The 41,509-nt window shown below is 73.7% G+C and carries 42 protein-coding genes, 2 pseudogenes and 1 riboswitch; of the genes and pseudogenes, 21 read left to right on the forward strand and 23 right to left on the reverse strand.

The genetic code is table 11. The features are described from left to right. From E4P41_RS09925 to uvrB, 4 genes and pseudogenes are all read right to left on the reverse strand, one after another. Nucleotides 1-287, reverse strand: a pseudogene (locus E4P41_RS09925) (PD40 domain-containing protein); the annotation flags it as partial. Between the two features lie 12 nt (nucleotides 288-299). After that, nucleotides 300-1,406, reverse strand: coding sequence for a TerC family protein (locus E4P41_RS09930; RefSeq protein WP_135141054.1), 1,107 nt, complete (start codon nucleotides 1,404-1,406; stop codon nucleotides 300-302). Nucleotides 1,407-1,558: 152 nt separating this feature from the next. Beyond that, nucleotides 1,559-2,722, reverse strand: a complete 1,164-nt coding sequence (locus E4P41_RS09935; protein WP_135141056.1) for a TerC family protein — start codon at nucleotides 2,720-2,722, stop codon at nucleotides 1,559-1,561. A gap of 457 nt (nucleotides 2,723-3,179) precedes the next feature. Continuing rightward, nucleotides 3,180-5,309 (reverse strand): excinuclease ABC subunit UvrB, encoded by a 2,130-nt coding sequence (gene uvrB / locus E4P41_RS09940; RefSeq protein WP_135141058.1) that lies wholly within the window; start codon nucleotides 5,307-5,309, stop codon nucleotides 3,180-3,182. A 463-nt stretch (nucleotides 5,310-5,772) separates the two neighbouring features. On the opposite strand from uvrB, the gene glgX reads away from it, so the two are divergent. From glgX to E4P41_RS09965, 5 genes are all read left to right on the forward strand, one after another. Then, the gene (gene glgX / locus E4P41_RS09945) at nucleotides 5,773-7,887 is read left to right on the forward strand and encodes a glycogen debranching protein GlgX (RefSeq protein WP_135141060.1); all 2,115 of its coding nucleotides are present in this window, start codon (nucleotides 5,773-5,775) and stop codon (nucleotides 7,885-7,887) included. A 17-nt stretch (nucleotides 7,888-7,904) separates the two neighbouring features. Beyond that, nucleotides 7,905-10,334 (forward strand): malto-oligosyltrehalose synthase, encoded by a 2,430-nt coding sequence (gene treY, locus E4P41_RS09950; RefSeq protein WP_245177235.1) that lies wholly within the window; start codon nucleotides 7,905-7,907, stop codon nucleotides 10,332-10,334. A gap of 240 nt (nucleotides 10,335-10,574) precedes the next feature. After that, a riboswitch (cyclic di-AMP (ydaO/yuaA leader) is annotated at nucleotides 10,575-10,763 on the forward strand. A 2-nt stretch (nucleotides 10,764-10,765) separates the two neighbouring features. Next, nucleotides 10,766-11,440, forward strand: coding sequence for a transglycosylase family protein (locus tag E4P41_RS23620; RefSeq protein ID WP_135141064.1), 675 nt, complete (start codon nucleotides 10,766-10,768; stop codon nucleotides 11,438-11,440). 169 nt (nucleotides 11,441-11,609) lie between these two features. After that, a complete protein-coding gene (gene treZ / locus E4P41_RS09960) occupies nucleotides 11,610-13,364 on the forward strand; it encodes a malto-oligosyltrehalose trehalohydrolase (RefSeq protein WP_135141066.1) in 1,755 nt (584 codons plus the stop codon). Between the two features lies 1 nt (nucleotide 13,365). Beyond that, a complete protein-coding gene (locus E4P41_RS09965) occupies nucleotides 13,366-14,103 on the forward strand; it encodes a dihydrofolate reductase family protein (protein ID WP_135141068.1) in 738 nt (245 codons plus the stop codon). Between the two features lie 25 nt (nucleotides 14,104-14,128). Here the strand turns inward: E4P41_RS09965 and E4P41_RS09970 are convergent, their stop codons facing one another. Together E4P41_RS09970 and E4P41_RS09975 are read right to left on the reverse strand one after the other, a co-directional pair. Next, nucleotides 14,129-14,515, reverse strand: coding sequence for a type II toxin-antitoxin system VapC family toxin (locus E4P41_RS09970; protein WP_135141070.1), 387 nt, complete (start codon nucleotides 14,513-14,515; stop codon nucleotides 14,129-14,131). Beyond that, a complete protein-coding gene (locus E4P41_RS09975; protein WP_135141072.1) occupies nucleotides 14,512-14,748 on the reverse strand; it encodes a type II toxin-antitoxin system Phd/YefM family antitoxin in 237 nt (78 codons plus the stop codon). Before E4P41_RS09975 ends, E4P41_RS09970 begins: the two co-directional genes overlap by 4 nt. Nucleotides 14,749-14,842: 94 nt before the next feature. On the opposite strand from E4P41_RS09975, the gene E4P41_RS09980 reads away from it, so the two are divergent. The 4 genes from E4P41_RS09980 (at nucleotide 14,843) to ligD (ending at nucleotide 19,553) form a co-directional block, all read left to right on the forward strand. After that, the gene (locus E4P41_RS09980; protein WP_135141074.1) at nucleotides 14,843-15,571 is read left to right on the forward strand and encodes an OBAP family protein; all 729 of its coding nucleotides are present in this window, start codon (nucleotides 14,843-14,845) and stop codon (nucleotides 15,569-15,571) included. A gap of 47 nt (nucleotides 15,572-15,618) precedes the next feature. Next, nucleotides 15,619-16,698 carry an ATP-dependent DNA ligase gene (locus E4P41_RS09985; protein ID WP_135141076.1) on the forward strand — a complete coding sequence of 360 codons (1,080 nt, stop codon included), beginning with the start codon at nucleotides 15,619-15,621 and terminating at the stop codon, nucleotides 16,696-16,698. A gap of 186 nt (nucleotides 16,699-16,884) precedes the next feature. Next, nucleotides 16,885-18,444 carry an alpha/beta hydrolase gene (locus E4P41_RS09990; protein WP_135141078.1) on the forward strand — a complete coding sequence of 520 codons (1,560 nt, stop codon included), beginning with the start codon at nucleotides 16,885-16,887 and terminating at the stop codon, nucleotides 18,442-18,444. A 47-nt stretch (nucleotides 18,445-18,491) separates the two neighbouring features. Continuing rightward, nucleotides 18,492-19,553, forward strand: a complete 1,062-nt coding sequence (gene ligD / locus E4P41_RS09995) for a non-homologous end-joining DNA ligase (protein ID WP_135141120.1) — start codon at nucleotides 18,492-18,494, stop codon at nucleotides 19,551-19,553. Nucleotides 19,554-19,566: 13 nt separating this feature from the next. On the opposite strand, the gene E4P41_RS10000 is transcribed toward ligD, so the two are convergent. After that, nucleotides 19,567-19,995 (reverse strand): hypothetical protein, encoded by a 429-nt coding sequence (locus E4P41_RS10000; protein WP_135141080.1) that lies wholly within the window; start codon nucleotides 19,993-19,995, stop codon nucleotides 19,567-19,569. 380 nt (nucleotides 19,996-20,375) lie between these two features. On the opposite strand from E4P41_RS10000, the gene E4P41_RS10005 reads away from it, so the two are divergent. Further along, nucleotides 20,376-20,777: a hypothetical protein gene (locus E4P41_RS10005; protein WP_135141082.1), complete on the forward strand. Its 402-nt coding sequence runs from the start codon at nucleotides 20,376-20,378 to the stop codon at nucleotides 20,775-20,777. On the opposite strand, the gene E4P41_RS10010 is transcribed toward E4P41_RS10005, so the two are convergent. Both E4P41_RS10010 and E4P41_RS10015 read right to left on the reverse strand, forming a co-directional pair. Further along, complete coding sequence (locus E4P41_RS10010) at nucleotides 20,778-21,008, reverse strand: hypothetical protein (protein ID WP_135141084.1); 231 nt, start codon at nucleotides 21,006-21,008, stop codon at nucleotides 20,778-20,780. It lies immediately after the preceding gene. A gap of 174 nt (nucleotides 21,009-21,182) precedes the next feature. Further along, on the reverse strand, nucleotides 21,183-21,479 hold the full coding sequence (locus E4P41_RS10015) for a hypothetical protein (RefSeq protein WP_135141086.1): 297 nt from the start codon (nucleotides 21,477-21,479) through the stop codon (nucleotides 21,183-21,185). A gap of 221 nt (nucleotides 21,480-21,700) precedes the next feature. On the opposite strand from E4P41_RS10015, the gene E4P41_RS10020 reads away from it, so the two are divergent. After that, the gene (locus E4P41_RS10020; protein ID WP_012948038.1) at nucleotides 21,701-21,904 is read left to right on the forward strand and encodes a cold-shock protein; all 204 of its coding nucleotides are present in this window, start codon (nucleotides 21,701-21,703) and stop codon (nucleotides 21,902-21,904) included. A gap of 67 nt (nucleotides 21,905-21,971) precedes the next feature. On the opposite strand, the gene E4P41_RS10025 is transcribed toward E4P41_RS10020, so the two are convergent. Then, nucleotides 21,972-22,433, reverse strand: a complete 462-nt coding sequence (locus E4P41_RS10025) for a hypothetical protein (RefSeq protein ID WP_245177236.1) — start codon at nucleotides 22,431-22,433, stop codon at nucleotides 21,972-21,974. Nucleotides 22,434-22,710: 277 nt separating this feature from the next. On the opposite strand from E4P41_RS10025, the gene E4P41_RS10030 reads away from it, so the two are divergent. Next, a complete protein-coding gene (locus E4P41_RS10030; protein ID WP_209307636.1) occupies nucleotides 22,711-22,839 on the forward strand; it encodes a LuxR C-terminal-related transcriptional regulator in 129 nt (42 codons plus the stop codon). A 33-nt stretch (nucleotides 22,840-22,872) separates the two neighbouring features. Further along, on the forward strand, nucleotides 22,873-23,295 hold the full coding sequence (gene msrB / locus E4P41_RS10035; RefSeq protein WP_135141088.1) for a peptide-methionine (R)-S-oxide reductase MsrB: 423 nt from the start codon (nucleotides 22,873-22,875) through the stop codon (nucleotides 23,293-23,295). Nucleotides 23,296-23,339: 44 nt separating this feature from the next. On the opposite strand, the gene hemQ is transcribed toward msrB, so the two are convergent. Together hemQ and E4P41_RS22050 are read right to left on the reverse strand one after the other, a co-directional pair. Next, entirely contained in the window at nucleotides 23,340-24,050 is a 711-nt protein-coding gene (gene hemQ / locus E4P41_RS10040; RefSeq protein WP_135141090.1) for a hydrogen peroxide-dependent heme synthase, read from the reverse strand. A gap of 86 nt (nucleotides 24,051-24,136) precedes the next feature. Continuing rightward, nucleotides 24,137-24,274, reverse strand: coding sequence for a hypothetical protein (locus tag E4P41_RS22050; RefSeq protein ID WP_167761013.1), 138 nt, complete (start codon nucleotides 24,272-24,274; stop codon nucleotides 24,137-24,139). A 107-nt stretch (nucleotides 24,275-24,381) separates the two neighbouring features. On the opposite strand from E4P41_RS22050, the gene E4P41_RS22665 reads away from it, so the two are divergent. Beyond that, the gene (locus E4P41_RS22665) at nucleotides 24,382-25,335 is read left to right on the forward strand and encodes a hypothetical protein (protein WP_135141092.1); all 954 of its coding nucleotides are present in this window, start codon (nucleotides 24,382-24,384) and stop codon (nucleotides 25,333-25,335) included. 63 nt (nucleotides 25,336-25,398) lie between these two features. Here E4P41_RS22665 and hemG read toward each other — a convergent pair whose 3' ends face one another. Then, nucleotides 25,399-26,784: a protoporphyrinogen oxidase gene (gene hemG, locus E4P41_RS10050; protein WP_135141094.1), complete on the reverse strand. Its 1,386-nt coding sequence runs from the start codon at nucleotides 26,782-26,784 to the stop codon at nucleotides 25,399-25,401. Continuing rightward, nucleotides 26,781-27,860: a uroporphyrinogen decarboxylase gene (gene hemE, locus E4P41_RS10055; protein ID WP_245177237.1), complete on the reverse strand. Its 1,080-nt coding sequence runs from the start codon at nucleotides 27,858-27,860 to the stop codon at nucleotides 26,781-26,783. The genes hemG and hemE overlap by 4 nt, the downstream gene beginning before the upstream one ends. Nucleotides 27,861-27,932: 72 nt before the next feature. On the opposite strand from hemE, the gene E4P41_RS10060 reads away from it, so the two are divergent. The 4 genes and pseudogenes from E4P41_RS10060 (at nucleotide 27,933) to E4P41_RS23170 (ending at nucleotide 30,580) form a co-directional block, all read left to right on the forward strand. Next, the gene (locus tag E4P41_RS10060) at nucleotides 27,933-28,565 is read left to right on the forward strand and encodes a DUF3000 domain-containing protein (RefSeq protein ID WP_135141096.1); all 633 of its coding nucleotides are present in this window, start codon (nucleotides 27,933-27,935) and stop codon (nucleotides 28,563-28,565) included. Between the two features lie 80 nt (nucleotides 28,566-28,645). Further along, a complete protein-coding gene (locus E4P41_RS10065) occupies nucleotides 28,646-29,935 on the forward strand; it encodes a ribonuclease D (RefSeq protein WP_280660051.1) in 1,290 nt (429 codons plus the stop codon). Between the two features lie 179 nt (nucleotides 29,936-30,114). After that, a pseudogene (locus E4P41_RS23165) lies at nucleotides 30,115-30,324 on the forward strand (3-hydroxyacyl-CoA dehydrogenase NAD-binding domain-containing protein); the annotation flags it as partial. 106 nt (nucleotides 30,325-30,430) lie between these two features. Next, nucleotides 30,431-30,580 carry a hypothetical protein gene (locus E4P41_RS23170; RefSeq protein ID WP_245177239.1) on the forward strand — a complete coding sequence of 50 codons (150 nt, stop codon included), beginning with the start codon at nucleotides 30,431-30,433 and terminating at the stop codon, nucleotides 30,578-30,580. Between the two features lie 133 nt (nucleotides 30,581-30,713). Here the strand turns inward: E4P41_RS23170 and E4P41_RS10075 are convergent, their stop codons facing one another. From E4P41_RS10075 to E4P41_RS10090, 4 genes are all read right to left on the reverse strand, one after another. Next, a complete protein-coding gene (locus E4P41_RS10075; RefSeq protein ID WP_135141098.1) occupies nucleotides 30,714-30,911 on the reverse strand; it encodes a thiamine-binding protein in 198 nt (65 codons plus the stop codon). Between the two features lie 79 nt (nucleotides 30,912-30,990). Further along, entirely contained in the window at nucleotides 30,991-32,907 is a 1,917-nt protein-coding gene (gene dxs, locus E4P41_RS10080; RefSeq protein ID WP_135141100.1) for a 1-deoxy-D-xylulose-5-phosphate synthase, read from the reverse strand. Nucleotides 32,908-33,033: 126 nt separating this feature from the next. Beyond that, nucleotides 33,034-33,402 (reverse strand): hypothetical protein, encoded by a 369-nt coding sequence (locus E4P41_RS10085; RefSeq protein WP_245177240.1) that lies wholly within the window; start codon nucleotides 33,400-33,402, stop codon nucleotides 33,034-33,036. A gap of 172 nt (nucleotides 33,403-33,574) precedes the next feature. Then, nucleotides 33,575-33,802 (reverse strand): DUF4177 domain-containing protein, encoded by a 228-nt coding sequence (locus E4P41_RS10090; protein WP_135141104.1) that lies wholly within the window; start codon nucleotides 33,800-33,802, stop codon nucleotides 33,575-33,577. A 273-nt stretch (nucleotides 33,803-34,075) separates the two neighbouring features. On the opposite strand from E4P41_RS10090, the gene E4P41_RS10095 reads away from it, so the two are divergent. Then, nucleotides 34,076-34,786 carry a hypothetical protein gene (locus E4P41_RS10095; protein ID WP_135141106.1) on the forward strand — a complete coding sequence of 237 codons (711 nt, stop codon included), beginning with the start codon at nucleotides 34,076-34,078 and terminating at the stop codon, nucleotides 34,784-34,786. Between the two features lie 28 nt (nucleotides 34,787-34,814). On the opposite strand, the gene E4P41_RS10100 is transcribed toward E4P41_RS10095, so the two are convergent. Next, the gene (locus tag E4P41_RS10100; RefSeq protein ID WP_135141108.1) at nucleotides 34,815-36,206 is read right to left on the reverse strand and encodes a TRAM domain-containing protein; all 1,392 of its coding nucleotides are present in this window, start codon (nucleotides 36,204-36,206) and stop codon (nucleotides 34,815-34,817) included. A 73-nt stretch (nucleotides 36,207-36,279) separates the two neighbouring features. Then, complete coding sequence (locus tag E4P41_RS10105) at nucleotides 36,280-38,259, reverse strand: APC family permease (RefSeq protein WP_245177241.1); 1,980 nt, start codon at nucleotides 38,257-38,259, stop codon at nucleotides 36,280-36,282. 220 nt (nucleotides 38,260-38,479) lie between these two features. Here E4P41_RS10105 and E4P41_RS10110 point away from each other — a divergent pair, with 220 nt between their 5' ends. Together E4P41_RS10110 and E4P41_RS10115 are read left to right on the forward strand one after the other, a co-directional pair. Further along, the gene (locus E4P41_RS10110; protein WP_135141112.1) at nucleotides 38,480-39,148 is read left to right on the forward strand and encodes a TrkA family potassium uptake protein; all 669 of its coding nucleotides are present in this window, start codon (nucleotides 38,480-38,482) and stop codon (nucleotides 39,146-39,148) included. After that, on the forward strand, nucleotides 39,148-39,816 hold the full coding sequence (locus E4P41_RS10115) for a TrkA family potassium uptake protein (protein WP_135141114.1): 669 nt from the start codon (nucleotides 39,148-39,150) through the stop codon (nucleotides 39,814-39,816). Before E4P41_RS10110 ends, E4P41_RS10115 begins: the two co-directional genes overlap by 1 nt. A 75-nt stretch (nucleotides 39,817-39,891) precedes the next feature. Here E4P41_RS10115 and E4P41_RS10120 read toward each other — a convergent pair whose 3' ends face one another. The 3 genes from E4P41_RS10120 to E4P41_RS10130 form a co-directional block, all read right to left on the reverse strand. Further along, nucleotides 39,892-40,650, reverse strand: coding sequence for a DUF3159 domain-containing protein (locus E4P41_RS10120; protein WP_245177242.1), 759 nt, complete (start codon nucleotides 40,648-40,650; stop codon nucleotides 39,892-39,894). Nucleotides 40,651-40,745: 95 nt separating this feature from the next. Further along, nucleotides 40,746-41,123: an OB-fold nucleic acid binding domain-containing protein gene (locus tag E4P41_RS10125; protein ID WP_135141118.1), complete on the reverse strand. Its 378-nt coding sequence runs from the start codon at nucleotides 41,121-41,123 to the stop codon at nucleotides 40,746-40,748. Beyond that, a partial coding sequence (locus E4P41_RS10130) for a prolyl oligopeptidase family serine peptidase (protein ID WP_167761014.1) occupies nucleotides 41,120-41,509 on the reverse strand: 390 nt, incomplete at its 5' end. The genes E4P41_RS10130 and E4P41_RS10125, both read right to left, overlap by 4 nt.

The raw sequence follows: 41,509 nt of genomic DNA on the forward strand, positions 1-41,509 counted from the left end.
GCACCGCCGGCCGTGGGCAGCAGGTGCAGCTGCGGCGGCCGGCCCGGCTCGGCGCCCAGGTAGGCCAGCCAGCGGCCGTCCGGGGAGAACGCCGGGGCGGTGTCCCGCGTCCCGGAGGTCAGCGGGCGGGCCGGTGCCGAGCCGTCGGTCGGCACCGCCCACAGCCGGCTGCCGTCGGCGTCCGCGTCCAGGTCGGCCCGGGTGACGGCGACGACGGCCATGCGGCCGTCCGGGGACACCGCCGGGACGCCCGGCGTGCGCAGCAGCGCCAGGTCATCAGGGCGCACGACGGGAAGCGGTCAGCGGTGGCGGGTGTCCTCTTCGACCTCGTCACGCTGCGCCCGGAGCTCCTCGGCCCGGTGCTCGGCCTCGGCCAGCGCCTCCGGGCCGGTGGAGCGCACCTGCTCGGCGACCTCCGGGTCCGTGGGTGCGGGCTCGGCCACCTGGCCGCGCGTCTTGAGCAGGCTGGCGACCGTGGCGATCACGAGGACGCCGATGATGATGGTCAGCGACAGCCAGATCGGGATGGTCGGGACGGCGTCGATGTGCTCGCCGTTGTTGATGAACGGCAGCGTGTTCTCGTGCAGCGCCTCGAGGACCAGCTTGACGCCGATGAAGGCGAGGATCACGGCGAGGCCGAGCGAGAGGTACACCAGCCGCTTGAGCAGGCCGCCCAGCAGGAAGTACAGCTGTCGCAGCCCCATGAGCGCGAAGACGTTCGCGGTGAAGACGATGAACGGCTCGCGGGTGAGTCCGAAGATCGCCGGGATGCTGTCGAGGGCGAAGATCAGGTCCGTCGTCCCCAGGGCGAGGAAGACGATGATCATCGGCGTCCAGAGCTTCCGGCCGCCCTCGACCACGCGGATCTTGCTGCCCTGGAAGTCCGAGGTCATGGGCAGCACCCGGCGCATCCGCCGGACGAGCGCGTTCTCCTCGTAGTCCTCGTCCTCGTTGCGGTGCCGGACCAGGTTGATGGCCGTGTACACGAGGAAGATGCCGAAGAAGTAAAACACCCAGGTGAAGCGGGAGATCAGCGCGGCGCCGGCCAGGATGAAGACGCCGCGCAGCACCAGCGCGATGATGATCCCGACCATCAGGACCTCCTGCTGCAGGTGCCGCGGCACCCGGAAGCGGGCCATGATGATCACGAAGACGAAGAGGTTGTCCACCGAGAGCGAGTACTCGGTGAGCCAGCCGGCGTAGAACTCCGTCGCGTACCTGCCGTTGGTGACGATGAGCAGGACCACTCCGAAGAGCAGCGCCAACGCCACGTAGAAGCTGACCCACACACTCGCCTCCTTGAAGGAGGGTTCGTGCGGGCGGCGGGCGACGAGGGCGAGGTCGGCGAGCAGCAGAGCCGTGAGCCCCACGAACGTCGCGACCTCGAACCAGACCGGAAGCTCCACGGGCGACGACTCTACGGGGCGGCTCCCGGTGTCCGTCGTCCGCCATCCCGCACAGCCGGACCGCTCTTCGTCACAGTCCGATCGCGGGCCGCTCAGCCGCGCGCCGGGCCCGCCCCCACGAGGGCGGGCCCGGCGCCCGGCCGGTCGGGAGGTCAGCCGCGCCGGCGGGGGGACCCGCTGGGCGCGTGGTGGTGGGCGTCGGCGACCGGGGCGTCGTGCGGGGACGGCGGGGCCTCGTCCGGGCCGGTGGCGTGCGGGTCGTGGTCGCCGGGGCCCTGCGCGATGAGCCCCTCGCGGCCGGCGGCCTTGTCGCCGGCGCCGGTGGGCGACTGGGCGCCGTGGGCCCGGTCGCGGCGGATCTTGGCCAGGCTGGCCACCGTCGTCACCAGCAGGGTCACCAGGATGACCACGAGGGACAGCCAGGTCGGGACCTCCGGGATGATCTCGACCGGCTCGCCGCCGTTGATGAACGGCACCTCGTTCTCGTGCAGCGCGTGGATGAGCAGTTTCACGCCGATGAAGCCGAGGATGACCGCGAGGCCGTAGGACAGGTAGACGAGCCGGTCGAGCAGGCCGTCGATGAGGAAGAACAGCTGTCGCAGGCCCAGCAGCGCGAACGCGTTCGCGGTGAAGACCAGGTAGGTCTCCTGGGTCAGACCGAAGATCGCCGGGATCGAGTCGACGGCGAACAGGATGTCGGCGCTGGCGATGGCGACGAGGGCGATCGCCAGCGGCGTGATGTGCCGCTTGTCCTGCAACTTCACGACCATCTTGTCGGAGTGGTACTCCTCGGTGGTCGGCACCACGCGGCGGGTCAGCCGGAGGACGCTGTTCTCCTTGAACTCCTCGTCGTGCGAGTGGCCGCCGCTGCGGGCCTGCGCCCAGGCGGTCCAGATGAGGAAGCCGCCGAAGATGTAGAAGATCCAGCTGAACTGCTCGATGGCGGCGGCGCCGACGAAGATGAACACCGTCCGGAGAACCAGGGCGAAGGCGATGCCGAACAGCAGCACCTTCTGCTGGAGTTCCCGGGGCACCGCGAAGCTGGCCATGATCAGGACGAAGACGAAGAGGTTGTCCACCGAGAGGCTCTTCTCGGTGATGTAGCCGGCGAAGTACTCGCCGCCGTACTGTCCCCCGGCGAACCAGAGCACCAGCAGGCCGAAGAGGACGGCGATGCCGATGTAGACCGCCGACCAGATGGCCGACTCGCGCAGCGACGGCGCGTGCGGGGTGCGCACGTGGCCGACGAAGTCGAACACGAGCATGCCGACGATCGCGGCGATCGTGACCGCCCACACCCAGAACGGGACGTCCAAGGCAGAACCTCCGGTGACTCGGCGGCACGCGAGGCGCCGCGATGCCAGACCTGAGGTCTCTCCCGCCGCCTCCCTCTGAGGTGGCCGACGGCGCCGGGGGTCCATGGGGACCCCGTACTGACGACACCGCCGCGTGGGGATACTCCCCTCCACGAAGAACCGCGGACGCCAGCCCCCGACTGCGGGAGCCGCCATCACGCGGTTGCTTTCCCCAGAGACGCTGATGCGAAGCACGGTGTTCCCGGATGAGGGGATTCTCATCCCGCCGAGGCGCCCAGGCCGGTGGGCGCACCGCGAGCACGGGCGGCAGGCCGCCGGGACGGGCGGCCCCCTCCAGGGCGCCGTCGGCCCCGTCCCGGGCCCCGCCCTGAGCCTGCGAAGGGTGGCGCAAGGACCCCCTTGCCCCCCACCGCTCGCACGCTCGCGCCGGGACCCTGCAAGGGGGCCAGGTCGTCTGTCAGGCGTGCGCGGCGTCGAGCTGCCGCAGCTCCTTCTTCAGCTCGGTGAGCTCGTCGCGCAGCCGGGCGGCCACCTCGAACTGCAGCTCCCGTGCAGCGGCCAGCATCTGGTCGTTCATCTGGGTGATGAGGTCGGCCAGCTCGTTGCGCGGCAGCCCCTGCACGTCGATCCCGCCGGCCTTGCCCTGGGCCACAGAGCCGGCCTTCTTCGACGACAGCCCCGGAACCGGTGCCTTGCCGCGGGACTGCTGCCGGCCGGAGCCGCCGACCAGCTCGACGCTCTCGGCGTCCTCCGCCGCACGGTAGATGCCGTCGAGGATGTCGACGATCTTCTTGCGCAGCGGCTGCGGGTCGATGCCGCGCTCGCGGTTGTAGGCGATCTGCTTCTCCCGCCGCCGGTTGGTCTCCTCGATCGCCTGCGCCATCGACGGGGTGACCGTGTCGGCGTACATGTGCACCTGGCCGGACACGTTGCGCGCCGCCCGGCCGATCGTCTGGATCAGCGACTTGCCGGACCGGAGGAAACCCTCCTTGTCGGCGTCGAGGATGGCGACCAGTGACACCTCGGGCAGGTCCAGCCCCTCGCGCAGCAGGTTGATGCCGACCAGGACGTCGTACTCGCCCTGCCGGAGCTCGCGGAGCAGCTCCACCCGGCGCAGCGTGTCGACCTCCGAGTGCAGGTACCGCACCTTGATGCCCAGCTCGAGCAGGTAGTCGGTGAGGTCCTCGGCCATCTTCTTGGTCAGCGTGGTGACCAGCACCCGCTCGTCCTTCTCGGTGCGCAGCCGGATCTCGTGCACGAGGTCGTCGATCTGGCCCTTGGTCGGCTTGACCACGACCTCCGGGTCGACCAGGCCCGTCGGGCGGATCACCTGCTCGACGACCTCGCCGCCGGTACGACCCAGCTCGTAGTCCCCCGGCGTGGCGGACAGGTACACCGTCTGGCCGATCCGGTCGGTGAACTCCTCCCACTTCAGCGGGCGGTTGTCCATCGCCGAGGGCAGCCGGAAGCCGTGCTCCACGAGGGTGCGCTTGCGGCTCATGTCGCCCTCGTACATGCCGCCGATCTGCGGCACGGTCACGTGCGACTCGTCGACGACCAGCAGGAAGTCGTCGGGGAAGTAGTCGAGCAGGCACGAGCCGGCGGTGCCGGGCGAGCGGCCGTCGATGTGCCGCGAGTAGTTCTCGATGCCGGAGCAGAAGCCGACCTGGCGCATCATCTCGATGTCGTAGGTGGTGCGCATGCGCAGCCGCTGGGCCTCCAGCAGCCTGCCCTGCCGCTCCAGCTCGGCCAGCCGCTGCTCGAGCTCGGCCTCGATGCCCGAGATCGCCCGCTCCATGCGCTCCGGGCCGGCGACGTAGTGGGTGGCCGGGAAGACGAACAGCTCGTCGACCTCGCGGATCACCTCGCCGGTGAGCGGGTGCAGGTAGTAGAGCCGCTCGACCTCGTCGCCGAACATCTCCATCCGGACCGCGAGCTCCTCGTAGACCGGGAAGACCTCGATCGTGTCGCCCCGGACCCGGAAGGTGCCGCGGGTGAACGAGAGGTCGTTGCGGGTGTACTGCTCGGTGACCAGGGTGCGCAGCAGCTCGTCGCGGTCGCGCTCCTCGCCCACCCGGATGCGCAGCGCCCGGTCGACGTACTCCTGGGGGGTGCCCAGGCCGTAGATGCAGGAGACCGTGGCCACCACGACGACGTCCCGGCGGGTGAGCAGGCTCATCGTCGCCGAGTGCCGCAGCCGTTCGACCTCCTCGTTGATCGAGGAGTCCTTCTCGATGTAGGTGTCGGTCTGCGGGACGTAGGCCTCGGGCTGGTAGTAGTCGTAGTAGGAGACGAAGTACTCGACGGCGTTGTCCGGCAGCAGCTCACGGAACTCGTTGGCCAGCTGTGCGGCCAGGGTCTTGTTCGGCGCCATCACCAGCGTCGGCCGCTGCACCTGCTCGATCAGCCAGGCGGTCGTGGCCGACTTGCCGGTACCGGTGGCACCCAGCAGGACGACGTCCCGGTCGCCACCGTCGACTCGCTCGGCCAGCGCCTGGATCGCGGCCGGCTGGTCGCCCGAGGGCTGGAACTCGCTGACGACGCGGAAACGCCCCTGGGTGGGGACGATGTCGGTGGTGGCGCGCACGGGGACGACGGTACGACCCACCGGTGACAGGACGGCACCTGTGACGGGACGGCGCCCGTGGGCCGCCCGTGCACTCGCGGGACGGGCGGGACCGCCGGGCTGGCGGACGGTGCTTGCACGTGGTGGGGTCCGCGCCTAGCGTCCCCGGTCGCAGGAGCGGTCACCGCCGAGGACCAGCGCCACCCGGGGTCTCGAGCCCCGGACGAGGTCGGACCCGGCGTCGCTGCCCCGGCCGGACCTGCGCACGACGCCCCCCGCGGAACCCTCCGCGGGGGGCGTCGTCGTCCCCGGCAGGATGCGGTGAGGGACGTCTCCGGCACCCGTGGCCTGCGGAGGGTTGGACCGCGACGCGCGCGGGCACGAGAGGCCGGAAGACCCCGCGCACCGACCTCCCCACCGAGCCCCATGGCGGGGAGGCCACCGGCCCCCGTTCCGGGGGCGCCAGCACAGGAGGACCCCGTTCATGACCCAGGTGTGGCCTGGTACCGCCTACCCCCTCGGCGCCACGTTCGACGGCACCGGCACGAATTTCGCCATCTTCAGCGAGGTGGCCGAGAAGGTCGAACTCTGCCTGTTCGACGCCGACGGCAACGAGGAACGCATCCGGCTCCCCGAGATGGACGGCTACGTCTGGCACGCCTTCCTGCCCGGAATCCAGCCCGGCCAGCGCTACGGCTACCGGGTGCACGGCCCCTACGACCCGTCCCAAGGCCTGCGCTGCAACCCGAACAAGCTGCTGCTCGACCCGTACGCCAAGGCGATCGACGGCCAGATCGACTGGGATCCGTCGGTGTTCGGCTACGACTTCGACAGCGGTGAGCGCAACGACGAGGACTCCGCCGCGCACATGCCGAAGTCCGTCGTCGTCAACCCCTACTTCGACTGGGGCGTCGACCGCCCACCGCGGACGCCGTACCACAAGACCGTCATCTACGAGGCCCACGTCAAGGGCCTGACGATGACCCACCCCGACGTCCCGGAGGAGCTGCGCGGCACCTACGCCGGCATCGCCCACCCGGCGGTCGTCCAGCACCTCCAGGACCTCGGCGTCACCGCCATCGAGCTCATGCCCGTGCACCAGTTCGTGCAGGACGACACCCTGCAGCAGAAGGGCCTGCGCAACTACTGGGGCTACAACACGATCGGCTTCTTCGCCCCCCACGACGAGTACGCGAGCAACACCGACAACGGCATGCAGGTGACCGAGTTCAAGGGGATGGTGCGCACCCTGCACGAGGCGGGGATCGAGGTCATCCTCGACGTGGTCTACAACCACACCGCCGAGGGCAACCACCTGGGCCCCACGCTGTCGTTCAAGGGCATCGACAACCGCGCCTACTACCGGCTGGTCGACGACGACCCGCAGTACTACATGGACTACACGGGCACCGGGAACTCGCTCAACGCCCGGACCCCGCAGGCGCTGCAGCTGATCATGGACTCGCTGCGCTACTGGGTCACCGAGATGCACGTCGACGGCTTCCGCTTCGACCTGGCCTCGACGCTGGCCCGCGAGCTGCACTCCGTCGACCGGCTGTCGGCCTTCTTCGACCTGGTGCACCAGGACCCCGTGGTCAGCCAGGTGAAGCTGATCGCCGAGCCGTGGGACGTCGGCGAGGGCGGCTACCAGGTGGGCAACTTCCCCGCCCTGTGGACCGAGTGGAACGGCAAGTACCGAGACACCGTCCGCGACTTCTGGCGCGGCGAGCCCTCGACCATCGGCGAGTTCGCCAGCCGGCTCACCGGCTCGGCCGACCTCTACCAGCACTCCGGCCGGCGCCCGGTGGCCAGCATCAACTTCGTCACCGCGCACGACGGGTTCACCCTCACCGACCTGGTCTCCTACAACGAGAAGCACAACGAGGCCAACGGCGAGGGCAACAACGACGGCGAGAGCCACAACCGCAGCTGGAACTGCGGGGTCGAGGGCGACACCGCCGACGAGAAGGTGATCACCCTGCGCGCCCGGCAGCGGCGCAACTTCCTGGCCACCCTGATGCTCAGCCAGGGCGTGCCGATGCTGCTGCACGGCGACGAGCTCGGCCGCACGCAGCAGGGCAACAACAACGGCTACTGCCAGGACTCCCCGCTGACCTGGATCCACTGGGACGAGGTCGACGAGGGGCTGCTCGAGTTCACCAGGCTGGTGACCCGGGTCCGCACCGAGCACCCGACGTTCCGCCGTCGCCGGTTCTTCCACGGCCGGCCGGTGCGCCGGGGAGAGGGCGACCCGGTGCAGGACGTCGCCTGGTTGACCCCCGGCGGCGAGCTGATGACCGAGGACGACTGGGACGCCGGCTACGCCAAGTCGATCGCCATGTACCTCAACGGGCACGGCATCCGGTCCACCGACGAGCGCGGTGAGGCGGTCGTCGACGACCACTTCTACCTGGCCTTCAACGCCCACCACGAGCCGATCGACTTCACCCTGCCTTCGGAGGAGTACGCCGGGGCCTGGACCGTCGTCCTGGACACCGCGGAGATGGACGAGGTGGAGCCGCGGGAGCTCAAGCCGGGCGAGACCATCACGCTGCAGGACCGCTCCATGGTCGTGCTCAGCGCGCCCCGTCGTTCATGAGCGGGCCGGTCGTGAGCGTGAGCGGGACCACGGGGACCGAGGACGGGTCGACGACCGGGTCCACGGGGCGCGGGGACGAGGGGACGGGTGAGCCGCAGAGCGACGGGCGAGCCCGCCGTCGCGACGTCCCCACCGCGACCTACCGGCTGCAGGTCAGCGCCGACTTCTCCCTGGACGACGCCGCCGCCGTGGCCGGCTACCTGGCCGACCTCGGGGTCAGCCACGCCTACGCCTCGCCCCTGCTGCGGTCGGCGTCGGGGAGCACGCACGGCTACGACACCGTCGACCACGCGCACATCGACGAGTCGCGGGGCGGGCAGGCCGGGTTCGACCGGCTGGTCGCGGCGCTGCACGAGCACGGGCTGGGCCTGGTGCTCGACCTGGTGCCCAACCACATGGGGGTCGCCGACCCGGCCGAGGCGCCCTGGTGGTGGGACGTGCTGCAGCACGGGCGGGACAGCGCCCACGCCGCGGCGTTCGACATCGACTGGGAGTTCGGCGACGGCCGGGTGCGCATCCCCGTCCTGGGCTCCGCGGACGACGTCGAGAAGCTCGAGCTGGTGGACGGCGAGCTGCGGTACTACGACAACCGCTTCCCCATCGCACCGGGCACCGAAGAGGGGACGCCGCAGGAGGTGCACGACCGGCAGCACTACGAGCTGGTCGACTGGCGGCGGGCCGACCGCGACCTCAACTACCGGCGGTTCTTCGCGATCAACACCCTGGCCGGGCTGCGGGCGGAGGACCCGGAGGTCTTCCGCGCCACCCATGACCTGGTGCTGCGGCTCGTCGAGGACGGCGCGGTCGACGGGCTGCGGATCGACCACCCGGACGGTCTGGCCGACCCCAAGGGCTACCTCGACCGGCTGGCCGAAGCCTCCGGCGGCCGGTGGACCGTGGTGGAGAAGATCCTCGAGCCCGGGGAGGACCTGCCGGAGAGCTGGGCGACCGCGGGGACGACGGGCTACGACGCGCTCGCCGAGGTCGACGACGTCCTGGTCGACCCGGCCGGCGAGGCGGCCCTCACCGCGCTCGACACCGAGCTGTCCGGCCGGCCGGTCGACTACGCCGAGCTGGTGCGCGCCTGCAAGCGCGAGGTGACCGACGGGATCCTCGGTTCGGAGGTGGCCCGGCTGGTGCGGGTCATCGGTGAGCTCGGGGGGGCGGGCATTGCCGCAGTCGACACCGGGACGCAGGAGGAGGCGCTGGCCGAGCTGCTCGCGAGCTTCCCGGTCTACCGCACCTACCTGCCCGACGGCCGGGAGCACCTGGACGCCACCGTGGCCGCCGTCCGGGAGCGCCGTCCCGACCTCACCGCCGCCCTGGACGCGCTGCACCCGGTGCTGTCGCAGGCCGGCACCGAGGCGGCGACCCGCTTCGAGCAGACCAGCGGCCCGGTCATGGCCAAGGGTGTGGAGGACAGCGCCTACTACCGGTGGGCGCGGTTCGTGGCGCTCAACGAGGTCGGCGGCGATCCGGCCCGGTTCGGTGTCACCGTCGACGAGTTCCACGAGGCGCAGCGGCGCCGGGTGGAGCGCAAGCCGGAGTCGATGACGGCGCTGACCACGCACGACACCAAGCGCAGCGAGGACGTGCGGGCCCGGCTGGCGGTGCTCGCCGAGCTGCCCACCGAGTGGGCGCAGCTGGTGCGCGAGCTGCTCGACCGGCACCCGCTGGGCGACCCGCCGATGGCCCACCTCGTCTGGCAGAACCTGGTCGGCGCCTGGCCGCTGTCCCGCGAGCGGGCGCACGGGTACGCGGAGAAGGCGGCCCGCGAGGCGGGGACGTCGACGACCTGGACCGACGTCGACGAGGAGTTCGAGGCCCGGCTGCACGCGCTCGTCGACGCCGCGTTCGACGACGCGCGGACGAACGCGGCGATCGAGCGGTTCGTCGCCCGGATCGCGCCGTCCGGCCGGTCCAACTCGCTGTCGCAGAAGCTGCTGCAACTGACGATGCCCGGCGTCCCCGACGTCTACCAGGGCACCGAGCTGTGGGACCTATCCCTCGTCGACCCGGACAACCGCCGCCCGGTGGACTACGCGCTGCGCCGCCGGCTGCTGGCGCAGCTGGAGGCCGGTGAGGTGCCGACGGTCGACGAGACCGGTGCGGCCAAGCTGCTGGTGGTGTCCCGCACGCTGCGGGCCCGTCGCGAGCACCCGGAGTGGTTCGCCGGGTACGAGCCGGTGACGGCGACCGGGTCGGCGGCGGGCCACGTGGTCGCCTACGACCGGGGGTCCGGTGAGCAGGGCGGCGCGGTGACGGTGGCCACCCGGCTGCCGGTCGGGCTCGCCGGCGCCGGCGGGTGGGGCGACACCGCGCTGCCACTGCCCAACGGCTCGTGGCAGGACCTGCTCACCGGCGGTCGCTACGTCTCCGATGCCGCCGGTCTGCCGCTCGCCCCGGTGCTCGAGCGGCTCCCGGTCGCGCTGCTCGTCCGGAACTGAAGAAGGACTCCCTGCCCTCCACCACTCGCAAGCTCGCGGCGGGACCCTGCAGGGAGCCGAAGTGAGATGCACGTCACGTTCCCGCGGGTGCGCCGATCCCGCGGGGACGTGACCAGCGGTTCCGCCCGACCCGGTTCCGGCGGCCTCCCGTGTCACCCGGGTTGCCTCCCGGGACGGGAGATGCCTCGTCGTGACCTGCCCGTTACCTTGACCCGGCACCCCCGTCCGAGACCGGGTGCCGGAGCCGATCCGCCGAACCCCGTCCGTCGGCCTCCGTACCTCCTGCACAGCCAGGACGGGGGTGGGGGACCCACCTCGGTGCCCGGCCGGTCCCGCCGGGCGCCTCGGGGTGAAGCCGTGTGCGCACGGCCGGGGCACCGATCGCCCCGAACCCGACAGCTCACCCCACAGGCGGCGGATCGGGAGTACCCATGCGCTCGTCCACGTCCACGTCCCCCATCGGCGGCCACCGCGCCGCGAAGGCCCAGCGCGCGAGGCGACTGGCCCGGAGGACCGCCCTCACCGCCGGCGCCGCGGCCGCCTCGCTCGGGGTTCTCGCCGCCCCGGCATCGGCGGCCACGCCGAACGACTGGGACGCCGTCGCCCAGTGCGAGTCCAGCGGCAACTGGAGCATCAACACCGGCAACGGCTACTACGGCGGCCTGCAGTTCAGCCCCAGCACCTGGGCCGCCTTCGGTGGGCACGAGTACGCGCCCAACGCCCACCTGGCCAGCAAGGCCGAGCAGATCGCCGTCGCCGAGCGCACGCTCGACGGCCAAGGCCCGGGCGCCTGGCCGAACTGCGGCAGGAGCCTGGACCCGGACGCCCCCGTGTGGGGCTCGGCCCCGGCCGCGGCACCTGCTCCGGCTCCGGCTCCGGCACCTGCTCCGGCTCCGGCACCTGCTCCGGCTCCGGCACCCGCTCCGGCCCCGGTCGCCGAGGCCGCCGGTGGGGCGACCCACACCGTCCGGTCCGGAGACACGCTGTCGGAGATCGCCCGGGAGCACGGCGTCGCGGGCGGCTGGCGGGCGCTGTACGCGGCCAACGACGAGCAGATCAGCAACCCTGACCGGATCTACGTCGGCCAGGTGCTGCGGCTGCCCTGAGTTCCGCACGGCAGCCGGGGGAGCCCTTTCCCCGGCTGCCGGTGGCCGGCTCCTCCGCACGCGCTCCGGCCACCGGATGCGACGCCGGTCGCCGTGATCGCGTGGTTGGCGGCCGTTCCCGCGGGCATCACCTCCCGGGACATCCCGCCCGACCTCTGGAGGCCTCTGCATGTCCGCTGCCGTCGAGTTCGCCGTCTGGGCGCCGGTCCCGGAACGGGTCCGGCTGCAGGTCGACGGGTCGGTGCACGAGATGCGCCGGGAGGCGGGCGGCTGGTGGCGGGCCGAGGTCGAGGCCGGCCCGGAGGCCGACTACGGCTTCCTGCTCGGCGACGATGACACTCCCCGGCCGGACCCGCGCTCGCGCCGCCAGCCCGAGGGCGTGCACGGGCTCTCCCGTCGCTACGACCCGGCGTCCTACGCGTGGGGTGACGGCGCGTGGACCGGGCGGCCGCTGGCCGGTGGCGTGGTCTACGAGCTGCACGTCGGCACCTTCACCTCCGAGGGCACCCTGGACGCCGCGATCGGGAAGCTCGACCACCTGGTCGACCTCGGTGTCGACTTCGTCGAGCTGCTGCCGGTCAACGGCTTCAACGGCACGCACAACTGGGGCTACGACGGCGTCCTCTGGTACACGGTGCAGGAGCAGTACGGCGGCCCGGCGGGCTACCAGCGCTTCGTCGACGCCTGCCACCAGCGCGGCCTGGGCGTCATCCAGGACGTCGTCTACAACCACCTCGGCCCGTCGGGGAACTACCTGCCGCTGTTCATGCCGATCTTCAGCGAGGGCGGCGCCAACACCTGGGGCAGCTCGGTCAACCTGTCGGGCCCGGACTCCGACGAGGTGCGGCGCTACGTCATCGACAACGCACTGATGTGGCTGCGCGACATGCACGTCGACGGGCTGCGGCTGGACGCCGTCCACGCGCTGGTCGACGAGCGCGCCACGCACGTGCTCGAGGAGATGGCCCAGGAGGTCGACCGGCTCTCCGTCGCGGTGGGCCGCCCGCTGACGCTCATCGCGGAGAGCGACCTCAACGACCCGCGGATGGTCACCCCCCGCGTGGCCGGCGGCACGGGGATCCACGCGCAGTGGAGCGACGACTTCCACCACGCGCTGCACGCCGTCCTCACCGGGGAGGGGCAGGGCTACTACGGCGACTTCGCCGCCGCCGGGCTGGCCGGGCTGGCCAAGACGCTGACCGGCGCCTTCTTCCACGACGGGGCGTGGTCGAGCTTCCGGCGCCGGCACCACGGCCGGCCGGTCGACACCGCGCTGCTGCCCGGCTGGAAGTTCCTCGGCTACCTGCAGGACCACGACCAGATCGGCAACCGGGCGGTGGGCGACCGCATCTCGGCGTCCCTCTCCCCCGGTCTGCTCGCCGTCGGCGCAACCCTGGTCCTGACCAGCCCGTTCACGCCCATGCTCTTCATGGGCGAGGAGTGGGGGGCCTCGACGCCCTGGCAGTTCTTCACCAGCCATCCGGAGCCCGAGCTGGGCAAGGCGACCGCCGAGGGCCGGATCGGCGAGTTCGCCGAGCACGGGTGGGACGCCGACGAGGTGCCCGACCCGCAGGACCCGGCGACCTTCACCCGGTCGAAGCTGGACTGGAGCGAGCCGGAGCGCGAGCCGCACCGGACGCTGCTCGCCGTCCACCGTTCCCTGCTGGCGCTGCGGCACGCCGAGCCGGACCTGGTCGACCCCGACCTGTCGAGGGTCGAGGTCAGCTGGGACGACGAGCAGCGCTGGCTGGTCGTGCGCCGCGGCGCACTGCGGGTGGTCGCCAACCTCGCCCACGCCCCGCGCGAGGTACCGCTGGACCGGGAGGCGACCGGCGTCCTGTTCGCGACCGGCGACGAGCCGGAGCTGGCGGGCCCGACGGTGACGGTGCCGGCCGAGAGCGCGGTCGTGCTCACCACCGCCTGACGTGCGGCGGCTGCTGCCCGGACCGCCAGCCGATCTCGACGACGCCGCGCTCGTCGAGGCCTACCGGCCACCCTCCGGGTCCTGGCTGCGGGTCAATTTCCTCGCCTCGCTCGACGGCGCCACCACGGTGGCGGGGCGCAGCAGGGGTCTGCAGGCACCCGGGGACCTGCGGGTGTTCCGGGTGCTGCGCGCGCTGGCCGACGTCGTCCTGGTCGGCGCCGGGACGGCGGCCGCCGAGGGATACCGGCCCATGCGTGCGGACAGTCCGCTCGGGCGCCTGCGGATGTCGATCGGCCGGCCGCCCACCGCGCCGATCGCCGTCGTCTCCCGCCGGGCCTCGCTGGATCCGGCCAGCGAGCTGGCGACCGGCGGGGCCTCGCGCACGATCCTGGTGACCTGCGCGTCCGCCGACGCCGGCCGTCGGGCCGCGCTCGCCGCGGTCGGCGTCGAGGTGCTGGTGTGCGGGGACGACGACGTCGACCTGCCGCTGGCCCGTGCGCGGCTCGCCGGGGCAGGTCTGGCACAGGTCACCTGCGAAGGCGGCCCGCAGTTGCTGCACGCGACGCTGCGGGCGGGGCTGGACGAGTTCGACCTCTCCATCGCGCCGGCGCTGGTGGGCAGCGGCGAGATCCCGCTGCTGCGGGAGCCGCTGGCCGACGTCGTCCCGCTGCAGCTGACCCAGCTGCTCGAGGAGGACGGCATGCTCTTCGCCCGTTACCTGCCTTGCGCCGCCCGCTGAGGGCTCCGGACCCGCGGCCCCGTCCTCAGCCGACCAGGCGGACCACGTCCCCGTAGCCGGTGAGCCGGTCGTCCGCCGTCAGGAGCACCGCGCCCTCGGCGACCGCCTGGGCGACGAGGAGCCGGTCGAACGGGTCGCGGTGCACGTCGGGCAGGTGCTCGACCGCCGCGGCGTGCTCCGCGGTGACGGCCAAGTGGTCCAGCGCAAGCTCGCTCGTCACCCGTCGGGTCCAGGTCCGGACGTCGGGACCCACGGACAGCTTGCCCAGGCGCTGCTTGATCGCCAGCTCCCAGACGCAGACCGCGGACAGCAGCCGCTGGTCGGCATCCACGAGAAGCTCCCTGCTCGCGCCGAGCCGGACGGACTGGTGAGTTGCCCACACAGCGACATGCGTGTCGAGGAGAACCTTCACTCCTCTCCCTCGAACGCTCGCTGCAGCTCCTCGGGTAGCGGCTCGTCGAAGTCGTCGGCGATCCAGACGTTGCCGCGGTCGAAGTCGAAGTTCGGCGTCCGCCGCGCCGGCCCCACCAGCCGGGCCACCACCTTCCCGCGGTTGGTGATCTCGATTTCCTCGCCGGCGGCCACCTTCTCCAGCAGCCGCGACAGGTGCGTCTTGGCCTCGTGCACCCCGACCGACGTAGTCATGTCAGCTAGTCTATTCGGCCGCCGACGCCCTCACGTGTCCGCTTCTTCCCGCGGGGTAGCCGCAGCGGAACCACCCGACGAGGGGAGTGAGCGCATGAACCCGGCGATCCGCGAACGACACAGCCCGGTCGCACCGGCCGGCGAGGGGAAGGGCGCGTGGCTGGCCGCGCTCGAGCAGGGCGCCCGCCTGCTGCAGGAGGCGACGCCCCTGAAGGGCTTCGACGTCTACGTGGTCGGCTTCCACTGCGCCAAGGACCGGCCGGACATGCAGATGGAGGCCCACCACTACTGCCGGGTGGTCAACGACGACCTGCTGCAGTGCGTCCTCTTCGACGGCAACACCCGGGACGCGAACCTCATCGGGATCGAGTACATGGTCTCGGAGCGGCTGTTCGGCACCCTGCCCGACGACGAGCGGCCGTACTGGCATCCGCACGACTTCGAGATCCTCTCCGGACAGCTGTGCGCACCCGGGCTGCCCGACGTGGCGGAGCAGGCGTTCCTGGCACAGCTGATGAACAGCTACGGCAAGACGTGGCACACCTGGCACACCGGCCGCCACGGCGGGCAGCCCGGCGACCGGCTCCCCCTCGGCGATCCGGCGCTCATGTGGTCGTTCAACCGCGAGGGCGAGTGCGACGAGGCCCTGAAGCGCGACCGCGACGAGACGATGGGCCTGGACACGGCGCGCAAGCGCGAGCAGCGGCAGTTCCTGGTCGACCGGGCGCACCCGCAGGTCGGCGTGGACGCGATGCGGAACCAGTTCTCCGGCACCGTCCCCGTTCCCGGAGTGGTCGACGTGCAGGAGGCTGGAGGGCCGTGACACCGACCGGCAGGACGTCGTCGGCGCCGGCTGCTTGACTGGCCGGCATGGACCTGCCCGTGCTGCCGCCGGTGAAGCCGATGCTGGCCAAGGCCGTGACCAAGGTGCCCACCGCCGAGGGCATGTTCTACGAGCCGAAGTGGGACGGCTTCCGCTGCATCGTCTTCCGGGACGGCGACGAGGTGGAGCTGGGCAGCCGCAACGAGCGCCCGCTCACCCGCTACTTCCCCGAGGTGGTCGCGGCGGTCAAGGCGGCGCTGCCGGAGCGCTGCGTGGTCGACGGCGAGATCGTCGTCCCCCGCGGTGACCGGCTGCACTTCGAGGCGCTGCTGCAGCGCATCCACCCGGCGGCATCCCGCATCACCCTCCTCGCCGAGCAGACTCCGGCGTCCTTCGTCGCCTTCGACCTGCTGGCGGTGGGCGACGAGTCGCTGCTCGAGGTGCCGTTCGCGGAGCGCCAGGCGCGGCTGCGCGAGGTGGTCACCGGCACCGACTCGGTGCACGTCACGGCGATCACCCAGGACGCCGACACCGCCCAGCGCTGGTTCCAGGAGTTCGAGGGCGCCGGATTGGACGGCGTCGTCGCCAAGCCCGCCGAGCTGCTCTACGGCCCCGACCAGCGGCTGATGACCAAGGTCAAGCACACCCGCACCGCCGACTGCGTGGTCGCCGGCTTCCGCTGGCACAAGAGCGGGCCGGTCGTCGGGTCGCTGCTGCTCGGCCTCTACGACGCCACCGGGGACCTGCAGCACATCGGCGTCGCGGCGTCCTTCCCGATGGCCCGGCGGGCCGAGCTGGTCGAGGAGCTGGCTCCGTACCGGGAGGAGGCGCTCGACGGGCACCCGTGGCAGGACTGGGCCAACGCGCAGACCGTCAACGGCGACAACGGCGAGGAGCACCGGATGCCGGGCGCGCAGAGCCGCTGGAACGCCGGCAAGGACCTCTCCTGGGTGCCGCTGCGACCCGACCTGGTCGTGGAGATCAAGTACGACCAGCTCGAGGGACGCCGGCTGCGGCACACCGGCCAGTTCCTCCGCTGGCGACCCGACCGTGAGCCGCGAAGCTGCACCTACGACCAGCTGGAGGTCCCGGTGCGCTACGACCTGGCGGAGGTCCTCGCCGGCTAGGGGCCCTGACCACGACCATCGCCGGTGAAGCCACTGCGGACGTGATCGTGCGCTCATCGTGGTCTCCCCCCCCCCCCCACCGTGAGACCACGATGAGCGCACAGCCGCGCCGCTCACTGAGGGGTGTGTCACCCGGTCGAGGCCCGTACCGGCACGCTCCGGATTCGGCTCATACCCTCGTGACCCATGCGCCTGTCCCGCGGCCTGGTCGCCGCTGCCTCCGGCCTGCTCCTGGCGGTCACCGGTTGCACCTCCTCCACCGACGACACGGCCGCGGAGTCGTCGGCGGCGGCCTCGTCGACGCCGGCCGAGCCGGAGGCCGCCGAGATCGCCTGGACCCCGTGTGACGACCAGATCCAGCCGCTGATCGCCGGCAGCCCGGGCAGCGAACGGGACCTGACCTTCGAGTGCGGCCGCACCGAGGTGCCGATCAGCTACGACGAGCCGCAGGGCGCGACGCTCCCGCTCTTCCTGGTCCGCGCGCGGCTGGCCGGCCAGACCGACCGGATCGGGTCGCTGGTGGTCAACCCCGGCGGGCCGGGGGCGTCGGGCGCCGACGCCGCGATCGGTCAGGCGCTGTCCCTGCCCGAGGACGTGCTCCGCCGCTTCGACGTGGTCGGCTTCGATCCGCGCGGGGTGGGGCTGTCGACGCCGGTGGAGTGCATCCCGGCCGACCTCAAGGACCGGGTGATCGCCGCCGAGCCGCGCCCGGTCACCGAGGCCCAGGTCGACGAGGCGTTCGCGCTCCAGCAGGAGGTCGCCGACGGCTGCGCCGAGGAGTACGGCGACGCGCTGGGCACCTTCAACACCGTCGACACCGCGCGGGACATGGACCTGCTGCGCCAGTCGCTCGGTGACGAACAGCTGACCTACCTCGGCTACTCGTACGGCACCACCCTGGGGTCCACCTACGCCGAGCTGTTCCCCGACCGGGTGCGGGCTCTGGTGCTCGACGCCGCCGTCGACCCGGACGACGACCCCCGCGCCGAGGCCGAGCAGCAGGCCGCTTCCCTCGAGGCCAGCTTCGACGCCTTCGCGGCCGACTGCGTGGCCCTCGTCTCCGGCTGCCCCCTCGGCCCCGAGCCGCGTCGCTTCCTCGAGGACCTGCTGGCCCAGGCCGCGGCGACCCCGATCCCGAGCGCGCTGCCCGGTGAGACGCGCCAGGCGACGCCGGGCGTGGTCATGACCGCCGTCCTGCACGCCCTGTACGACACCGGCCGCTGGCCGCAGCTGACACAGGCCCTGGCCGCCGCCCGGAACGGCGATGCGCAGGGGATCTTCTCGCTGGCCGACGCCTACTTCGGCCGGCTGCCGGACGGGACCTACACCAACCTCATCGACGCCAACCTGGCGATCAGCTGCGCCGACACCGACCCGGCCACGGCGGTGCCCGAGGAGGAGATCCGCGCCCTCGCCGCCGAGTGGGGGCAGCGCTACCCGCTGTTCGGCGCGGGCTCGGCCGTGGGGCTGCACACCTGCTCGGTGTGGGAGGCCGACCGCACTCCCGTGCCCGAGCGGGACGCCGAGGGCGCCGCGCCGATCCTGGTCATAGGCAACGCCGGCGACCCGGTCACCCCGCTGTCCGGCGCGGTGGACATGACCGAGGACCTCGCCTCCGGCGTCCTGCTGACCTGGCAGGGGCAGGGGCACACCGCCTACCCCAAGACCGACTGCGTCAACGCCGCGGTCAACGCCTACCTGATCGACCTGGTGGTGCCGCAGGACGGGCTGACGTGCCCGGCCTGAGCGCCTAGCGTGCGCCGGATGAGCTGGCGAGACGGGTCCGGTCGGTGATGGCGTCGGCAAAGGACGCCGTCGTCCTCGAGATCGACGGGTACGAGGTGCGGGTCTCCAACCCGGAGAAGCCGTACTTCGCCGAGCGCGGCATCCGCAAGATCGACGTCGTCGAGTACTTCGTCGCGGTCGGCGGCGGCATCCTGGGCGCGCTGCGGGACCGGCCGACGACGCTGGAGCGCTGGCCGGGCGGGGTGTTCGAGGGGGCGCGGCTGTCGACGCGGGTGGACAACACCGGCGACGCCTTCTACCAGAAGCGGGTGCCCAAGAACGCCCCCGACTGGGTGTCGACGGCGCACATTACCTTCCCCAGCGGGCGGACGGCGGACGAGATCGCGCCGGACTCGGTCGCCGTCGTCGCCTGGTGCGCCAACCTGGGGACGCTGACCTTCCACCCGTGGCCGGTGTCGAAGGGCGACGTCGAGTCGCCGGACCAGATCCGCATCGACCTGGACCCGCAGCCGGGCACCGACTTCGCCGACGCCGTGGAGGTGGCGCCGCACGTCCGGGAGCTGCTGGCGGAGTTCGGCATGCAGGGGTGGCCGAAGACCTCCGGTGGCCGCGGCGTGCACGTCTACGTGCCGATCCAGCCGCGCTGGACGTTCCCCGAGGTACGCCGGGCGGTCATCGCGTTCGGCCGCGAGCTGGAGCGGCGGCTGCCCGACCGCGTGACGATGTCGTGGTGGAAGGAGGAGCGCGGGGAGAAGATCTTCATCGACTACAACCAGATGGCCCGGGACCGCACGATCGCCTCGGCGTACTCGATCCGGCCCCGGCCGCACGCGCCGGTGTCGGCCCCGGTCGACTGGGACGAGCTGCCCGATGTCCGGCCCGAGGACTTCGACGTCCTGACCATGCCGGCGCGGTTCCGCGAGGTGGGTGACAAGCACGCCGGGCTCGCCGACCACGCCTTCGGCATCGAGCCGCTGCTCGAGCTGGCCGACCGCCAGGCGGAGGACCAGGGCCTCGGTGACATGCCGTATCCGCCGGACTACCCGAAGATGCCGGGCGAGCCGATGCGGGTGCAGCCCAGCCGCGCCCGCAAGCCCGCCGCCGGCTGAGTCGGTCGCCGGGTCAGCAGCGGACGGGCGAGGTCTGCGGGGACACGGCGGTCCACCCGTAGGTGGTCTCTGTGGTGACGGTGAACCGGTGTTCCTGGCGACCGCCCCAGTAGACGCCGCTGAAGCTGGTCGCCTCGCGCCCCACGGTCGCGACGATGCTCGACGTGCCGCCCTCGCGGTGGACCCTGACGGTGTAGCCGCTGACGCCCGGCGACGAGCTGGGCGTCCAGGACAGCTGCACGCCGAACGTCGACCACCAGCACCAGCTGCCCGCCGTCGTCACGTTGCCGGGCGCCTGGACGGTCGCGCTGGAGACCTCGAGGGCGACGGTGCGCTGACTGACGAACGAGGCCGACGCCGACAGCGCAGCGCCCATCACCAGGGCGACTGCGACGGCGAGGACGACCCCCGCCCGCCAGAGGTCCGTTGCTGCTGAGCGCACGTCGCTGTTTCCTCTCCACCACGCGGGGACGTCCCGGCAGGTCCCACGCTCGCCGACCAGCCACAACGGATCCGCGACGGATCCGCAAGAGACTCGCAAGACGCGCGACGCAGGGCGTGAGTTCGCACGGCGCGGGGACCTGGCCATGATCGGCGCCTTCGACGGACCGTTGTCCACCATGAGGGAGGCGGCCCAGAAGGTGACCGCCGGGGACCCGTCCGTGGTCAACGGTGTGGTCGCCACCCGGTCGGTGCGGTCGCGGAACGAGGTGCTGCAGACCCGAGCCGTCACCCGGACGGGTGAGCGGCGGGGGCGCGCCCATCGCCTCTGCCACGGACCTGCCGTTGAGAGGACGTCCGGTCCACGACGGAGGTGCAGGGGTGCGGGTCTCGCTCTTGGTGTACGGCGTGCTGTACGTCGTCGTCGAGATCGTCGGCGCCCAGATCGAGGCGGTCGGCTGGCCGCAGCTGACGGCGCTGGACGTCGCCACCGCGGTGGCCAACGCCTGCCTGACCGTGGCCGTCGGCATCGCCGTCCTCGTCGGACTCGACGTCGGCGGCCGGCGCTGGCGCCGCTCGGTGCAGGCGTGGCAGGAGGAGCGGACCCGGCTCACCGAGGAGTCCTGGGACGAGCAGACGCCGATCACCGTCACCTCGTGGCGGCCGGAGCCGTTGGCGCTGCCGGCCGGCACGTCCTGGCGCCCGGTGCCGCGGACGGACGCCGACTACGCCGTCCCCTCCCACGGCCGTCCCTTTCCCGAGGAGTCCGGTCGGTTGCTCTGATCACCGGGATCGAGGCGTGCGGCGACCCCAGGCTGCTGCGTCGAGTCGGGGTCCGCCGCAGCCGGCAGGTGCTCGGCCACCCGCCCGGCGCGCACCACCCGGGGCGACCTCGGCGGCCAGCCGGCTCTGCGCCACCACCGGGCCGCGCAGGCGGTCGCGCAGCTGCGGGCCGCACACCGAGCTCAGGTCGTCGCCGGTCAGCTCGTCGAGCGCCGACGACAACCCCGCCACGACACCTCCCGGACGTCGGACGCCTGCACGGACGAGACCGCGCGGAGACAGGCCGGACAACACGAATCCGCAGGCCAAGGCCCTGTTCACGGACCCGCGAGGGCGTCGACACGCGTTGATGAGCGTGGCAGCGGACCGGCCGATCGAGGCGCAGCTCGGCTGCGCGCGGAGGGATCAGCCGGCGAGGATCGCGGCCTTGAGCCCCAGGTCGTGCACCGCGGCCGCCGCCGCGCCGCCGCGGCGGATGGCCCAGGCCAACGACACGGCGTCGGCGGACCCGGGCCGCGGACCGGTGCCGGAGACCAGCCGCCCGACCTCGTCGGGCGCGGCCCCCGCGCCGTCCGAGCGCAGCCACACCCATCCGGCCAGTTCCAGCCGCTCGGCCAGGTCGGCCTCGAGGTCGGCCTCGGCGAGGTCCTCGACGTCGCACAGGACGATCGGGGCGGTGGGCAGCGCGGCGGTGGTGGCCATGGCGGGAGTCCGTTCCTCGTCGATGCCGGGTCCCTCCCGGCGCAGACGACGGTCCGGTCCGCTCCGCAGGGCGCCGACGAGGGAGCCGCACGATCTCCGCAAGATCGGGCGCGCCCTCCCCGGCGCCCCGCGGACGCCGACCGGCGACTATGGTCGTCTCCGTCGGGAAGGCCCTGCGCTATGGCAGGACCCCGATGCACCACCTCAGCTAGGAGCGAGCAATGCCCGAAGGAACTGTCAAGTGGTTCAACGCGGAGAAGGGGTTCGGCTTCGCCACCCCTGACGGCGGCGGACCGGACGTGTTCGTCCACTACTCGGCCATCCAGACCAGCGGGTACCGCTCGCTCGACGAAGGCCAGCGGATCTCGTTCGACATCGAGCAGGGCCAGAAGGGCCCGCAGGCGGCGAACGTCAACCCGCTCTGATCCCCTGATCAGCGCACAGCGCCCCCGTCCGGCTCAGCCGGGCGGGGGCGCTGCCGTTGTCGGGCGCTCAGCGCGCCCGCGGCACGTATCCGCCGATGAGCGCCGACATGAGCAGCGCACCGTCGTCCGGCCCCACCGCCGTCGCAGCATCTGCGAAGGCCCGCCACCGGGCCCGTTCGACGTCGGTCGCCGCGTTCTCCGCCCGGGCGGTGAGCTGCTCGACCAGCCGGTCCCACTCCCCCTGCGGCGTCGGCCAGAGCCCGGCCAGTCGCCGGGCCTCCGGCGAGACGCCGGTGAACCGCACGATCTCGCCCGCGTAGTTGGTCAGCGCCTCGACGTAGCCCGCGGACACCAGCGCCCGCGCTGCGGCGGCCACCTCCGGCTTGGGCAGCCCGCTCGCCGGCACCACCTGTCCGAGGTACGGGTTGCCCCCGTACTCCGGTCCGTCGACCAGCCGCGCGATGGCCCGCAGCACCGGGAGGTCGCGGGTGAACCAGACGTCGGGCAGCGGGGTCTCCAGCGAGCTCACCGGTCCAGTCTCCGCCGCGCACGACGACGCCCCGCCACCCGGGTCAGGGGCTGGCGGGGCGCCTGGTGAGGCGATGGAACGGCCCCCTTCCAGGGGCCCATCCTGAGCTCGCGAAGGGTGAGGAGGAAAGGGCCTGAGTCGCGAGCCCCGGTGAGCTCGGGCCGCAGGACCAGGACGACGCCGAGCATCGCGTAGCCGACGAGCAGGTGACCGGCGGCGACGTAGGGCGACAGAGCCGGCAGCGCCTGCGCGAGCGGGATGTTGACCGGCGGCGCAGATCGCCGCAGCGCTCTACCTGTCGCCGAAGACCGTCCGAAACAACGTGTCCAACGTGCTCACGAAGCTGCAGGTCACCGACCGGGCCCAGGCGATCGTGCGGGCGCGCGAGGCCGGGCTGGGACGCTGAGCGGACTGGCGTGGGCCTCGTACCGTTGGGTGCATGACGACGTCCGCGCAGAACCAGCCGAAGGTCACCAAGAGCGACGCCGAGTGGCGGGCGCAGCTCTCGCCGGAGGAGTACGCCGTCCTCCGCCAGGCCGGCACCGAGCGGCCCTGGACCGGTGAGTACGTCGACACCAAGACCGAGGGCGTCTACGCCTGCCGGGCCTGCGGGGCGGAGCTCTTCCGGTCGCAGACCAAGTTCGACTCGCACTGCGGCTGGCCGTCGTTCTACGAGGCCTCGGCCGCGGACAACGTCGTCCTCCGTGAGGACCGCAGCTTCGGCATGGTCCGCACCGAGGTTCTCTGCGGCACCTGCCACAGCCACCTCGGCCACCTCTTCGACGACGCTCCGCAGACCCCGACCGGCGACCGCTACTGCATCAACTCGGTCTCGATTCGCCTCCAGCCCGCCCAGGGCTGAAGCGGAGTCGCTCGAGTGCGGTTTCCGCACTCGAGCGACTCCGGTCAGGGCAGGTCGGCGACGAGCTCCACGACGGGCTTGCGGACGCCGGTGTAGAACGGCACCTCCTCGCGCACGTGCCTCCGCGCGGTGGAGGCTCGCAGTTCGCGCATGAGGTCGACGATGCGGTGCAGCTCGTCGGCCTCGAAGGCCAGCATCCACTCGTAGTCCCCGAGCGCGAACGACGCGACCGTGTTGGCCCGGACGTCGGGGAAGCCGCGGGCCATCCGGCCGTGTTCGGCGAGCATCGCCCGGCGCTCCTCGTCGGGCAGGAGGTACCACTCGTAGGACCGCACGAACGGGTAGACGCACACGTAGCGGCGCGGCTCCTCGTCGGCCAGGAAGGCCGGGATGTGGCTGCGGTTGAACTCCGCCGGCCGGTGCAGGGCCATCTGCGACCACACCGGCTCCAGGTGCCGGCCCAGCGCCGTGCGGCGCAACCGGGTGTAGGCCTCCTGCAGCGCCTCGGGGGTCGAGGCGTGCCACCAGACCAGAAGGTCGGCGTCGGCCCGCAGGCCGCTCACGTCGTAGGTCCCGCGGACGACGACGTCCTTGCCGGCCAGCTCGTCGAGGAGGCCCTGCGCCTCGTCGGCGACGGCGCTGCGCTGCCCGTCACCGAGCGGGCGGGCCAGCCGGAACACCGACCACATCGTGTAGCGGATGGTCGCGTTCAACTCGTTCGCCCGCTTGCCGACGCTGCGCTGGTCCTCGCTCATGACCCCATCATCCCCCGCGCTGGCGGCCTCCCTGCAGGGTCCCGCCGCGCGAGCTGGCGAGCGGTGGGGGGCAGGGAGGTCCTCTTTCAGCGGGTCGCGGAGGTCGCCGCGCGCCGGTCCCGGACGACCACGGTGTGCGCGTCGCGGCAGTCGTCGCAGGCGGCCATCCAGACGTGGTGGCGCAGGCAGCGGGCGGGTCGGTCGGAGTGGTGCACGGAACTCATTGGGGGCTCAACAGCCACCGGCGGACGGCCATGCCGGGTGCCACCGTGGCGTCGGCCACCACCGGGCTCGGGTTGCCGACGGGACGCCGGGTCCGCAGGGTCGGGACATGATGGGCTCCCTCGCACGCGGACTGGTGGCCGGCGCGGTCGGCACCACCGCCCTCGACGCCGCCTCCTACCTCGACATGGTCTTCCGCGGCCGGCCGGCCAGCTCCGTTCCCGATCGCCTGGTGGACGCCGTGGCCGACCGCCTCGGCCTCGACCTCCCCGGCCGCGGCCAGGAACGGGCGAACCGGCGGACGGCGTGGGGCGCGCTGGTCGGCATCGGCAACGGACTGGCCACCGGCGTCGCCGCGAGCGTGATGCGGTCCGCCGGAGTGCGCTTCTCGCCCCCGGTCGGCGCGGTGGTCGCCGGCGCCGCCGCGATGGCCGCCACCGACGTCCCGGCAGCACTGCTGGGCGTCAGCGACCCCCGCTCGTGGAGCACCGCGGACTGGGCGACCGACGCGGTGTCCCACCTGGCCTACGGCGCCGGCGTGCAGGCCGTCCTCGAGACCGTCCCCACCGCCCGGGAGCGCCGGACGTCGCGGAACCCGGCCGGCGCCGGGCTGGCGCTGCGCTCGCTGCTGCTGGGCGTGGCCTCGGGGAGCCGCGGCACGCTCGGCCTGGCCGCGCCCGCGCTCACCACCCGCCGCGGGGTCAGCGCGTTCACCAAGGCGACGCGGGCCAGCCTCGTGGTGGCGGAGATGGCGGGCGACAAGCACCCGGCGACGCCGACCCGCACGACCGCGAGCGGGATGGCGCCGCGCTTCCTCGGCGCGACCACCGGTGCCGCGCGCCTCGCCGTGCGGGAACGCGCCAACGGTGCGGTCCCGGTGCTCGCCGCCGCGCTCGGCACGGCCGCAGGCTCCTGGGGCGGGCTCGGCTGGCGGCGCTGGGCGGCCGGCCGGATGCCGGACTGGCAGGCCGGCCTGATCGAGGACGCCGTCGCGCTCGTGCTCGCCGCGTCCGCCTGCCTGCCCGGGCGCGACCGGGTGCCGCTGGTGGCCGTCCCACGCTGAAACGGCCGCCCTTCAAGGTCCCGCGCCGAGCCTACGAGGCGTGGGGGGAAGGGGGGTCCTTCTTCAGAACAGCGCGTCGACGGCGTGCTGCGCGTCGCGGATGCACGCCGGGACGCCGACGCCCCCGAACGCCGCCCCGGCGACCGCCAGCCCCGGCACCGCACCCACCGCCGTCCGCACTGCCGCCACGCGCGCCGGGTGTCCGACCAGGTACTGCGGCAGCCCGCCGCCCCAGCGGACGACGCGGGTGGCGACCGGCTCCGGCCGGGACAGCTGCAGCAGGTCGGTGACGTCGGCGACCACGGCCGCGGCGAGGTCGTCGTCGCTGCGCTGCAGCTCGTGCTCGGCGCGGAACCGGCCCACCGACGAGCGCACCAGGAGATGCTCGCCGGCCAGGTGCGGCCACTTCCGCGACGAGACGGTGACGCCCTTGACCAGCCGGCCGGTCACCGGGGGCACCAGCAGGCCGGACCCCGGGGCGACGTCCTGCGCCGGGAAGGCCATCGCGACCACGGCCGTCGACGCGTACGGGATCCCCTGCAGCGGCTCGACCGCCGCCGGGGCGACCCCGGCCAGCAGCCGGGCGGCCTTGGGCGCCGGCGCCGCGACCAGGACGGCGTCCGCGGTCAGCCGCTCCGGCGCGTTGGCCCGGCCGACCGAGAGCTCGAAGCCGGTCGCCGTCCGGACCAGGCCGTGCGCCGGGGTGCGCAGCCGGACGTCGGCGCCCGAGGCGGCCACCAGTGCGTCGGGCAGCGCGCCGATGCCGTCGGCGACGGTCACGAACACCGGCCCGTCGGCGTCGAACCGGCTGCGCGCGCCGGCGTCGCGGGCCGCCGCCGCCGCGCCGAGCACGGAACCGGCGGCCGGCAGGTGCGCGGCCAGCTGCGGCATCGTCGCGGCCAGGGAGAGCTCGTCGGCCCGCCCGGCGTAGACGCCGCCGAGCAGCGGCTCGACGAGCCGGTCGACGACCTCGTCGCCGAGCCGCGCGCGCAGCAGGGCGCCCACCGCGACGTCGCCGTCCAGGGACAGCGGAGGCAGCTGCGTCTCGGCGGCCACCCGGGCGACGCCGTCCGGGGTGAGGACGCCGTCCAGCCCGTCGGCCGACGCCGGGACGCCGAGCACGGTGCCGGCCGGCAGCGGGTGCCGGCCGTCGGGCAGCACGACCGCCGCCTGCGTGGTGGCCGGCGCGACCAGCCGGTCGGCCAGCCCGAGCCGCTCCACCAGCCGCACCGCCTCGGGCACCCGCGCGAGCATCGCCTCGGGGCCGGTGTCGTACCAGTGTCCGGCCAGCTCGACGCGGTGCAGCTTGCCGCCGACCCGGTCGCCGGCCTCGAGGACGACGACCTCGTCGTCCGGGCGCCGCCGCCGCCATTCGAAGGCGGCGGCCAGGCCGGTGATCCCGGCCCCGACGACGACGAACCGGGTCGGCGGGCGGGCTGGGCGGGTCACGAGGTGAGCTCGTGGACCAGCTCGACCACGTGTGTGAGCACACCGGGGTCGGTCTCGGGCAGCACCCCGTGGCCGAGGTTGAAGACGTGCCCGCGCGCGGCCCGGCCCTGCTCGACGACCCGGCGCACCTCGCGGTCGACGGTGGCCCGGTCGGCGAGCAGGACGGCGGGGTCGAGGTTGCCCTGCAGCGAGCGCTGCGGCCCGACGCGCCGGGCGGCCTCGTCCAGGGGCACCCGCCAGTCGACGCCCACGACGTCGGCCCCGGCGTCCCCGACGAGCGGCAGCAGCTCGCCGGTGCCGACGCCGAAGTGGATCCGCGGCACCCCGTCCTCCCCCGCCCGCCCCGAGCCGAGCGCGTCGAAGACGGCGCGCGAGTGCGGCAGCACCCGCTCGGCGTAGTCGGCGGCCGACAGCACCCCGGCCCAGGAGTCGAAGAGCTGCACCGCCGAGGCCCCGGCATCGACCTGGGTTCGCAGGAACGTGGCCGCGGAGATCGCCAGCCGGTCGAGCAGCCGGCCCCAGGCCTCGGGCTCGGCGTACATGAAGGCCTTGGTGCGGGCGTGCTCCTTGGAGGGCCCGCCCTCGATCAGGTAGGTGGCCAGGGTGAACGGCGCACCGGCGAAGCCGATCAGCGGCGTGGCCCCCAGCTCGGCGACCAGCCGGCGCACCGCGGTCGCCAGGAACGCCAGCCGGTCGGGCTCGAGGGGCGGCAGCGCGTCGACGTCGGCGACGGTGCGCACCGGCTGCGCCACGACCGGCCCGACGCCGGGCTCGATCTCGATGTCGACGCCGGCCACCACCAGCGGCAGCACGATGTCGGAGAAGAGGATCGCGGCGTCCACCCCGTGCCGGCGCACCGGCTGCAGGGTGATCTCGGTGACCAGGTCGGGGTCCTGACAGGCTTCGAGCATCCGGGTGCCGGCACGCAGGGCCCGGTACTCCGGCAGCGAGCGGCCGGCCTGGCGCATGAACCACACCGGCGTGCGCCGCACCGGCAGGCCGCGGGCGGCCCGGACCAGGTCCGAGTCGGCGGGAGGGGACGCGGGCATCGGCGCGGGATCGGCAGCGGCGGTCACGACGTTCGATCCTCCCAGAACCCGTGCGGCGCGTCGGCGGCACCGGGCGGTCCGGCGACCTACCCTGCGAGCGTGGAGCCTTCCAGCCTGGCCGGCGCCGGGCCCGGCGCCGGCGACCGTCCCGGCGGCGATCCCCCGGAGGAGTTCCGCGCTGCCCTGGAGGCGCTGGCCGGCGTGACGGCCCGGCCGGAGATCGCCCTGGAGCCGATCCCCGCCCCGCAGCGGCTGGCGCCCTACGCGCACGCGCTCGGCGCCCTCGTCACCGAGACCGACGGCGACGAGGAGGTCGAGGTCGCCAGCGGGCGGTTCATCGTGCTGCACGACCCCGCCGGCCACGAGTCCTGGGCGGGCACCACCCGCTGCGTCGGCTACCTCTCGGCCGCCACCGACGAGCACATGGTGGACGACGCCATGTTCTCCGAGGTGGCCTGGAGCTGGCTGACCGACGCCCTCGCCGACGCCGGGGCCACCTCCCACGCGCTGGGCGGCACGGTCACCCGGACCGCGTCGACCCGCTTCGGCGAGCTCGCCGGACCGGAGCACTCGGTCGACGTCGAGATCCGCGCCTCCTGGACGGCGGAGGACACCCGGCTCGACCGCCACCTCACCGCCTGGCTCGACGTGCTGGGCAGCGCGGCCGGACTGCCGCCGCCGGGCGTCCGGTTGCTGGATCCCTCCGGGCCCTCCGGGAACGGCACTCTCTAACATCGGTGTCCCGGGGGTGCGCGACATCCCCGCGCCGGCCGCCCCTCCCCGGGGCCTCCTGCGGTCCCTGCCGTGGAGCCGTGCGGTGCCGTACACGCTGTCGAGACGGGCGAGAAGGTGGATCTGCGCTGAGCACCGAGCCCCTCCCGGCGCCGGACGACGAACCGGACGCTGCCCCCGCGGTCCCGCTCATCACCCCGCGCGACGGGCTGCCGCCGGTCATCGAGACCTCTCCCGCGCTGGTGGAGTACGCCGAGGCGCTGGCGGCCGGCACCGGCCCGGTCGCCGTCGACGCCGAGCGGGCCTCCGGCTACCGCTACGGCCAGCGGGCCTACCTGGTGCAACTGCGCCGCGCCGGCGCGGGTACCGGCCTGGTCGACCCGATCCCGCTGCCGGACCTGTCGGTGGTGCAAGGAGCGATCGCCGACACCGAGTGGGTGCTGCACGCGGCCAACCAGGACCTGCCGTGCCTGGCCGAGATCGGGCTGGTCCCCTCGCGCATCTTCGACACCGAGCTCGCCGCCCGGCTGGCCGGCCTGCCACGGGTGGGTCTCGGCGCCGTCGTCGAGTCGCTGCTCGGGTTCGCGCTGCAGAAGGGCCACTCCGCCGCCGACTGGAGCACCCGGCCGCTGCCCGAGGAGTGGCTGGTCTACGCCGCACTGGACGTCGAGGTGCTCGTCGACCTGCGGGACGCCCTGGCCGCCATCCTCGAGGAGCAGGGCAAGACCGAGTGGGCCCGTCAGGAGTTCGCGGCGATCCTCACCGCCGGGCCGCCCGCGCCCAGGGCCGACCCGTGGCGGCGGACCTCCGGCGTGCACGGGCTCCGCAACCGGCGACAGCTGGGCATGCTCCGCTCGCTGTGGCAGGCCCGCGACGAGCTGGCCCGCCGCCGCGACCTCGCGCCGGGGCGGGTCCTGCCGGACGCCGCCATGGTCTCGGCGGTGCAGGCCGACCCGCGCTCGGAGGCCGCGCTGCTGGAGCTGCCGGTCTTCCGCGGGCGGGCCAACCGGAAGCTGGTCGGCACCTGGTTCGGGGCGCTGGTCCGCGGCCGGGAGCTGCCGGAGTCCGAGCTGCCGCCGCAGAACAGGCCCGGGGACGGCCCGCCGCCGGTCAACCGCTGGGCCGACCGCGACCCGGCCGCCGCCACCCGGCTGCAGGCCGCCCGCGCCGGGCTGGCCGGGCTGGCCGCCACGCACTCCCTGCCGGTCGAGAACCTGCTCTCCCCCGACCTCGTGCGTCGGCTGATGTGGACCCCGCCCGAGCCGCGGGACGCCGACACGGTGGCCGCGGCGCTGCGAGCCGGCGGCGCCCGGCAGTGGCAGGTCGAGCTGACCCGCGACCTGCTCACCGACGCGCTGACCCGCGCCTGAAGCCGGCGACCAAGGCTCTTGCGGTGTTCCTCCCGCTCTTGCGCGGCTGCAGAACCGCGTGAGCACGAGGAGCGCCGCAAGAGCCATGCAGAACTCGAAGCGGTGCGGCCCGAAGGCTCGCCATGGGGCGCGACGTCTTCGCCGACGCCGACCTCGTCATCGAGGCGGTCTTCGAGGAGATGTCGGTCAAGCAGCAGGTGTTCGCCGAGGTGGAGGCCGTGGTCTCCGCCGAGTGCGTGCTGGCGACCGATACTTCGGCGCTGTCGGTGTCGGAGGTGGCGTCCAAGCTCGAGCACCCGGAGCGGGTGGTCGGTCCGCACTTCTTCAACCCGGTCGCCGTCCTCTCCCTGCTGGACGTCGTACGCGCCGACCAGACGGACGACGCCACGCGGGTCACCGCCTTCGCGGTCGGCAGGCAGCTGAAGAAGTCGTGGGTGCTGGTGGCCGACGCCCCGGCGTTCGTGGTCAACCGGCTGCTCACGCGTCGTCTAGCCGGTGCAGGACATCGACCTGTGCATGATCCTCGGCGCCGGGTGGCCGTTCTGGCTGGGCGGGATCTCTGCCCGCCTCGACCGCGAGGGCGTCTCCGAGAAGATGACCGGCTCTCGGTTCCTGCCGGAGGGCGTGGCCTCGCTGCCGGCCTGAGGGCGCTGACGCACGGCGGCCCGGACCCCGCGCGGGGTCCGGGCCGTTCCTCGTCCTGGCTCACCCTGTGGTCGCCGAGCTCGCGCCACAGCGCGAGCCTCGCGGCGACGACGCGAGCCAGGACGTGTGCGGGCTACCTGAACTTGCGGGTGAGGCTGTCCATCGTGCGGTCCACCGAGGCGATCGTGACGTGCGAGATCCCCCTGGTCGCGCCGGCGGCCAGCATCGCCTCGTGCGCGGCTCGCAGCGTGGCCCACACCGCGTCGGCCTCGCCCTCGAGCGTCGTCCCCAGGGCGCCGACCTCGTACCGCAGCCCGGAGGCCTGGATCACGGCCCCGTCCGGAGGCTCGCCCTGAGCTTGCGAGGGGTGAGAGGGACGAGGTCCTTCGACTAAATCTCCGCCACGACCGTCATGGGGTCTCCTCGACCGCCTCGGCCATGCTGCCCTCGGCGCGCTCGGCGAGCACCGCCGTCCACTCGGCGATCCGGCGGGCGACGTCCTGCTCGGTGAGTCCGGCGTCGGCGAGCACCTGGCCCACGCTGCCGTGCTCGAGGAACGCCTGCGGCAGCCCCAGCGCCCGCAGCGGGACGTCGATGCCGCGGTCCTGCAGGGCCTGGGTCAGCGTGGTGCCCACCCCGCCCGCGCGCCCGCCGTCCTCGACGGTGACGACCAGGCGGTGATCGGCGGCCAGGCCGACCAGCTCGGGAGCGACCGGCAGCACCCAGCGCGGGTCGACGACGGTGACGTCGATGCCGTGGTCGGCGGCGCGCTCGGCGGCGGCCAGGCACATCGGCACCATCGAGCCGACGGCGACCAGCAGCACCTCCTGCCGCTCTCCGCGGCGCAGGACGTCGACCGGTCCGCGCCGCTCCAGCGCCGGGATGTCCACCGGCGGGGTGCCCTTGGGGAAGCGGACGACGGTCGGGCCGTCGGTCACCGCGACCGCCTCGCGCAGCGCCTCCCGGAGCGTCGGCTCGTCGCGCGGCGCGGCCAGCCGCAGCCCGGGGACGACGGAGAGGATCGACATGTCCCACATGCCGTTGTGCGAGGCACCGTCGCTGCCGGTGACCCCGGCGCGGTCCAGGACGACGGTGACCGGCTGGCGGTGCAGCGCGACATCCATGAGCAGCTGGTCGAAGGCCCGGTTGAGGAACGTCGAGTAGACGGCGACGACCGGGTGCAGCCCGCCCATGGCCAGGCCCGCGGCCGAGGTGAGCGCGTGCTGCTCGGCGATGCCGACGTCGTAGGTGCGCTCGGGGAAGCGTTCGGCGAAAGGCGCCAGCCCGGTCGGGTGCAGCATCGCGGCGGTGATCGCGACGACGTCGGAGCGTTCGGCGCCGATCCGCACCAGCTCGTCGGCGAAGGCCGTCGTCCAGTCGCGGCCGGCGGTCGCCGCGGTGACCCCGCTGTCGGGGTCGAAGACGCCGGTGGCGTGCCAGGCGTCGATCTGGTCGGTCTCGGCCGGTGGGTAGCCGAAGCCCTTGGTGGTGACGGCGTGCACGATGACCGGCCCGCCGAACGACCGCGCCCGGCGCAGGGCGGACTCCATGACCTCGACGTCGTGGCCGTCGACCGGGCCGATGTACTTCAGGCCGAGGTCCTCGAACATGCCCTGCGGCGAGAGGACGTCCTTGAGGCCCTTCTTGATGGCGTGCAGGGCGTCGAACAGCGCCGAGCCGACGACCGGGGCGCGGTGCAGCGCCTGTCGTATTTGCAGCAGCGCCTGCTCGTAGCCGGGGCGCAGCCGCAGCGTGGCCAGCGCGTCGGCGACTCCGCCGATGGTCGGCGAGTAGGAGCGGCCGTTGTCGTTGACCACGATGACCACCGGGCGGTCCTGGGCCCCGGCGATGTTGTTCAGCGCCTCCCAGGCCATGCCGCCGGTCAGCGCACCGTCGCCGATGACCGCGACCACCGGCCGGTGCTCCCCGCGGACGGCGAAGGCCTTGGCCAGCCCGTCGGCGTAGGACAGCGAGGTGGAGGCGTGGCTGTTCTCCACCCAGTCGTGCTCGCTCTCGGTGCGGCTGGGGTAGCCGGAGAGGCCGCCGCGCTGGCGCAGCCGCCGAAAGCCCTCCACCCGGCCGGTGAGCATCTTGTGCACGTAGCTCTGGTGGCCGGTGTCGAAGACGATCGGCTCGCGCGGGGAGTCGAAGACCCGGTGCAGGGCGATGGTGAGCTCGACCGCACCGAGGTTGGGCCCCAGGTGCCCGCCGGTCCGGGCGACGCTGGTGACCAGCGCGTCGCGGATCTCGGCGGCCAACGCCGGCAGCTGTTCGGCCGGGAGGGCCTTCAGGTCGTCGGGGGTGCAGAGCGATCGCAGGAGCGACACGAGGGGGTGCGTCCTCTCCATCGGCGGCAGGTTGCGGCATCGCTTCGGCCGCCGACCAACTGTAGCCGCGTACGCGCGGCTCTTCCGGTCGAGCGCGGGGCTCCGGCATGTGGTCGCGGCCCCTGGTCACAGCCGGGGTACCCACCGCTCTCCCCGCAACGCACCGGCCACCGCCTCGACCCCGCGGGCGGCGGCCGCCAGCCGGGCACCCTCCCGCTCGTAGGCGGCGATCGCCGCCTCCATCGCGTCGGCCGGCAGGTCGTCGGTGAGCTCCACCCGGACGGTGCGCCAGCCCGCGCGGGCTGCCTCGAGCCCGGCGGACACGTGGTCGCGGGCGAACCGGGCCAGCAGCACGGGATAGCGGCGCAGCACCTCGTGCGCCCGGTAGTCCGGCGGCACCAGGTCGAACAGCCAGGCGACGGCGGTCCGCTCCCAGTCGGGTGCACCGGGCGGCCGCACGGTGTCCGGCCAGCCCGGCGGCAGCGTCGCGTCCACCGCGCCAGTGTGCCGCATTGGTCGAACGCGTGTTCGACGGCGCGCTGTCCTGCGGGTGAGATCGCCGGTTTGGCACGGCTGGGCGGCCGCAGCGTGCGGGGGGGGCGCCAGGGCCAGCTCCACGTCGAGATCGGCGCGGATGGGCGGCCCGAGCGTGCGGGGGGACGCTCCTTCAGGAGGTGGGGCGCTTCAGCCAGAACTGCTCGAAGCCCCAGGTGCCCGCGCCGCTGGAGTGATAGCTGACCAGCTCCCACCCCTCGCTGCCGAGCCGGTTGAGCACCGAGCTGGTGTCACCGGCCTGGCGCTCCGACTGCCCGCCGGGGAGCTTGACGCTCACCCCCGCGCGCTGCGACTCGGCGTCGTTGGCCGTGATGACCGAGGCGTACTCCCAGGTGGTCACGGGGAGCCACGGTAGCCGTTCGCTCCGCGCCGACCGGGCCGGACACCCTCGTCCCGTCCGACCCCTTCCGTCGCCTCACCCGTCCGGGTTACCGTCACTGGGCGCACTGGACCGAGCGCTCTGCGTGTGCAGACCTCGTCCAGACCGCCAGAGCTCCCGCGCCCGCCACCTGCCGCACGCACCCGCCGAGGGGATCCGCAACGCATGCTCCGCCCGTCGAGAACCCGCCCCGAAGGCTCCCGCGCCTCCCGTGCCGCGGCGACCGCCCTGGGGATGCTCTCCTTCGTGGGCATGGCCGCCGGCCTGGGGGCCGTCGCCGCGGACGACGGCGGGGTGCCCGGGCCCGGCACCGCCGCGGTCCAGACCGCGGTCGAGGCCTCGGCCAGCGGCATCGGGGACGCCGCCCGCGCCGGCGAGATCGGTGATGCGGTCCGGGTCGGCGAGATCGGGGACGCCGTCCGCGCCGGCGAGGCCCCGGACGGCACCCGCGCCGACGGCGTCGACCGTCCATCCCGGGCCCCCGCGTCGGCCCCGGGCTCCTCCCTCGCCGCGCCGTCCGCCACCTCCGCAGCCGCGGCATCGACTGCCGGTGCTCTCCCGGCCGCGGCCGGCGCACCGGCGGCCGCCCCGTCCGCGGGCGGGACGGCGACCGCACCGGCCGGTACGCCGGCAACCCCGAGCGCGAGCGCGACGGCATCGCCGTCCGGCGCCGCGGCTCCGTCGGCCCGGGTCCCCTCGCCGTCGACGACGGTTCCTGCTGGCCCGGCCGAGCCGTCCGCCGTGGCAGCCGTCCCGCAGGTCGGGCCCTCGACCGCCGACAGGTCGGCGGAGCCGAGCCCGACCGCCCCTGCGGAGGGGACCGGTACCGCGTCCGTGCCGAGCCTCCCGGTCCCCTCTATCAGCCTCGACCCCGACAACCCCGACAACCCCGACGCCCCCGAGGACGACGGGAACGACGACCGCGGGGAGCGCGGCCGACGCTGAGCAGCCGCGGGCGAGGAGACCGGTCGGCTCAGACCCGTACCAGCAGCGCCACGCACTCCACGTGCGCGGTCATCGGGAAGGCGTCGTACCCGCGCAGCCCGGTCAGGCGGTAGCCGCCCTCGGCGAAGACGGCGACGTCCCGGGCCAGGGACGCCGGGTCGCAGGCCACGTAGACCACCGCCCGGGGCCCGGCCGCCGCCAGCACCCGGCTGACCGCACGGCCCGCCCCCGCCCGCGGCGGGTCGAGGACGACGACGTCGGGGCCACCGTCCAGCTCGGCGAGCAGCCCGGTCAACCCCTCGGCGTCCACCTCGCCCTGCCAGACCTCCGCCTGCGGCAGCCCGGCCAGGTTGGCCTCGGCGGCGGCACAGGCGGCCTCGTCGGCCTCCACGCAGACGACCCGGCCCTCCGCGCCGGCCGCGGGGGCCAGTGCCCCGCCGAACAGACCCGCGCCGGCGTAGAGGTCGAGCACCGTCTCCCCCGCCCGCACGGCGGCGAAGGTCGCCACGGCGCCGATCAACGCGTCCGCCGCCGCCGGGTGGACCTGCCAGAAGCCGGTGCCCTCCACCTCCCACTCGCGCCCGGCGGCCGAGCGGGCGGCGCGCCCGGCGGGCTCGGCCGGCACGTCCTCGCCGGCGCGCAGCACCCGGGTCGACCGGGGCTTGCCGCGCCGGTCGAGCCGGGTGGTGGTCACCGTGCCCGCCGCGTCGACGGCGACGTCCACCGCTCCGGCACCCGGCCAGCGGCGGTCCAGGACGGCGCGCGCGGCCGGCACCACGGTGATCGGGCAGTCGTCCAGCAGCACGAGGTCGTGCGAGCGGTGCCGGCGCAACCCCGGCGCCCCGAAGCGGTCGACGGCGAACCGGGCGCGGGTGCGCCAGCGCAGCGGCCCGCCGGGCAACTCCTCGACGACGAGATCGCGGACGACCGGGTCGCCGTCGGTCAGGCCGCCCAGTCGGGTCAGCTGCTCGCGGACCACCGCCGCCTTGAGCCGGCGCTGGCCGGCCGGGTCCACGTGCTGCCAGTCGCAGCCGCCGCAGCGCCCGGGTCCGCTGTAGGGGCAGGGCCGCGGCACCCGGTCGGGCGCGGCCGCCAGCACCTCGACGGCGTCGGCGCGGCAGAACCCGGGCTGGCGGTCCTCGGTGACCCGGACGACGACCCGCTCGCCGGGCAGTGCGTGCCGCACGAAGACGACTCGCCCCTCGTGCCGGGCCACGCAGTGCCCGCCGTGCGCGACCAGCCCGACGGTGACCTCGAACTCCCGGCCGGTCCAGCCCAGGCCCCGCTGCAGGGGCCCGCCGCGAGCCTGCGAGCGGTGGGGGGCAGCGGGCGGCCGCCCTTCAGCGGCCCGCGCCGAGCCTGCGAGGCGTGGGGGTGAGGCCCCGTCCCGAGGCTCGCCCCGAGCCTGCGAGGGGTTCATGGCCCCGTCCAGGGCACCGCCGCGAGCTCGCGAGCGGTGGGGAGGACGGGGTCCTTCCCGGGGTCCTTCGGCTTCATCCATAGGGGGTCTGCTCGGGCTCGTCGGCCAGGCCGCGGCGCAGGTCACCGGGCCCCGGCCCGGTCGCGCGCAGGCCGGCGTCCTCGCGTCCGACCGAGCTCTCCAGCTGCCACGGCACCGAGGTGATCATGACCCCGGGCTGGAACTGCAACCGGGCCCGCAGCCGCAGCGCGCTCTGGTTGTGCAGCAGGTTCTCCCACCAGTGGCCGACCACGTACTGCGGGACGAAGACGACGACCAGCTCGCGGGGGCTGTCCCGGCGGATGGACTTGACGAAGTCCACGACGGGCCGGGTGATCTCCCGGTACGGCGACTCCACCACCGTCAGCGGGACGGGGATGTCGTAGCGGTCCCACTGGTTCTGCAGCGCCCGGGTCTCGGACTCGTCGACGTTCACCGTGAGCGCGGTCAGGTGGTCGGGCCGGGTGGCGCGGGCGAAGGCCAGCGCCCGCAGCGTCGGCTTGTGCACCCGGGAGACCAGCACGACGGCGTGCACCTTGCTGGGCAGCATCCGGGAGTCGGTGTCGGGCACCAGCTGCTCGGCGACGTGCGAGTAGTGCCGGTTGATCGCCCGCATCAGCAGGAAGAGCACCGGCATCACCAGTAGAACCAGCCACGCGCCCCGGGTGAACTTCGTGACGATGATGATCACGAGCACGACGGTCGTGAGGCTGCCGCCGACGGCGTTGATCGCCTGGGACCGGCGGATGCGCCGACGGACCTGGGCGTCGGCCTCGTCGCGCAGCTCCCGGTTCCAGTGCCGGACCATCCCCCACTGACCGATGGAGAAACTGGTGAAGACGCCGACGATGTAGATCTGGATCAGCCGGTTGACGTCGGCCTCGAACGCGGCGATCAGCAGTGCGGCGAAGCCGGCGAGCAGCAGGATGCCGTTGCTGTAGACCAGCTTGTCGCCGCGGGTGTGCAGCTGCCGGGGCAGGAAGCGGTCCTGGGCGAGCACCGAGCCCAGCAGCGGGAAGCCGTTGAACGCGGTGTTCGCGGCCAGGATCAGGATGAGCGCGGTGGCCGCCTGGATGTAGAAGAAGCCCGGCGACGTGAACCCGCCGAACGTCGCCGCGGCGACCTGGGCGATGACCGTCCGCTGCGGCTCGGTCTCGCAGGCGGTGAAGCCGACGAGGTCGCAGGGATGCTCGGCGTACCGGACGTCAGCGGCCAGCGCCAGCGCGGTGACGCCGGAGAACATCGTCGCGGCGAGGCCGCCCATGAGCGCCAGCGTGGTGGCGGCGTTGCGGCCCTTCGGCGGCTTGAAGGCCGGGACCCCGTTGGCGATCGCCTCCACGCCGGTGAGTGCGGTGCACCCGGAGGCGAAGGCGCGCAGCACGAAGAACGCCAGCGCCAGGCCGGTGACCTGCTCGAAGCCGGGCTCGGGGGTGATCGCGTAGCCCGCGCTCTCGGCGGTGAGGCCGTCCCCGAGGAAGTGGCGCAGCAGTCCGGTGACGATCATCACCAGGATGCCGGAGATGAAGAGGTAGGTCGGAGCGGCGAAGGTGCGGCCGGACTCGCGCAGCCCGCGCAGGTTGGCCGCGGCCAGCAGCGTCACCAACCCGACGGCGATGGCGACGCGGTGCTCGTCGAGCGAGGGGAACGCCGAGATGATGTTGTCCGTGCCGGCCGCGACCGACACCGCGACGGTCAGCACGTAGTCGACCAACAGTGCGCTGGCCACGGTGAGCCCGGCGAACTGCCCGTGGTTCCTCATCGCGACCTCGTAGTCGCCCCCGCCGGACGGGTAGGCCCGCACCACCTGGCGGTAGGAGAGGACGACGGTCACGAGCAGCAGGACGACGGCGATGGCCAGCCACGGCGCCAGGAAGAGGAACGCCGTCCCGGCCAACGTCAGCACGATGAGGATCTCCTGCGTGGCGTAGGCCACGGAGGAGAGCGGGTCGCTGGCGAAGATGGGCAGCGCCAGGCGCTTGGGCAGCAGCGACTCCCCGAGCCGGTCGCTGCTCACGGGTCGTCCCAGGACCAGGCGTTTCGGGAGTTGTCCGAGGTCGGACAGGCTTGGCACGGCGGCGATGGTACGGACGCCCGAGCTGTCCGCGCCCTCGCCCGGAGGGTGAGTTCCGGCGCTGCGGACCACGGCCCCGGGAGCGGCCGGGTGTAGCTTCGCGGCCGGACACGCGCGGGCCGACGACGCCGGCGCACCCCGACTGCGATCTCAGGAGTTCCCCGTGCACGTGGTCGTCATGGGCTGCGGCCGCGTCGGGTCGGCGATCGCCCGCCGGCTCGAGGAGATAGGCCACAGCGTGGCCGTCATCGACCAGGACCCGGAGGCCTTCCGCCGGCTGGGCCCGGACTTCACCGGCCGCCAGGTGACCGGGCTCGGCTTCGACCGCCAGACGCTGCTCGACGCCGGCGTCGACTCCGCCGGGGCCTTCGCTGCGGTCAGCAGCGGTGACAACTCCAACATCATCAGCGCGCGGGTCGCCCGCGAGACCTTCGGCGTCCAGCACGTCGTGGCCCGCATCTACGACTCCAAGCGCGCCGAGGTCTACGAGCGGATGGGCATCCCCAGCGTCGCCACCGTCCCGTGGACGGTGAACCGGCTGCTGCGCGAGCTGCTGTCGGTCAAGGTCAGCGAGCTGTGGCGGGAGCCGACCGGGCAGGTCCTGCTCATGCGGGTCACCGTCACCGAGCCCTGGGTGGGCCGGCGGCTCGCCGACCTGGAAGCCGCGTCCGGGGCGCGGGCCGCCTGGCTGGTCCGCTACGGCGAGGCGCAGCTGCCGACGCCGGCCACCGTGCTGCAGGACGGCGACCAGCTGGTGGTCGCCTCGACCGACGCGATCACCCAGCGGGTGCACGAGGTGGTCGAGCGGGGCCCCGGAGGAGAGGGACACTGATGCGGGTCGCCATCGTGGGCGCGGGCGCCGTCGGCCGCTCGATCGCCGGGGAGCTGCTCAGCAACGGGCACACCGTGATGCTCATCGAGAAGGACGGCCGCAAGGTCCGCACCCGGGCGGTGCCGGGCGCCGAGTGGGTGCAGGCCGACGCGTGCGAGGTCTCCTCCCTCGAGGAGGCGCAGCTGGCCACCTGCGACGTCGTCGTGGCAGCCACCGGAGACGACAAGGCCAACCTGGTCGTCTCGCTGCTGGCCAAGACGGAGTTCGCGGTCAACCGCGTCGTTGCCCGGGTCAAGGACCCGCGCAACGAGTGGCTCTACACCGAGGCGTGGGGCGTCGACGTCGCCGTCTCCACGCCCCGGGTGCTGGCCGCGCTGGTGGAGGAGGCGGTGACGGTCGGCGACGTCGTCCGCCTGATGAGCTTCCGCAAGGGCGCCGCCAACCTCGTCGAGATCACCCTCGCCGAGGACACCCCGTGGGTGGGCAAGCCGCTGCGCGAGGTGCCGCTGCCGCGGGAGACGGTGCTGACGGCCGTGCTCCGCGGCGACCGGGTCATCACCCCGACGCCCGACGAGCCGCTCGAGGCCGGCGACGAGCTGCTGTTCGTCACCCATGCCGACGTCGAGGAGCAGCTGCAGCAGGTGCTCTCCCCCGCCGTCCCGGGCTAACCGGCGCCATCGTGCGCTCGTGGTGGTCTCACGGGCGCATGACGGCGGTGCTGACCGATGCTCCTCCGGTTGCCGTCAGGCCGCGGGGCGCTGCCCGCCTGCCGCGTCGGCGCGGTGCCGGTGCAGCCGGGACACCACCCACAGGGTCACCACGACCTCCACGGCGGTGACCGGCAGGCCGAGCACGAGCGAGGCGGTGGCGAGCAGCTCCACCTCGTCGGCCCGGTAGAGCACCCACTGGACGGCGACGCGCACCAGGAAGACGACGCCCCACATCAGCGTCAGCCAGGAGTAGGCGCGCACCATGCGGGGGTCGTCCCGCCAGTGCCGCTCCGGTGCGGGGTCCGCCGGGCGGGCGCCGGTCGACGGGTCCAGCGGCGGCCGGTGGTGCAGCGCGGCGTTGACCCGGTCGAGCCGGCCCCGCAGCCCGGGCATCGACTGCGATGCCATCGAGCCGAGGTGGCTGGGCGCGAGGAACTCGGCGACCACGCCCACCAGCGGCCAGCGGACGAGGATCGAGCCGAGCAGCACCACGCCGAGGGCGGCGTTGCGGATCAGCCCGGGCACGAAGAAGTCGCGGGCCTGCCCGGAGGCGGCGGCGATGGCGACCGCGATGGCGACGCCGAAGAGCCCGCTGAACGCCTGCTGCATGCTCTCCCGGCGGACCAGGCGCAGCCCGAAGAGCAGGACGGCGGCGCCGAGCGCGGCCCAGATGCCGGCGCGCAGCCCGGCCAGTGAGTTGGCCACGATGAAGGCGACGGTGGGCAGCGTTGCGTCGAGCATGCCGCGCCAGCCGCCCAGCTGGTCGAGCACCAGATGCCGGTCGAAGGTCACGCCGCGCGGCCCGGCCGCCGGATCGTCGTCCGCCGGCCGTGCCGGACCCTGCGGCCCGGCCGGACCCGGACGCCCGTCCCCCTCAGGCGCAGCCGTCACCCGGCGCTCAGCTCGTACCGGGGGTTGTAGATGACCTGCCGCCCGTCGAAGGAGGCGAAGCGGCCGTGCGCGGTGAGCGTGCGGCCGGGCTCGATGCCGGGGATCCGCCGCCGGCCCAGCCACACGAGGGTGACCGACCCCGAGCCGTCGAAGAGCTCGGCCTCCAGGGTGGGCACCGTCTCCCGCGGGGTGTAGACCACCGACTTCAGCCGGCCGGTGACGGTGACGACGGCGCCCTTGCGGCAGGCGCTGACCTGCTCGCACCCGGCCCGCACCGACCCCGCACGCAGCCGTTCCGCGTCGATGGCCTGGTCGTCGGCGGTCAGCCGCTGCAGGGTCCGCGCGAACCAACCGCCCTGGCGTGTCTGCGTCACGGAACCAGCGTAGATCGGCGGCGGGAGGCCCCGGCGCGGTGCCGCAGCCAGTCGCGGACCAGCGCCCACGGCTCCCCCGCCGGGTCGACGAGCACCATGTGGTCGCCGGGCACCAGCCGCACGTCGACGTGCACGCCCGCCGCCGCGGCTGCCTGCGCGTAGCGGGTGCTCTGCTCCGCCGGTACGACACCGTCGCCGGTGCCGTGCACGCAGAGCAGGTCTACCCCGGCCGGCACCAGCCGCACCGGGTCGGCGGTCGCGTAGCGCTCCGGGGCCCCGGCGGGCTCGGCGCCGAGCAGGCCCTGCACCGCCCGGTCGCCCATGCCCTGCGCCGCGGCGCGCTCGAGGTCGAGCACGCCGGCCTGCAGGACGGCCGCGCCCACCCG

Origin of the sequence: Geodermatophilus sp. DF01-2 (genome assembly GCF_004571065.1) — a bacterium.
Lineage (GTDB): Bacteria > Actinomycetota > Actinomycetes > Mycobacteriales > Geodermatophilaceae > Geodermatophilus.

Excerpts from the sequence above, each read along its gene's own strand:
- glgX (WP_135141060.1), top strand. The coding sequence starts at position 5,773 with ATGACCCAGGTGTGGCCTGGTACCGCCTACCCCCTCGGCGCCACGTTC.
- E4P41_RS23620 (WP_135141064.1), top strand. The coding sequence starts at position 10,766 with ATGCGCTCGTCCACGTCCACGTCCCCCATCGGCGGCCACCGCGCCGCG.
- treZ (WP_135141066.1), top strand. The coding sequence starts at position 11,610 with ATGTCCGCTGCCGTCGAGTTCGCCGTCTGGGCGCCGGTCCCGGAACGG.
- E4P41_RS09975 (WP_135141072.1), bottom strand. The coding sequence starts at position 14,748 with ATGACTACGTCGGTCGGGGTGCACGAGGCCAAGACGCACCTGTCGCGG.
- E4P41_RS09980 (WP_135141074.1), top strand. The coding sequence starts at position 14,843 with ATGAACCCGGCGATCCGCGAACGACACAGCCCGGTCGCACCGGCCGGC.
- E4P41_RS09985 (WP_135141076.1), top strand. The coding sequence starts at position 15,619 with ATGGACCTGCCCGTGCTGCCGCCGGTGAAGCCGATGCTGGCCAAGGCC.
- E4P41_RS09990 (WP_135141078.1), top strand. The coding sequence starts at position 16,885 with ATGCGCCTGTCCCGCGGCCTGGTCGCCGCTGCCTCCGGCCTGCTCCTG.
- ligD (WP_135141120.1), top strand. The coding sequence starts at position 18,492 with ATGGCGTCGGCAAAGGACGCCGTCGTCCTCGAGATCGACGGGTACGAG.
- E4P41_RS10015 (WP_135141086.1), bottom strand. The coding sequence starts at position 21,479 with ATGGCCACCACCGCCGCGCTGCCCACCGCCCCGATCGTCCTGTGCGAC.
- E4P41_RS10020 (WP_012948038.1), top strand. The coding sequence starts at position 21,701 with ATGCCCGAAGGAACTGTCAAGTGGTTCAACGCGGAGAAGGGGTTCGGC.
- msrB (WP_135141088.1), top strand. The coding sequence starts at position 22,873 with ATGACGACGTCCGCGCAGAACCAGCCGAAGGTCACCAAGAGCGACGCC.
- hemQ (WP_135141090.1), bottom strand. The coding sequence starts at position 24,050 with ATGAGCGAGGACCAGCGCAGCGTCGGCAAGCGGGCGAACGAGTTGAAC.
- E4P41_RS22050 (WP_167761013.1), bottom strand. The coding sequence starts at position 24,274 with ATGAGTTCCGTGCACCACTCCGACCGACCCGCCCGCTGCCTGCGCCAC.
- E4P41_RS22665 (WP_135141092.1), top strand. The coding sequence starts at position 24,382 with ATGATGGGCTCCCTCGCACGCGGACTGGTGGCCGGCGCGGTCGGCACC.
- E4P41_RS10095 (WP_135141106.1), top strand. The coding sequence starts at position 34,076 with ATGCTCTCCTTCGTGGGCATGGCCGCCGGCCTGGGGGCCGTCGCCGCG.
- E4P41_RS10100 (WP_135141108.1), bottom strand. The coding sequence starts at position 36,206 with ATGAACCCCTCGCAGGCTCGGGGCGAGCCTCGGGACGGGGCCTCACCC.
- E4P41_RS10115 (WP_135141114.1), top strand. The coding sequence starts at position 39,148 with ATGCGGGTCGCCATCGTGGGCGCGGGCGCCGTCGGCCGCTCGATCGCC.